The sequence below is a fragment of the Amycolatopsis sp. NPDC051071 genome (assembly GCF_040682875.1).
Lineage (GTDB): Bacteria > Actinomycetota > Actinomycetes > Mycobacteriales > Pseudonocardiaceae > Amycolatopsis.
The window spans coordinates 1-57,671 of record NZ_JBFBBY010000009.1 but is presented as its reverse complement, the minus strand read 5'-3'; the positions used below and the strand labels follow the sequence as shown (position 1 = coordinate 57,671).

43 protein-coding genes (1 of these 43 running past the window's edge) are annotated in these 57,671 nt (G+C 68.7%); 17 read left to right on the top strand and 26 right to left on the bottom strand.

Going from position 1 to position 57,671, the window contains the following annotated elements; all coding sequences use genetic code 11:
• The 10 genes from AB0M65_RS05040 to AB0M65_RS04995 form a co-directional block, all read right to left on the bottom strand.
• A protein-coding gene (locus AB0M65_RS05040) for an N-acetylmuramoyl-L-alanine amidase (RefSeq protein WP_364021581.1) crosses the window boundary here: on the bottom strand, nt 1–84 show its 5' end (the start). Its footprint begins 1,065 nt before the window's first position; 84 of the gene's 1,149 nt are visible here — the first part of the coding sequence; its start codon is at nt 82–84; the stop codon falls past the left edge of the window.
• Nucleotides 85–345: 261 nt separating this feature from the next.
• Entirely contained in the window at nt 346–672 is a 327-nt protein-coding gene (gene trxA / locus AB0M65_RS05035; RefSeq protein ID WP_005154472.1) for a thioredoxin, read from the bottom strand.
• A 44-nt stretch (nt 673–716) separates the two neighbouring features.
• Nucleotides 717–1,712, bottom strand: coding sequence for a thioredoxin-disulfide reductase (gene trxB / locus AB0M65_RS05030; RefSeq protein WP_364021578.1), 996 nt, complete (start codon nt 1,710–1,712; stop codon nt 717–719).
• A gap of 216 nt (nt 1,713–1,928) precedes the next feature.
• The gene (locus tag AB0M65_RS05025; RefSeq protein ID WP_364021575.1) at nt 1,929–2,717 is read right to left on the bottom strand and encodes a hypothetical protein; all 789 of its coding nucleotides are present in this window, start codon (nt 2,715–2,717) and stop codon (nt 1,929–1,931) included.
• Nucleotides 2,714–3,373, bottom strand: a complete 660-nt coding sequence (gene sigM / locus AB0M65_RS05020) for an RNA polymerase sigma factor SigM (protein ID WP_364021572.1) — start codon at nt 3,371–3,373, stop codon at nt 2,714–2,716. The genes AB0M65_RS05025 and sigM overlap by 4 nt, the downstream gene beginning before the upstream one ends.
• A 31-nt stretch (nt 3,374–3,404) precedes the next feature.
• The gene (locus AB0M65_RS05015; protein WP_364021711.1) at nt 3,405–4,967 is read right to left on the bottom strand and encodes a protein kinase family protein; all 1,563 of its coding nucleotides are present in this window, start codon (nt 4,965–4,967) and stop codon (nt 3,405–3,407) included.
• Nucleotides 4,968–5,087: 120 nt separating this feature from the next.
• The gene (gene murJ, locus AB0M65_RS05010; protein ID WP_364021569.1) at nt 5,088–7,187 is read right to left on the bottom strand and encodes a murein biosynthesis integral membrane protein MurJ; all 2,100 of its coding nucleotides are present in this window, start codon (nt 7,185–7,187) and stop codon (nt 5,088–5,090) included.
• On the bottom strand, nt 7,130–7,423 hold the full coding sequence (locus AB0M65_RS05005) for a hypothetical protein (protein WP_364021566.1): 294 nt from the start codon (nt 7,421–7,423) through the stop codon (nt 7,130–7,132). The genes murJ and AB0M65_RS05005 overlap by 58 nt, the downstream gene beginning before the upstream one ends.
• 99 nt (nt 7,424–7,522) lie before the next feature.
• Complete coding sequence (locus tag AB0M65_RS05000) at nt 7,523–9,679, bottom strand: DUF6049 family protein (RefSeq protein WP_364021563.1); 2,157 nt, start codon at nt 9,677–9,679, stop codon at nt 7,523–7,525.
• Nucleotides 9,680–10,201 carry an NUDIX hydrolase gene (locus AB0M65_RS04995; protein WP_364021561.1) on the bottom strand — a complete coding sequence of 174 codons (522 nt, stop codon included), beginning with the start codon at nt 10,199–10,201 and terminating at the stop codon, nt 9,680–9,682.
• A gap of 160 nt (nt 10,202–10,361) precedes the next feature.
• Here AB0M65_RS04995 and AB0M65_RS04990 point away from each other — a divergent pair, with 160 nt between their 5' ends.
• From AB0M65_RS04990 to AB0M65_RS04980, 3 genes are all read left to right on the top strand, one after another.
• Entirely contained in the window at nt 10,362–11,783 is a 1,422-nt protein-coding gene (locus AB0M65_RS04990) for a CCA tRNA nucleotidyltransferase (RefSeq protein ID WP_364021558.1), read from the top strand.
• A 120-nt stretch (nt 11,784–11,903) separates the two neighbouring features.
• Nucleotides 11,904–13,211: an ATP-binding protein gene (locus AB0M65_RS04985; RefSeq protein WP_364021555.1), complete on the top strand. Its 1,308-nt coding sequence runs from the start codon at nt 11,904–11,906 to the stop codon at nt 13,209–13,211.
• Nucleotides 13,212–13,227: 16 nt separating this feature from the next.
• Nucleotides 13,228–14,079: a class I SAM-dependent methyltransferase gene (locus tag AB0M65_RS04980; RefSeq protein WP_364021552.1), complete on the top strand. Its 852-nt coding sequence runs from the start codon at nt 13,228–13,230 to the stop codon at nt 14,077–14,079.
• A gap of 8 nt (nt 14,080–14,087) precedes the next feature.
• Here AB0M65_RS04980 and AB0M65_RS04975 read toward each other — a convergent pair whose 3' ends face one another.
• From AB0M65_RS04975 to AB0M65_RS04935, 9 genes are read right to left on the bottom strand one after another with little or no spacing between them, the layout of a single operon-like run.
• On the bottom strand, nt 14,088–16,013 hold the full coding sequence (locus AB0M65_RS04975; RefSeq protein ID WP_364021549.1) for a TNT domain-containing protein: 1,926 nt from the start codon (nt 16,011–16,013) through the stop codon (nt 14,088–14,090).
• Between the two features lie 41 nt (nt 16,014–16,054).
• A complete protein-coding gene (locus AB0M65_RS04970) occupies nt 16,055–17,203 on the bottom strand; it encodes an ADP-ribosylglycohydrolase family protein (RefSeq protein ID WP_364021547.1) in 1,149 nt (382 codons plus the stop codon).
• Between the two features lie 4 nt (nt 17,204–17,207).
• Complete coding sequence (locus AB0M65_RS04965) at nt 17,208–19,280, bottom strand: YrhB domain-containing protein (RefSeq protein WP_364021544.1); 2,073 nt, start codon at nt 19,278–19,280, stop codon at nt 17,208–17,210.
• A 17-nt stretch (nt 19,281–19,297) separates the two neighbouring features.
• The gene (locus AB0M65_RS04960) at nt 19,298–21,544 is read right to left on the bottom strand and encodes an ADP-ribosylglycohydrolase family protein (protein WP_364021541.1); all 2,247 of its coding nucleotides are present in this window, start codon (nt 21,542–21,544) and stop codon (nt 19,298–19,300) included.
• Nucleotides 21,545–23,014 carry a TNT domain-containing protein gene (locus AB0M65_RS04955; RefSeq protein WP_364021538.1) on the bottom strand — a complete coding sequence of 490 codons (1,470 nt, stop codon included), beginning with the start codon at nt 23,012–23,014 and terminating at the stop codon, nt 21,545–21,547.
• Nucleotides 23,015–23,051: 37 nt separating this feature from the next.
• Nucleotides 23,052–23,519: a hypothetical protein gene (locus AB0M65_RS04950; RefSeq protein WP_364021536.1), complete on the bottom strand. Its 468-nt coding sequence runs from the start codon at nt 23,517–23,519 to the stop codon at nt 23,052–23,054.
• Nucleotides 23,516–31,012, bottom strand: coding sequence for a toxin glutamine deamidase domain-containing protein (locus AB0M65_RS04945; protein ID WP_364021533.1), 7,497 nt, complete (start codon nt 31,010–31,012; stop codon nt 23,516–23,518). Before AB0M65_RS04945 ends, AB0M65_RS04950 begins: the two co-directional genes overlap by 4 nt.
• 16 nt (nt 31,013–31,028) lie before the next feature.
• Complete coding sequence (locus tag AB0M65_RS04940) at nt 31,029–31,358, bottom strand: WXG100 family type VII secretion target (RefSeq protein ID WP_364021530.1); 330 nt, start codon at nt 31,356–31,358, stop codon at nt 31,029–31,031.
• Nucleotides 31,358–31,981, bottom strand: coding sequence for a YbaB/EbfC family nucleoid-associated protein (locus AB0M65_RS04935; protein ID WP_364021527.1), 624 nt, complete (start codon nt 31,979–31,981; stop codon nt 31,358–31,360). The genes AB0M65_RS04940 and AB0M65_RS04935 overlap by 1 nt, the downstream gene beginning before the upstream one ends.
• A gap of 400 nt (nt 31,982–32,381) precedes the next feature.
• Here AB0M65_RS04935 and AB0M65_RS04930 point away from each other — a divergent pair, with 400 nt between their 5' ends.
• Nucleotides 32,382–32,963 carry a YqgE/AlgH family protein gene (locus tag AB0M65_RS04930; RefSeq protein WP_364021524.1) on the top strand — a complete coding sequence of 194 codons (582 nt, stop codon included), beginning with the start codon at nt 32,382–32,384 and terminating at the stop codon, nt 32,961–32,963.
• A 9-nt stretch (nt 32,964–32,972) separates the two neighbouring features.
• Here AB0M65_RS04930 and AB0M65_RS04925 read toward each other — a convergent pair whose 3' ends face one another.
• Entirely contained in the window at nt 32,973–33,404 is a 432-nt protein-coding gene (locus AB0M65_RS04925; RefSeq protein ID WP_364021522.1) for an SdpI family protein, read from the bottom strand.
• Between the two features lie 65 nt (nt 33,405–33,469).
• On the opposite strand from AB0M65_RS04925, the gene AB0M65_RS04920 reads away from it, so the two are divergent.
• From AB0M65_RS04920 to AB0M65_RS04910, 3 genes are all read left to right on the top strand, one after another.
• A complete protein-coding gene (locus tag AB0M65_RS04920; RefSeq protein ID WP_364021519.1) occupies nt 33,470–34,621 on the top strand; it encodes an esterase-like activity of phytase family protein in 1,152 nt (383 codons plus the stop codon).
• Between the two features lie 165 nt (nt 34,622–34,786).
• Nucleotides 34,787–37,642, top strand: coding sequence for a leucine--tRNA ligase (gene leuS, locus AB0M65_RS04915; RefSeq protein ID WP_364021516.1), 2,856 nt, complete (start codon nt 34,787–34,789; stop codon nt 37,640–37,642).
• 89 nt (nt 37,643–37,731) lie between these two features.
• Nucleotides 37,732–38,469 carry a 3-oxoacyl-ACP reductase family protein gene (locus AB0M65_RS04910; protein WP_364021513.1) on the top strand — a complete coding sequence of 246 codons (738 nt, stop codon included), beginning with the start codon at nt 37,732–37,734 and terminating at the stop codon, nt 38,467–38,469.
• Between the two features lies 1 nt (nt 38,470).
• Here the strand turns inward: AB0M65_RS04910 and AB0M65_RS04905 are convergent, their stop codons facing one another.
• Both AB0M65_RS04905 and AB0M65_RS04900 read right to left on the bottom strand, forming a co-directional pair.
• Complete coding sequence (locus AB0M65_RS04905) at nt 38,471–39,193, bottom strand: TetR/AcrR family transcriptional regulator (protein ID WP_364021510.1); 723 nt, start codon at nt 39,191–39,193, stop codon at nt 38,471–38,473.
• A gap of 28 nt (nt 39,194–39,221) precedes the next feature.
• Entirely contained in the window at nt 39,222–39,593 is a 372-nt protein-coding gene (locus AB0M65_RS04900; protein WP_364021507.1) for a hypothetical protein, read from the bottom strand.
• Nucleotides 39,594–39,780: 187 nt separating this feature from the next.
• Here AB0M65_RS04900 and AB0M65_RS04895 point away from each other — a divergent pair, with 187 nt between their 5' ends.
• From AB0M65_RS04895 to AB0M65_RS04865, 7 genes are all read left to right on the top strand, one after another.
• Nucleotides 39,781–40,338, top strand: a complete 558-nt coding sequence (locus AB0M65_RS04895; protein ID WP_364021504.1) for a YbaB/EbfC family nucleoid-associated protein — start codon at nt 39,781–39,783, stop codon at nt 40,336–40,338.
• A 26-nt stretch (nt 40,339–40,364) separates the two neighbouring features.
• Entirely contained in the window at nt 40,365–40,682 is a 318-nt protein-coding gene (locus AB0M65_RS04890; RefSeq protein WP_364021501.1) for a hypothetical protein, read from the top strand.
• A gap of 3 nt (nt 40,683–40,685) precedes the next feature.
• Entirely contained in the window at nt 40,686–41,900 is a 1,215-nt protein-coding gene (locus AB0M65_RS04885; RefSeq protein ID WP_364021498.1) for a hypothetical protein, read from the top strand.
• Between the two features lie 34 nt (nt 41,901–41,934).
• A complete protein-coding gene (locus AB0M65_RS04880; RefSeq protein WP_364021496.1) occupies nt 41,935–43,077 on the top strand; it encodes a hypothetical protein in 1,143 nt (380 codons plus the stop codon).
• 353 nt (nt 43,078–43,430) lie between these two features.
• On the top strand, nt 43,431–44,291 hold the full coding sequence (locus tag AB0M65_RS04875; protein WP_364021493.1) for a ribokinase: 861 nt from the start codon (nt 43,431–43,433) through the stop codon (nt 44,289–44,291).
• A 68-nt stretch (nt 44,292–44,359) separates the two neighbouring features.
• Complete coding sequence (ptsP, locus tag AB0M65_RS04870; RefSeq protein ID WP_364021490.1) at nt 44,360–46,006, top strand: phosphoenolpyruvate--protein phosphotransferase; 1,647 nt, start codon at nt 44,360–44,362, stop codon at nt 46,004–46,006.
• 214 nt (nt 46,007–46,220) lie between these two features.
• Nucleotides 46,221–47,639 carry an MFS transporter gene (locus AB0M65_RS04865; RefSeq protein WP_364021487.1) on the top strand — a complete coding sequence of 473 codons (1,419 nt, stop codon included), beginning with the start codon at nt 46,221–46,223 and terminating at the stop codon, nt 47,637–47,639.
• On the opposite strand, the gene AB0M65_RS04860 is transcribed toward AB0M65_RS04865, so the two are convergent.
• Nucleotides 47,636–48,307: a DUF1707 domain-containing protein gene (locus tag AB0M65_RS04860; protein WP_364021484.1), complete on the bottom strand. Its 672-nt coding sequence runs from the start codon at nt 48,305–48,307 to the stop codon at nt 47,636–47,638. The genes AB0M65_RS04865 and AB0M65_RS04860 overlap by 4 nt on opposite strands.
• A gap of 198 nt (nt 48,308–48,505) precedes the next feature.
• On the opposite strand from AB0M65_RS04860, the gene AB0M65_RS04855 reads away from it, so the two are divergent.
• A complete protein-coding gene (locus AB0M65_RS04855) occupies nt 48,506–49,423 on the top strand; it encodes a hypothetical protein (protein WP_364021481.1) in 918 nt (305 codons plus the stop codon).
• A gap of 10 nt (nt 49,424–49,433) precedes the next feature.
• On the opposite strand, the gene AB0M65_RS04850 is transcribed toward AB0M65_RS04855, so the two are convergent.
• The 3 genes from AB0M65_RS04850 to AB0M65_RS04840 are packed head-to-tail and all read right to left on the bottom strand — an operon-like array spanning nt 49,434 to nt 52,455.
• A complete protein-coding gene (locus AB0M65_RS04850; protein ID WP_364021478.1) occupies nt 49,434–50,093 on the bottom strand; it encodes a response regulator transcription factor in 660 nt (219 codons plus the stop codon).
• Entirely contained in the window at nt 50,090–51,256 is a 1,167-nt protein-coding gene (locus tag AB0M65_RS04845; RefSeq protein WP_364021475.1) for a DUF5931 domain-containing protein, read from the bottom strand. The genes AB0M65_RS04850 and AB0M65_RS04845 overlap by 4 nt, the downstream gene beginning before the upstream one ends.
• Complete coding sequence (locus AB0M65_RS04840; RefSeq protein WP_364021472.1) at nt 51,253–52,455, bottom strand: AI-2E family transporter; 1,203 nt, start codon at nt 52,453–52,455, stop codon at nt 51,253–51,255. The genes AB0M65_RS04845 and AB0M65_RS04840 overlap by 4 nt, the downstream gene beginning before the upstream one ends.
• Before the next feature lie 276 nt (nt 52,456–52,731).
• On the opposite strand from AB0M65_RS04840, the gene AB0M65_RS04835 reads away from it, so the two are divergent.
• Both AB0M65_RS04835 and AB0M65_RS04830 read left to right on the top strand, forming a co-directional pair.
• The gene (locus AB0M65_RS04835) at nt 52,732–53,805 is read left to right on the top strand and encodes a hypothetical protein (protein WP_364021469.1); all 1,074 of its coding nucleotides are present in this window, start codon (nt 52,732–52,734) and stop codon (nt 53,803–53,805) included.
• A 213-nt stretch (nt 53,806–54,018) separates the two neighbouring features.
• Nucleotides 54,019–57,510 carry a PE-PGRS family protein gene (locus AB0M65_RS04830; RefSeq protein WP_364021466.1) on the top strand — a complete coding sequence of 1,164 codons (3,492 nt, stop codon included), beginning with the start codon at nt 54,019–54,021 and terminating at the stop codon, nt 57,508–57,510.
• Nucleotides 57,511–57,671: the final 161 nt, after the last annotated feature.

Here is a 57,671-nt window from a genome sequence, read left to right as displayed (position 1 = left end):
CGGCGGGAGCAGCTCCATCGCCGCCAGCGTGGACCTGATCTCGGCGACGTCCGGTCCGGCGTCACCGCGGCGGAGTACCCGCATGCACCCCTCGCTCTTCCTTTGGGGCACCGAATCGAGCTCGATGCACGACGTGAAAACTCTGCGGGGCGAACCCCGGTGCTCTATTGTGCCCTGTGAACTCTCGGTGAGCGCGGAGGCCCGGTCGGTGCGTCAAGTCCCCGTTCGTGGAACCCGGCCGAGCACCATGATCATGTTCCCGTGACCCCCGGAAATACCCGGTATCCGGAACGACGAAACCCGGAGCCTGGGCAGGCCCCGGGTTTCGGCTGGTGAAACGCGAGATCAGAGGACGTCGGCGAGGTCCGAAAGCAGCGCGGCCTTCGGCTTGGCGCCGACGATCTGCTTCACCGGCTTGCCACCCTGGAACAGGATCAGCGTCGGAATCGACATCACCTGGTAGTCACGCGCAGTGTTCGGGTTGGCGTCGATGTCGAGCTTGGCGATGGTCAGCTTTTCGCCGTTCTCCGCCGCGATCTCCTCGAGCACCGGGGCGACCATCTTGCACGGGCCGCACCAGGTCGCCCAGAAGTCGACCAGCACGGGCTTCTCGCTCGTGAGCACGTCGTCGACGAACGTCTTGTCGGTCACCGTCACGGTGTTGTTGGCCATGGTGTCTCCTCCTGGGGGTGGTGAACTCCGGTGCTACGGGAAAGTCAGCCGGCGGAAGCGCCGTAGCCGCCGCCGACCAGCTCGGGGGTCTCGTGCGCGGTCTCGACGTCGGCGTGCTCCGCGAGCCATCGTTCCGCGTCGATCGCAGCGGCGCAGCCCGAACCCGCGGCGGTGATCGCCTGCCGGTAGGTGCGGTCGACCAGGTCTCCGGCCGCGAACACGCCGGGCAGGTTCGTGTAGGACGTCCGGCCCTGAGTGAGCACGTAGCCGTCCTCGTCGAGATCCACCTGCCCGCGCACCAGCTCGCTGCGCGGGTCGTGGCCGATCGCGACGAAGAAACCGGTGACGTCCAGCTCGGACTCCTCGCCGGTCACCGTGTCCTTGACCTTCAGGCCCTGTACCTTGCCCTCACCCTCGACCCCGGTGATCTGCTTGTTGAGCGCCCACTTGATCTTCTCGTTGTCGCGGGCGCGCTCCAGCATGATCTTGGACGCGCGGAACTCCTCGCGGCGGTGGACGATCGTGACGGACTTGGCGAACTTCGTCAGGAAGGTCGCCTCCTCCATCGCGGAGTCGCCGCCGCCCGCGACCACGATGTCGTGGTCGCGGAAGAAGAAGCCGTCGCAAGTCGCACAGGCCGAAACACCGCGGCCGAGCAGTTCCTGCTCACCCGGGACGTTCAGGTAGCGGGCCGCGGCACCCATCGAAAGCACGACCGCGCGGGCCGCGTAGCGCTTGCCGTTCGCGACGACGTACTTGACGTCACCGGTCAGCTCGACGGACTCGACGTCCTCCTGGCGCAGGTCGGCACCGAAGCGCTTGGCCTGCTCACGCATCTCTTCCATGAGGTCGGGACCCTGGATGCCTTCGCGGAAGCCGGGGAAGTTCTCGACCTCCGTCGTTGTCATCAACGCACCGCCGAACTGAGTGCCCTCGAACACCAGCGGTTCGAGTTGCGCTCGCGCCGCGTAAACGGCGGCGGTGTACCCAGCAGGACCCGACCCAACAACGATCAGGTTCCTGATCTCCTCGGCAGCCACCCGTGGACCTCCGCTCGTAGTGACCTGTTCACCAGGCTCAACACGATCGTAGGTGGCGGTGTTCCCGCCCGTGACCGCCACTACTTCTCCAGCCTTGCTCCAGGCCCGAGATCCGACCTCTAGCGCCGCTAGAAAAGCTAGCGCGATAGCAAAGGTCCCCCGCTCCCCCCGTTTTGGGGCTGGTGGGAAGCGAGGGACCAGTGAGGTTTCGGGTGGCTACTTCTGTCCGATGATTTTGTCGAACAGGAGGGCCGGGTTGCCAGGGCCGCAGTCGGCCCCGAAGGCGACGATGCGGAACTGGGCGAGCTTGCCTGTGGTGTAGATCACCATCACGCCGTCCTTGCCCGCAACGTTCACCGGCCGGATGCCCTCCGGCCGCACGTCGGGGTCCAGACCGGCGGCGGCGACACAGGCGTCGAGCCGCTCTTCGGTCTTCAGGGAGCCGAAGTCGCGGACGCCGATCGCCTTGCCGACGAGTGCTTCGGCCCCGCCGCCGTCTCCGCCGACCGAAGGGCCGACGGGGGCGGGCGGAGGCTGTGCGACGCCGCCCGTGTTCGGCTGCTGCGTGGCGGGCACGGCGATCGCGACGGCGGCGATGGCCGCCGCGGCCACGGTCGCTATCCCGGCGCCCCAGCCGATCCGCTTGTTTCGCTTCCGCCGTGCTGCCGCGAGGTCCACCACCGGGGCGACCTGCGCCTGCCGCGTCTCAAATGCACCCGGAAAGCCAAGCGACGCCTGACGCATCTCGGCGGCGAGTGCCGCGTCGATCTGTGCCGCGAATTCCGCGGGCATCGGCGCGACCGGCTCATTCGCGAGTTCCGCGAGGTCGGCCGTGGTCGCTTCCAGTGCTTCGATGATCGCCAGTGCGTCGGGGTCGGCGTTCACCAGTGGCCAGAGTTCGGCCGCCTCCCGCTCGTCCAGCACGCCTGCGTGCAGGTCGGCGAGCACATCGACAGACCACGGCGGACCGACGGTCCCACCGATCCCCCTGCTCTCGTCTGTCATCGTCCCTCCCCGTCACCCGGCGTGCCCTGAGGACGCCTGGCACCCCGTTCCGGGGTGGCGCGTTCGCGTTTGCTTTCGTGAGTTGGGACGTTCGCAATCGCATCGGGGTTCCGCAGATGTCCGAGAACCTTCGCGAGCTTTCCGCGACCTCGGGCACATCTGCTCTTGACCGTGCCCTCGGCGATGCCGAGCATCTTCGCCGTCTCGGCGACGGAGTATCCCTCGACATCGACCAACACGATCGGGGCACGTTGATCTTCGGGAAGCTGGTCGAGGGCTTCCTTCACCACGAGGCTGGTCTCCCGCTCGGACATGGAGTCGCGTGGTGAGGCAGGCTCGTTGAACTGCCCGGTCTCGGGCAGTGGGACGGTCGGTCTTGCCTGCCGTCGCCGGATCCGGTCGAGGCACGCGTTCACGACGATGCGGTGCAGCCATGTCGTGACCTGTGATTCGGCCCGGAAGTTGCCGGCGGCGCGGAACGCGGAAATAAAAGCGTCCTGCAGGGCGTCCGCGGCTTCTTCGGGATCCCGCACGGTACGCAGGGCCACCGCCCACAGGCGGTCTCGATGTCGCTGGACCAGTTCACTGAACGCGTGCGGGTCTCCAGCGGCATGCGCCGCTATGAGATCCGCGTCCGTGGGAGCTGCAGCTGTCACCCGGGAGAGCCTACTGACCCTGTCGGATGCGTCACCCCGCAGGCAGGAACGTCAGCTCTTTGAGTTCGGTCATGAACTTGCCGTCACCGTCTTCACCCAATTGTGTGATCCAGATGATGAAGTACTGACCCTGTTGCGGCTGCTGCAAAGCAATGGTGAATTCGCCGTCGGCGAGGTCCCCGCTCCCGACGACCTTCGTCTCGTCGAGCTTCGGGTTCTTCTTGTCCGCCGAGCGGATTTCGACCTTGGAACCCGGGCTTCCCGAGTTGATCTTGAGCTGGCTCAAGTTGATCGGATCCTTGAAGGTGACGATCACCCCGACGCCGTCCTTGAGCACCGGGAGCTGCTTGTCGTACTCGTCGGTCTTCCAGGAGGTTCCCGCGTCACCGTCGGTCGTGTTCCTGGCGCGGCCGGGGCTGTCACCCTTGCTGCCCGGGTTGTAGACGGCGACCGCGGACGGCTTCACCGCCGCACCCAGCGCGGGCGCGGGTGGCGGCTGTTGCGCGGGTGGGGGCTGCTGCTCACCCGGCGGCGGCACGACCTGCGACGAGGACGCGCCGACGTTGATATTCGGCCCGCTCGACTTGGACTCGCCCTGGAACAGGTTGATCAGCATCATCCCGACCCAGGCCAGGATGACCACGGTCGCGACGACGAGCACGGTGACGCCGAACGCCAGCTTCTTGCGCCGTGCGACGTCCTTGACCGGCTTCTTGGTCGTCCAGACCGTGCCGTCCGCTTCGGCGGGTGGTTCTTCCTCACCGACGGCCTTGATCAGCTGGGTGCGCTCCTCGGCCTCGGCGGCCTGGTCCAGCACACGCAAGATGGCCGCGCTGGTCCGGATCCCGCCGTGGCCGCCGTCCTCGATGGTGCGGACGGCGAGTGAGGACAACTCGACCGGGACGGTCGGGACCAGTGACCGCGGCGGGATGACGCGTCCGGTCGGCGCGAGCGGCGCCGCCGGGATCCCGGCGGGCCCGCCGGGCAGTGCCCACCGGCCGGTCAGCAGCAAGTAAAGGACCGCGCCGAGTGCTTTGACGTCGTCGCGAAGGGTCGCTTCGGGCAGCGGACCGGGGAAGGCGAGCTTCAGCGCGCCGTCCGGGGTGAGCCGCAGCCGCTGCGGGTGGTCGAGACCGAGGACGAGACCGTTCTGGTGCGCGTGGTCGACGGCTTCCGCCAGCGCCTGCACCATCCTGGCCGCGGCGGCCGGCGCCACCGGGCGCTGTGCCACCAGGTCGACCAGGTCGCTGCCCTTGGTCCATTCCGCCACGACGACACCGAGCAGACCTTCACTCGAAGTGACGCCGCTGCCGAGGCTGAGCACGTCGAGGACACGCGCGACCCCGCCGTGGCCGAACTTCGCCGCGTGCGCCGCCCGCTCCAGTGTCCGGCGCGCGAGCCTCGCGGCTTCCGCGTTCGCCGGGTCACCGACCAGCAAGGTCAGCGCCACGTCACGCTTCAGCTGCCCGTCACGGGCACGCCAAAGATGCGCGGCGGCCCGTTCGTCCACCCCGAACTGTGCGAGCAGGCGATACCGGCCGTCACCGACGACCCGGCCAGGGGCCAGCGACCCTTCTTGGGCCCGGATGCCCACGTGGCTCGCCTCCCCTGCCTGTTCGCTCCGTCTCGTATCCACCGCACTCTCCCGCGTAGCTCCCGCACCGAGGGTACCCAGAATACGACGCGGGAACGCGCGCCATCCGTGCGTGAATCGTTACCCGCGCTTGATCAGCCGGGTGATTCTGTCCGTCGCGGGCTTCAATTCCTCGACCTTCAGCGCGATGAGCACGCCGAATGAAACCGCGATCCCGACGGCCGTCTGCAGGAGAAGCCGCACCCAGGCCTGGATTTTCACCCCGAACGAGTCAGGCACGATCTGCCCGGCGAGCCATGCCGCGCCCACTCCGAGCACACTCGCGACGAGCGTGAAGAGGATCACGCCGAGAACCCGCTTGCTCCGGAGATTCCCGAGGGTCACCCACAGCCAAACCTGGCCGAGGATCGCGCCGACGACGAAGGTGAGGCCGTTGACCATCATCACGCCGAGCACGATGTTGTCCGGCGCGAGCAGCGCGGGGCACAGATAGAGCAGCGGCACCTTCACCACGGTCATCACGATCATGATCAGCACCGGCGTCCGCGCGTCCTTCATCGCGTAGAACACCCGCATCTGCAGCATGACCAGCGCGTACGGGAGCAGCGCGAAGGCACAGATGGCCAGCGCCTCACCCATCCGCGACGCGGACTCGATCTTGCCCTTGCCGAAGGTGAACAGGGCGATACCCACAGAACCGCCGACCACGGTCATCACGGCGGAAATCGGCACGAGCATCACGGTCGAGATGCGCGACGCGTAGGAGAGGTCGCCGATCAGCTTCTTGTGGTCGCCGTCGGCGGCCGCCCGGCTCATCCTCGGCATGATCGCGGTCAGCAGCGAGACACCGATGACGCCGTACGGCAGCTGGAAGAGCAGCCAGGCGTTGCTGTACGCCGTCACCCCGCCGGCTGTGCCGCTGGTCAGGACGCGGGTCGTGATCGTGTAACCGACCTGGCTGACCGCGACGTAGCCGACGGTCCACAGCGCGAGCCCGCCGAACTCCTTCATCCGCTTGTCGATGCCCCAGCGCCACTTGAACTTGAACCCGGACCGCAGCAGCGGCGGGATCAGCAGCACGGACTGCGCCACGATGCCCGCGGTCACGCCGATGCCCAGCGTCAGCAGCTTCGGGTCGGTGATCGACACCGGATCGAGCGCGATGTTCCCCGGCATCACCCACACCACGAGGATGGTGAAGATGACGACCAGGTTGTTGATCACCGGCGCCCATGCCGTCGGGCCGAAAACGTTCTTCGCGTTCAGCACCGCCGAGAGCAGCGCGAACAGGCCGTAGAAGAAGATCTGCGGCAGCAGCAGGTACGCGAAGGCGGTGACCAGTCCCGGGTTCGCCTGTCCGCTCTGGTCAACGTAGAGCTTGGTGATCAGCGGAGCCGCGAAGACCGCGATGGCCGTACCGCCGACGAGCAGCGTGCCCGCGACCGTGACCAGCCGCTGGGTATAGGCCTCGCCGCCGTCCTTGTCGTCCTGCGACCGCACGAGCAGCGGGACCACGAGACTCGACAGCACACCACCCATCAGCAGCTCGAAGATGATGTTCGGCATCGTGTTGGCGACGTTGAACGAGTCGTTCTCGACGCCCGCGCCGATCGCGGCGACCAGCAGCAGCTTCCAGGCGAAGCCGGTGATCCGGCTGATCAGCGAAGCGATCGCCATCCGGCCGCTCGACTTCGCGATCGACGGCGCCTTCGCCGGGGCGACGACGTCTTGTTCGCCGGTATGCCCCGGCCGCGGTTTGACCAGCGGCGCGTCCTTGATCGCAGGCATGACCTGCGTGGCGAGCTGGTCGTACGGGCGGAGGACGTCGGGGTCGGCGACCGGCCAGCGCGACCCCATCGGGACGCCGGGCGTGCGCGGGATGAACCGCGTCGCGTCGGGTTCGTCGCGTGGGTCCTGCTGCCACGGGCGGACCGGTGGTGGCTGGCGGCGCCCCCGATGCGGTGGGGGCGGGGTCTGGTGCGGTGCCTGCGGCGGTTGCGTTGGCGGACGGCGCGGCGGCGGGTTCTGGGTCGGCTGTGGCAGCTGCGGCGGCGGCGGGACCGGCTGGCGCCGGGTCGGCGGAGGCGGCGTCCCCTGTGCCGGAGGCGCCGCGGGTGCCTGCCGGGGCGGAGCCTGGTTCGACGGCGGGTTCTGGGGTGGCCTCAGCCGCCGTGTTTCGTCGTCGAGACGGCCCGCGACACGCTGACGGCGGCCGTCCACCGGCGGCGGTGGTGATGGCTGCGGCGGCGGTGCCGCCCGGCGCGGTCGCTCACCGCGTTCGGGTGGGACCTGCTGCGGTGGCGGCTGACGACGTTCCGCGCGTTCAGGGCGCCCGGAACGTTCCGGACGGCGCGCCGGGCCATCGGTGCGCCGAGGCGGTGCCGGTGGCGGTGGTGCCGGTGGTGGTGGCGGAGTACCTTCGCGCCGGGGACGGCCTGCACGCTCGGGCGGTACACCCGGCTCTCTTTCCAACGCGTGCCCAATCCTCGGTGCTCGACTACGTGATGCCCGGCGGCATCGTTCGACCCAGGGTAATCGGCATCGCCCGGAAACACTTAAACCTGTGCGTCCTCGGTCACACGTGGGGTGGGTTCGTTCGCCCGATCGGCGCGCGAGTCTTTGATCCTCCGGTAGATCCGGCGGCCCGAGAGCAGCAGCAACGCGCCGGCCGCCGTGACGGTGATGATGATGGTGATCGCGCCATACTCTGTCGAGGTCAGCTCGAACCGCGCGTCGGAGCCGAGTTTGGTCCCGTCGGGCGTGCTCAGCGCCACGTCGACGCTGAACCGGCCCGCCCGCAGGGCCTCGACCGGGAGCAGCCGGTTGCGAGCACTGTTGGCCGGGACCATCTGCGCCCGCAACTGGGCTTCGTCCGTCGGTCGCAGGCCAACGTTGTTCTTCAAGGCGACCTGGACGTCGACGCCGACCGGCAGGCTGTTGGTGATGAACACCGGCAGTGGTGACGCGCCGGAGGCCAGCGCGATCGTCTGCTTCGGCCGTTCCACGGTCACCTGGCCGCGGATCGCTTCGAGGTCCCCGCGGGCGTTGCCGGTGACGACACCGGCGTCCGCGCCACGCCACGAAGTCGACGCGGCCCGGATCAAGGCCAGCCGGACGGGGGCGATCACGTCGGCCGGATTCACTCGTTTGGTTGCATCCATGGTCATCGCCGACGACAGGCCCAGTGCCTCGTTGTCGATCTGGGACATCTTCGCGGTGACGTCGCCGCTGGTGGCCGTCTTCAGGTCCTGCGGGTCGTAGTTGATCGACGCCGAGCCCGCCGGGCCGACGCCGAGCAGGTCGGGCAGCGGCGAGGGCTTGGCGAGACCGGCGGTGAAGAAGTCACCCATCCGCTCCAGGAAGGCGGTGAGTTCGGGCCGGGTCGCGTCCCAGTGCCGCGGCGGGGCGATGAGCAGCGAAGACCGTTCCTGCCCGGCGGCCTGCCCGCCGAGCCCGGCCCGGAAGGCGATCGCGCCGAGCCCGTTCTGGGCCGACGCCGACCCGTTCAACGCGGACGTGATCAGTGAGTCGATCGGCTGGGCACGCAGGGCCGTGCCTTCGACGGAGACCACGCCCGATACCGGTGACCCGGAGCGGAGGTTGGCCGAGTCGGTGAGCACCGTCTTCACCCCGGCCTTGCCGATCGCTTCGACGGTTTGCGAGTCGAGGCCGCCGCCGGGCCAGAGCACGCCGTCCTGCGGCTGGATGCCGAGGAGGTTCTTGATCGTCACCGCGCCGCCGATCGCGCCGGTCAGGAGCGAGGTGTCGGTGGCGTCACCGGCGCGGACCTTCGTCAGCGCGGTGAGGTCGGCGTCGGCGAACGGGAGGGTGACCACGCACCGGCCCGCGACCAGCGCCTTCAGCTGACCGAGCCAGTTCTTCGCGGCCTCGACGCCCTGGCCGGGGACAGGGGCCCCGCCGGTGGCGACCTGGTAGCCGCGGGTCATGCCGTCCACGGTCGCGACCAGATCGGGGTCGATGGCCAGGCACAACGACGACGAGACCTTCGTGTCGGCCTCGGCCGCCCGCGCGGCCGCGACCAGCGAGTCGAGCCGTCCGCCATTGCCGAGTTCGGCTGCCAGCCGTTCGTCCGCAAGGGTCAGCGGGCCGCCGAGCGGGGACGAAACGACGTGGACCGTGCTGTTCGCGATCGGCCACAGGAGGCTCGCCGACGGCGGCGACGGCGGACGCGACGCGGGTGCCCTGCCGGGGACGCCGAGCACCGGCATGAGCAGCCTGACCGCCGCGAGCCGCTCCGGGCCGCCGAAATCGGGGGTGCCGTTGACGTTCACCAGCAGCGGGTACACGCCGGGCCGGGGGAACTGGAGCTTCGAGGTCGTGCCGAGCGGGACGGTGAGGTTCAGGCCGGCGCTCTGGCCCGCCTCCAGGGTGTCCGGTTCGAGGTCGACGAAGTCCGTGGCCGACAGGTCCTTGAACGTCCCGCCGGCGAGTACGTCACCGATTTGCTGCTCGGTCTGCAGCCGGGTGCCCAGCTGCAGCCGGACACCCAGTTTGCTGATCTTCCGGTCACCGATATTGGTGACCCGGCCGGTGATGGTCAGCGACGTCGAGTTCGTGCTGACCACGCGCGGGTTCAGCTGATCGAGGTCCACGCGCAGCCGGGGTTGCTCCTGTGCGTGCGCGGTCGCGCCGACCAACGCGGGCAGTGCCAGGAACAGGATCGACAGGACAGTGGCGGCAAGCCGCTTCACTCAGGTGCTCCCTCGGCGGTGTGGGCGTTGCTGCGCGAAGAGTTCTTTGGCCTTCCGGACGAGCTTGCGCTCGTCGGAGTAGGCGAGGGTGGTCTCCAGGTCGGCGAGCGGCACCCAGGCGACCTCGGTCACCTCGACATCCTCGTCCGAAAGTTCGCCGCCGGTGGATTCCAGGATGAAATGGTGCACCGTCTTGTGGACCCGGCGTCGCTCGGCCACGAACCAGTAGTCGATGGTGCCCAGTGGCTGCAGTACCCGTGCGGAGATACCGGTTTCCTCCTTCACCTCACGCACCGCTGTCTGCTCATGCGTCTCACCGTCCTCGATGTGGCCCTTCGGCAGCGACCACAGCAGTCTGCCGTGCCGGTCGAGCCGCCCGATCAGCGCGGCGTTGGCCCGTTCGGCGTCGACGACCAGACCGCCTGCCGAGGTCTCGTCGACCGTGGTCAGCCGCCTTCCCCGCCTGCGCCTCCGCCGGCGGCCCGGCTTCGAGGCGCCGGAGCGGCCGGCTGATCCAGACATGCTGCGATGCTAGAGCAAACGGCGGTACGGGTACGCTGGCTCTCCGTGCCCGTGTTGGGCCGGGTCGTAGTAAGTGTCTCGGTAAGTACAGCCAAATCGTGGTGGGATTGTCGTGAACAAGGTGGTCGCCGGGCAGGCGATTGCGGGGAAGAGCGCTGCGATGCAGAACGCTGTGACGGAGCTGATGCGCATTTCGCCGCTCGCGGACGAGCTCGCGAAGCTCTTCGCGAAGGCCGGTTACAGCCTGTACCTGGTCGGCGGGAGCGTCCGCGACATGATGCTCGGCAGGCCGTCGAACGATCTCGACTTCACCACCGACGCGCGGCCGGACCAGGTGCTCAAGATCGTGAGCGTCTGGGGTGACGCGGTGTGGGACGTCGGCATCGCGTTCGGCACGGTCGGCGTGACCAAACAGGGCATGACCCTGGAGATCACCACATTCCGCGCCGACAGCTACGACCGTGTCGGCCGCAACCCCGAGGTCACCTTCGGCGACAGCATCGAGGTCGACCTGCTCCGCCGCGACTTCACCGTCAACGCGATGGCGATCGACCTGGGGAACAAGGCGTTCGTCGACCCGCACGACGGGCTGCGGGCACTGCGGGACCGGGTGCTCGACACACCCGCGACCCCGCAGGAGTCCTTCGCCGATGACCCGCTGCGCATGCTGCGTGCCGCGCGGTTCTCCGCTCAGCTCGGGTTCACCGCGGCGCCGCGGGTGGTCGACGCGATGACGTCGATGGCCGAGGAGATCGACCGGATCACCGCCGAACGCGTCCAGGCCGAGCTGTCGAAGCTGCTGCTGGCCGACGACCCTCGGCCGGGGATCGAGCTGCTGGCCGGCACCGGGCTCGCCGACCGCGTGCTGCCGGAAGTACCCGGAATGCGGCTCGCCATCGACGAGCACCACCAGCACAAGGACGTCTACCAGCACTCGCTGACCGTGCTCGAGCAGGCGATCGACCTGGAGAAGACGCACGAGCCGACGTCGGAGCCGGATCTGATCCTGCGGCTGGCGGCGTTGCTGCACGACATCGGCAAGCCCGCGACACGCGAGTTCCAGCCCGGCGGCGGCGTGAGCTTCCACCACCACGAGGTCGTCGGCGCCAAAATGGTGCGCAAGCGTTTGCGCGCGCTGAAGTTCTCGAAGGAGATCGTCCAGGACGTCAGCCAGCTCGTGTTCCTCCACCTGCGGTTCCACGGGTACGGCAAGGGTGAGTGGACCGATTCGGCGGTGCGGCGCTACGTCACCGACGCCGGCGACCTGCTGCCCCGGCTGCACAAGCTGGTCCGCGCCGACTGCACCACCCGCAACCGGCGCAAGGCGGCCGCACTGCAGGCGACCTACGACGACCTCGAAAAGCGGATCACGACGATCCAGGCGCAGGAAGACCTCGACCGCGTCCGGCCGGACCTCAACGGCGAAGAGATCATGCGGATCCTCGACCTCAGGCCGGGGCCGGACGTCGGCAAGGCGTGGAAGTTCCTGAAGGAACTCCGGCTCGACCGCGGTCCGCTGGAGCACGACGACGCCGTCGCCGAACTGAAGAAGTGGGCGGCCGAGAACGGCATCGGCGGCTGACGTTCACCCGTTTCGTCACGGATTTCCCCCGTCATCGGTTGAGATAACCCCGTTGGACCCTGGCTCGTTGTGCCGTTAGCCGACATACTCGCGCCGGTGCTCCGGGCAGGGGGAGATTCCATGGCGAAGCGGCCACCCAGTTTTCTGGCGACGTTGCTGCGTCGTGGCGCGCCCGCGCTGGCCACGGCGACGAGCGAGCTGTCCGACGAAATCGGCGATCCGACGCCGATCCGGGCGTTGCGGCGGATCCAGCAGATGTCTGGGCCGGTCGACACCACCTATCGCGACAACCTCCTGTTGCGAGCCGCCCGTTATGTCGTGCTCGTCCCCTTGGTCTACCGGCTCTTCGCGGTACCCGGCGCTTTCGGTGTCTACGTCTCCACCCACGGCATGATCGGGATCGGCCCGGTCGGGCTGGTGGCACTGGGGTCGGTCGCGCTGTCGCTGTACGGGATCCGGTGGATGCTGCGCTCGGCGCCGTTCCGGCCGCAGCACGCCGCCCGGCTGCTGGCCCTCGACCTGGTGTTCACCCTGCTCGCGCCGCCGGCCGTCGGCGCGCTCGTGCCGGCCTCGGTGTACACCGAAGCGATGGCGGTGCCCGGCAAACACCTGCTCGGCGAGGTCGCGCTGCTGGCACTGGCGCTGGGGATGCCCGCCGCGGTGGGGCTGGCGCTCGCCAGTTTCCCGGTCCGGATGGTGGCGTCCCTGCTCGGCACCGGCAAGGCCGCGCCCGGCGACGCCATGGCCACCTTCCCGTCGATCCTCGGTGTGCTCTTCACCGCCAGCGGCGCGCTCGTCCTGATCGGGCTCGGCACCCGGCTCGCCCTCGCCTACGGCATCCGCAACGGCCGGATCGCCGAACGCGCCCGCCAGCACCGGATCCTGCACGACTCCGTGCTGCAGACCCTCGAAGCGATCGCGCTCGCCAACAAGGGGGACCCCGCGACCCGGCTCGCCGAGGTCCAGCGGCTGGCGCGGGCGCAGTCGATGGAACTGCGGCAGACCATCGAGTACGAGACTTCGGAGCGGTCGGAGGCCGGGTCGCGGCCGTTGGGTGAGAAGCTCGCGTCGCTGGCGGCGGAGATGGCGAGGGACGGCCTGCGTGCCCAGCTCGTGATCGCCGAACTCGACGACGACACGCTTTCGGAGGTCCGGCAGATCGCCATCCGCGACGCCGTCCGCGAGTCACTGCGCAACACGCTCAAACATGCCGGGACGGACAAGGTCGTCGTGCGGGTCGAGGAACAGGAAGGCGGCGTCACGGTGATCACCCGCGATCACGGCGCCGGGTTCAGCCTCGACTCCCGCCCCGCCGGTTTCGGCATCAGTGAGTCCATCACCGCCCGGCTCCGCGAGGTCGGCGGGACCGCCAGGGTGGAGTCGGCTCCAGGCAATGGCACCAGAGTCACCCTTTGGGTGCCTTTCTGACGGTAAACAGGAGAACATGACGAAAACGGAAGTCCTGGCCGAATCGCTCACCGCGTACCGCGACGGTGACCCGGCCAAGGCGGCGGACCTCGCCGGGCGTGCCGGATCCACGCTCGGGAACGAATTGCGGCGCTACCTGACCGAGGGCGGCGGTGGACCGGTCTACGACCAGCCTGCCGCGTTCACGGCGTTCATCCGCGGCGGCGGGAACGTCAACCTTTACCGGAAGCTCAGCGTGATGCTCGCCCGGCGCTACGGAAGCGTCGGCTCGCTGCTCGACCTCGGCTGCGGCGACGGGCTCGCCGTCGTCCCCGCACTCGAACAGGCCGACCGGCATCCCGGCCGGATCGACCTCGTCGAGCCGTCGAGTGCGCTGCTCGCGGAAACCCGCAAGCACCTCGACGGCACCCACGGCCTGCACACCTGGGACGAAACCGCGCAGGAGTTCCTCGCCCGCGACGGCGACCGGCAGTGGCAGCTGACGCAGTCGACCTTCGCGCTCCAGTCGATCCCGACCGCGGAACGCACCGAGGTCCTGCGTGCGCTCCGGCCACGCACCGCCTGCCTCGTACTCGCCGAGTTCGACGTGCCCGAGTACGACGAAGACTCCGCCGAGTACCTGCTTTCGCTGGTCACCCGCTACGAACGCGGGATCTCGGAGTACGGCAGGGACGCGTCGCTGGTGGCGCAGGGCTTCCTGCTGCCGATCCTGCTCGGCCTGGTCAAACCCGGGGCGGACCGGACGAACTGGGAGCAGCCCGCCACCGATTGGGCCTCGCAGCTCAAGGAAGCGGGCTTCACCGGTATCCGGATCGAGCCGCTGGCCGACTACTGGTGGTCCCCCGCCGTGCTCATCACCGCGTCCTGACCGACGCGCTACTGGACTCGCGAGAGCGCGCCGGTTTCGAGATGCTGGGCGATCGGCCGGGGCAGCACGTAGGCCACGGCTCCGCCCGGTGTCCCGTTCCACGGCGCGGTGATCCCGGTGACCACGCGCAACGGACGCTGGACGCGGTAGAGGCGGCGATCCCGTTCGCGGTCCGCCGCCAGCGAGGTCTCGATGAACCGGGCCGACTCGGCGTGCACGAGGTTGCCGGTCTCGTTCCCGAACCGCTGGATGGTGGTGCCGGCTGGGAGTACGACGATCCGCTTGCGGCGAAAGAAGTTCAGCGGCGGCTCGCCCCGCAGCGGCAGGATCGGCCAGTCGGCCGGGTTGTCGGCCTCCTCGTTCGCGCCCACCGCGGCCCGTGCCGGGTAAAGCAGCAGGGTGCCGAGGAAGAACCGGGCCGCTTCTTCGAGTTTGGCGAACGCCACCGGCTCGTCCGACGGCGGCCGTGAGACCTCCCAGCCGTTCTCGGCGCGGCGCAGCGTCCAGATCCCCGGCTCCGGCACCGCGTGCGCGCCGATGCGGTACGCCGCCGGGGCGACCCCGTGCTCGGCGAGCCGCTGTGCCAGCACGTCCAGCACCTCACCGGCGCGGATGTCGCGACCCGGCTCGCCGTCGCGCTCCACGCGGGTGCGGATCCCGTCGTCCGGCAGGTCCGCGTCGGTTTGTGACGGCCGCGGCTTGCCGACGAGTTCCGCTTCGGCGGTCGCCCGCACCAGCTCGCCGACCAGTGGCGGCCGGAACCCGGCGGCCCGGATGTGCTCGACCAGCTCCGGCTCCGGCGGCACGCCGTACTTCCGCAGGTAATGCGGGACGGCGGCGGGCCAGATCCAGACACCGTCGGTATGGAAGGCGTTCGGGACGTCCGGCGGGCCGTTCGGGGTGAAGATGTCGGGCTGCGGACCCGGCCGGGACACCGCCACCGGCGAGCGGAAGAGGTAATCCAGGACCCCGCGGATCTGGTCCGGCGGCACCGGCGGCCGGTTGACGACCGGGCGCTCGCCCTCGTTGTGCGCGTCGGCGACCTTCGCGTGCCGGAAGACGACGTCCAGTGGCAGGCCCGCCTTCGCCGAGAGCCAGGTCGGGACCTGCTTCGCGTCACGCGGGAAGATCGCCAGCTCGGTGGTGTACGCGCGCGGAGACGGCTTCCCGCCTTCGTTCGGCGTCAGCCGCCAGGTGGGTTCCTGCTCGGCGTCGAAGTCGAAGTCGAAATGCGATTCGGAGTCCAGTGTGAAGGTGCCCTGGAACCAGGCGCCGGTCTCGGGGTTGTACATCGCCGCGCGCAGCCGCGCGAACAGCGATCCGAGCACCGGCGGGGCCGCGATCGACACCGACACCGGGCCGTTGCCCTCGTCGCCGACCGAGCGGACTTCGAGTTCGGCATAGTCGCCGACCTGCCGGAACTGCGCGCCGACCCGCTGCCAGCCCGGCGGCAGCACTGGCAGCAGCGTCCGGCCGATGGCGCGCAGCAGCGCCGACTGGTCACCCGTGCCGATCTGCGGCCGGGCGTCCGGTGTCTCGACGAAATCGTGCCTGGTCTGCCATAACGCCGTCAGCTGCGACGCCGCGGCCGTGGTCGAGAAATCCGTCAGCCCCAGCTCGGCCGCGCGGGCCGCGTCCTCGCCCGCCCAGCGCAAGGTCAGCTCGCCGCCGGTCTGCGGCGCGATCTGGAAGTGCTCGTCGTCGAAGCGGCCGTGCGTCTGCAGACTGAAGGTCGCGCCGACCTCGCCGTTCAGCACCACGCGGGCGGCACGACCGTTCCACTCGCGGTCGAAGCCCTCCGGCACCGCTTCCCCCGGCGGTGCGATGAGCAGCAGCGTGCCGTCCTCGGTCGACCGCTGGGCCGCGAAGACGGTGTCCCCCCACACGGCGTATAGGCCATCTGGCCGCTCTGCCGCTTGAACCCGGTAACGCACGATCAGTTCCCCTCCCCAAGTTCCCCAAACCGGAGGTAAATCTAGTAGGCCGGGTACCGGACGTACCACCGGTCGTCACCTGGCGCGGTTCCGCCGAACTCCGCGAGGGCGTCATCGGCCAGCTGTCCGATCACCTCGGACAACTCCAGTTTCGACAGCCAGTCCGTCTGTAGCTCTTCTTCGCCGTACATAGCGCCGACGAGGTTGCCACAGATCGATCCCGTCGAATCGCTGTCGCCACTGTGGTTCACCGACGCGAGCAGTGCGGAATTCGGATCAGTGGTGGCCAGTGCGACGTAGACCGACATCGAAAGCGCGGTTTCGCCGACGTTTCCCTGCCCGAGTGTTTCGAGCTTCTCCGGTGTCGGAGCCCCCTGCCCGGCCAGCGCGAGCGCCTGATCCAAGGCGACGCTCTGCTCCTCGTGCCCCGGGTACTTCTCCAGTTCGGCACGGGCGGTCCCGATGGTGGCGAGCAGTGGTTTCCCGCGCAGCAGTTCGTGCACGATCACCGCGAACGTCCCCGACGAGAGGTACCCACTCGGGTGACCGTGCGTCAGCGCCGCGCTCTCCGCGCCGAGCCGGAACACCTCCGCGAGGTCGTCCGACCACAGCGCGACCGGCGCCGCACGCATGACCCCGCCGCAACCCTTCGAGTTGTTGACCGGCTTGTCGATACCGGCGCGCACCCCGGTCTTGCCGTACGCCTCCAGCTCGCTGAAGCAGGTGAGACCGGGTGCGCGACGGCTGAACAGCTCACGGTTCGTGATCAGCCAGCCGTCCGGTTCCAGGCTCGTGTTCTCCGGGCCGCGGGCCCGTTCCCACGAGACGCCCTGGGTGTGCAGCCAGCGCTGGTAGGCCATTTGGAGCGACTGCTCTACCGGCAAAACGTTAGCAAAGGTCCCTTGCTCCCCCCGGCCGGTAGCAAAGGTCCCTTGCTCCCCCCGGGCGCCCGCATGGGCTCTGACCAGGCCTTCCAGCGTGAACAGGGTCATCTGGGTGTCGTCCGTGATCCGCCCGATCCCGCCGTACGCCGGGATGAAGCCGGTGATCCCGGCGGGTCCGGCGATCTCGCGGATGCGGTCGATCGAGTCGAACTCGGTCTTCGCGCCGAGCGCGTCACCGATCGCGCCGGCGTAGAGGCTGCCGCGCAGCCGCGAAAAGGTCGCCGGATCCTGAAGCCACTCGCGCATTTCTCTACTGATCTCCTCGCGGGTACCGGTCCGCGTCCCAGCGCCGCCGCTGTTCGGGTTCGCGGGGCAGGCCGAAACGGTTGAAGTAGTAATAGGCGTCGCCCGCCATGCCGTCGACGACGCCGAGGTCGGAAAACGCGGCGAGCCAGTGCTCCGGCAGGCCGGGCACGGTGAGCCTGGCGCCGACCATCGCCCCGGTCAGCGCACCGGTCACCGCACCACCGCGGGCGGCCAGCGCCAAGGCCGCTTCGGGGTCGTGACCCCGTTTGGCGGCGGCGAACAACGCCTTGCCCAGCACCGAAAGCGGCGTCCGGCCGTCCCCGATGCTGTCGAATTGCCCGACGTCGGCGGCACTACCGCCGTCGATGTCGTTCCTGAGGTCGAGCACCGTCTTGACCAGGTCGCCGACCTCGCCGCTGTACTCGTCGAAGCCTTCGAGGAAGTTCGCCACCGCGGGTACGCCGTCGCGGGCCGCGAGCTGGGCGCGGAACAAGTTCACCAGCAGTTCGGCGCCGTGGACGACCTCGTGCCCGGCGGCGGAACCGACCAGCTCACGGACCACCTTCATCGCGTAGAACGCGCTGTCGGCGGGGCCTTCCACACCACCGGTCACCGTCGCGGCCAGCGCGGTCACCAGCATCGTCGAGAACTCGGCTGGGGCGGGGCCCGCGCCTTCGGTGGCCTTCGCGACCCAGCCGTCCGGACGTCCGCCCGCGGGCAGTGACGCCGGGATCTCGGGTTTGTCCGGGGTCGCGTCCAGGCCGCGGATCACCGATTCGGTGTGGAACAGCAGCTGCCGGGTCAGCCCGCCGAGCGGCAGGCCGTCCGCCGGAACCGCGCCCGAGCCGAGCGCGTCCCCGAGCGCGAAGCCGACGTAGGCGCCGAGAAGCCGTGGGTACGCGAAGCTGCCGACGGGGATCGTCGGGTTGTAGAACTTCCCGAACGTCCAGGCACTCGGCCGGGGCTCGCCGTTGTCGTAGAAGTGCGTCACCATGCCGTTCGCGAACAGATCCGCGGGCAGCTCCGGCAGCGGGCGGCCGTCGTACTTCGCCCTGGACCGCTTGAACGACAGCGTCGCACCGCGCACGTACCGGACGAGTTCGCCGGTGCTCAGCGGGAGGCCGTTGTCCCTGGCCTGGTCGGCGAGACTCCGCAGATTCGAAGTGGCCGCGCCGAGGTCCTGGCCCAGTTCCTCGCGAAGTGCCTCGTACGCCTTCGTGTAGTCCTCACCGAGGTACGCCGGATGTTCGACGGACGGCGTGCGCTCGGCCGCCACCGGGAGATCGAGGTCGGCGACCCGGCTCAACGTCTCCGGATAGACGTGGAAGGTCTCCTGGCGGCCCGGGTTCACCAGCAGGCCGACGCCGGCAGCGCCCTTCGCGCGCTTCAGCAGTACTCGCGGCTGGGTCCGTTCCCAGGTGTCGTACTCCGGCAGGATCTGATGCTCGGAGGTGTAGACGACGAATCTCGCACCCGCGTCACCGAGGTCACGGACTTGGAGGTGGCCGTCCTTCGCCGGGGCCAGCACGTCCAGGTCGAGCATCCAGTGGACGAACTCCTCCGGAGTGATCCACTCGACGCGGAGGTAGCCGAGAAGCTTCTCGACGTCGCTTTGCGGCTTAGGGCGCCCAGCGAACAACGGTCCTGGCCGGTGGTCCGGGTTCACGCGGATCGCGCCGGTCGGCTCGCCGTACAGCGTGTGCTGCTCCCAGCGCACGATCGCCGACTTCGGTACCGGCAGGCCGGGTGCCACGGCCGGGTCGAACTCGGGGTCGACGACCTCGGTCCAGCGGGTGAACGTGTCGTCGTCCGCGTCGCCACCCGCCGCCGAAACCGCCATCAGCTCCAGGTCGAGCCGGATCTCGCCGCCGTCGTCCGGGACGAACGCGACCGGGCTGGGGAACAGGCCCGTGCCGGGATCGGTCCCGTCGAGCCAGCCGACGGTGTTGTACGTGACGTTCCAGCCGCCGGTCGCGCGCACGACGTACTCGCGACGGACCCGCAGCGCGCCCGTCCCCTCCGCGCCCTGACCCGCCAGCCATTCTTCGACGCGGCTGACGGCTTCCTCTTCGTTCATCGTCCCCAATTCCTGATTCACCAGCGGGGATACCGCCGGTCCCAGCCGTCGACCTCCTGCAGTGCCGAATGCCGGTCGAAATGCCAGAACGCGTCCGTGGCGATGTTCTCCACCAGATAACGCAGTTCCAGCTGTTCGACCCATTTCTGCGGCAGGCCGGGAATGCCGGTGCGGGCACCGAGCAGCGCACCGGCGATCGCGCCGGTCACGGCACTGCGGCCCGAGTGGTTGACCGCCCGCAGCAGTGCTTGCTCCGGGTAGTTCTCGAAGCCGGACAGCGCCGCGAAAGCGCGGCCCAGCACCGAAAGCGTGCCCTTGCCGTCGCCGATCAGCTCCGGGACACGCAGATCGGGCAGCCCGTGCTTGCCGAAGAACGGCACCGATTCCGCGACCATCGTCTTGAGATCCGCCCAGACCGGCCCGCGCTGGTGCGGGTTCTGCTCGTTGAAGATCTCGCGGGAGGTGTTCCAGACCGGGTAGCTGAACGCCTCCGAGGTCAGCGCTGGTTCGAACAGCCAGGTCAGGTAGGTCGCCGCCTCGACGTCGACCTCGCCGGGGTGGGTGACCGAGACCAGGTCGCGGACCGCCTGCCGGACACCGCCACTCATCGCGCTGCCGGGGCCGGCCGCGGTCATGGCCGACGGCAGGGCCGCGACCAGCGCTTCCGGTCCGCTCAGCGGCATCGCCGTCGGGGAGATGGTCGCCAGCGCGTGGTAGGCGTTCAGTTCCGCGTCGTCGGGAGTACGCCGGACCCGCAGCTCCGGCACCTTCACCAGCCAGCCGTCCGCGTTGTCCAGCGGGGCGCCCTGGGTGTGCAACCAGCGCATCAGCGCGTTGCGGGCGACGGTCCCGAGTGCCCGTTCGGCGTCGCGGTTCTCCGGCTGCTCGCGGTGCGGGCTGCGGATCACGGCCTCGGTGTAGAACAGCAGCCGCTGGGTGAGCGGCCCGATCCGGCCGGGCAGGTCGAACGCGACCGGCAGGTCGGTGACCCCTTCCGGGCCGTAAGTGCTGTGGATTTCGTCGAGCCGCATCCGGTCGACCGCGGCGCCGAGAGCCTCGCCGAGCGCGAAGCCCACGTACGCGCCCGTGACGCGCTGCCAGCCGTAGCGCGAGCTGGAGCGGTCACGCTCGAAGTACTTGCCGAAGGTGTCCAGACGTGGCTGGATCTGTCCCTCGTCGTCGTAACCGGGTGCGAGACCGTTGGCCCGCAGGTCGTTCGGATGGCCGCGTGGCGGCTCCGGCAGTCTGAGCCGCGCCAGCCACGACTGGCCGAGCACGGTCTTCTGGCATTCCTCGGCGGTGAGTTCGAAGCCTCGGCGTCGGGCCCGCTCGGCCGCGTTCAGTGGCGGCTTCACCGGTTCGGGAAGGCCCATCTTCGCGGCGGTGTCGGCGGAGAGGGTCTCCAGCTCGGGATCCGCTTCGGGGCAGCGTTCGTTGACGTCGACGTGCGCTTCCCGGCGCGGGAACTTCAGCGCGGTCTCGGCGAGTTCGGCGCCGCTGACGTCCTCGAACGTCGCCGGTCCGCCGTTGATCACCAGATTCGGCGGGCTTTCGTAGCTTGCCAGCGTGGCGATGTCGACCTTCCAGTACCCGTGTTCGCGGGAAGGGAGGTTCCTGGTCGAGCTGAACACGCGCAGCTCGGCGCGGTCCTCGTTGAAATAAAACCGCTCCGTTTTGCCGGACGCCAGGTCGAGCGGGACGTAGACCTCGCAGCGCAGGAGCCCGATGAGCAGCTGTTCCCTGGTCAGCCAGCCGACGCTGGCGAACGACAGCAGTGTTTCGAGTCTGTTCTCCGGCTTCGGATAACCACGGCGGACCGGACCGGCCTTGTACTCGGGGTTCTCGCGTTCGTCCCCGGTCGGCACGCCGTCCGGATTGACCTTGACCCAGCCCGCGACGACCGGGAGCGGCACGCCGAGGTCACCGAGTCCGGCCTTGCCGTATTCGGGGTCGACGACCTCGCGCCACGCCTCCTGGCCGGGGAACGCGACCGGGACGCTGAGCCCGCCGGGCTGCGGATGCGCCTGACGCAGCTCGCCGTCCGGTTCGCGGACGACCACCGACGGCGGCGGGAAGATCTCCTTCTCGGCGTGACCCTCGTCGAGGAAGGCGATGGTGTTGTAGGGGACAGACCAGCCTTCGGGGACGCGCAGGACCTTTTCGTGGTTCACGCGCAGGCCGGCGCCGCCCGGTTCGGACACGTCCGGACCGTGGACCGCGCGCAGCCACTCTTCGACCTTGGCTACCGCTTCCGCCGATTCCACCTACTCGATCCTCTCCAGGCTGCCGTCGGACACGTGCTCGGCGATGGTCTTCGGGAGCACGTAGGCCACCGCACCACCGGGCATGTTCGCCCACGGGACGGTGACACCGGTGATCACGTGGAGCGGGCGTCGCAGCCGGTAGGTCCCACCGACACGCTCCCGTTCCAGCGGCAGGGATGTCGTGGCGAACCGTACCCCTCCGTGGTGAACCAGATTGCCGCTCTCTTCGCCGAACCGCAGTACGACCGTACCGGCGACCATCCGGCTGACACGCTTGTTGCGAAGCAAGGTGAGGGGAGGCTCACCCGCGGCCGCCTTGACCGGCCAGTCGGCGAGTTCTTTCGCCGTCTCCAACGGGGTTTCGTGCCCGGCCGTCATCCTCGCGGGATGCAGCAGGACAGCACCGAGAAGCTGGTGAGCCGCGTCTTCAAGCTTTTCGAAGTACTTCGGCGACACGGGGGAACCGACGGCGTAAGCCGCGACTTCCCAGCCCTTCTCGGTGAAGTTGAGGCACCAGGCGCCGTCGGCGCGGTCGCCGATGCGGTACGCCTCCGGCCAGACGGCGTGCTCCCCGAGCCTGCTGACCAGAACGACCAGGAGGTCTTCGTCGGCAAGACCGGGGTTCGGCGACGTCTCCAGCTCCGCGGCGATGTCGCCTTCGGTCTTCTTGACGTCGGACCGGCCCGGCTTCGGCCGCGGCTTGCCCAGCAGATCCGCCTCGGCGGTCCGCCGGACGAGGTGCTCGACGTACGGCGGCTGGAACCGCTGGCCCCGGATGTGCTCGACCAGCGCCGTCTCCGGCGGGATCCCGTACTTCCGCAGGTAATGCGGGACGGACGCGTGCCAGATCCAGCTGCCGTCGGTGTGGTAGCTCTCCGGGACGTCGCCGTCGGCTTCGGGATCGAAGATGTCCTTCCCGAGGCCGCTGCCCGAGAGGATCGCCGGTTCACGCTCCAGGTACTGCGCGACCAGCGGTGCTTCGGATTCGTCGAGCTCCGGCCGGTCCACCACCGGGGGCTCGCCCTCGGTGTAGGCGTCGACGATCCGGGCGTGCCGGAACTCGACACGCAACGGCAGCTGCGCACGTAGCCGCCACCAGTCCGGGATGTGCTCGTCGTCGCGTGGGAAAGCGGCCAGCTCGTCCGGGTACGCCGAAGTCTTCGGTGCCACTTTCCACGCCGGTTCGTCGTCGAGGGTGAAGTCGAAGTCGAAGGTGCCATCGGGTTTGAGCGTGAACCGCGACTGCAACCAGGTGCCGCGGCCGGTGCTGTACATCCCGGTGCGCAGGGTGCCGAAGAGGGCGATCAGCCCGGGTGCGGGTTCGAGGTTGTGGCCTTCGAGTTCGGTGTGCTCCCCGGCCCGCCGGAAATCGGCGACGGCGGCGTGGGCGGGGTCGGTGACACCCGTCCGGATGAGCTTGCCGATCTCGACCAGCAGCCCGCGTTGTTGTTCGGAAGTCAGTTGTTCCACGTGAATCATCCGGCCCGGTTCGGCCGTCGGGAGGGCATCACTGGGAGTCCCCTTCCTCCGGCGGCTGGTGTCCGGGGAAGCGCGGCTCCGCCCGGAACGACGGCGGCTCCCCGGCGGCGCGGCGGGCCAGCTCGTCCTCCCACATCTTGAAGGTGCGCTCGCGAAGTGCCTGGATCAAGGCCAGTTCCTGCGGCTGTACCCGGCGGTCTTCTCGCCTGGCCTGGTCGTACAGGCCGTCGATGGTCTCGTAGAGCGCGAAGATCGGGCCACTGCCCTTGAGGTAACGCGCACGGGCGAATTCGGTCTCCTGCACGAACTTCTGCTCGGGCACCTTGCTGATATCCGAACTCGCCATCGCCCACATGACCTCGCGGACGAATTCCGGCCTTTCGTCGAACTCGCCGGAGCGCACGTTGAGGAGGTACCCGGTGAGACCGCCGTCGGACGTTGATTCGACGCGGTAGGTCTTCCCGAAGTACGTGTAGAAGGACGGGGTTTGGATCACGTGCTCTCCTCAGGCGGCAGGCCTCGGCGAAGACCGTCCATGAACTTCTCCCGGACCCTGTCCATCAGTGCGGCGTCCAGCATGGCCTGTTCCGGGGTCAACGTCTTCTTGCTGTTCTCGTCCACCGTCCGGTTGTACGTCGGGAAGTCGCGGCGGACCTCGTACAAGGCGTGTTCGTAGGCCGAGACGGTGTCGATATGACGCAGGTGCAGCCGCAGCTCGGCGACGTGCCCGTTCGGCAGCCGGACGTTCATCTGCAGATCGCGGTAACCGCTGTCCTGCGGATTCGCGAACCGGTCGGTGAAACTGACGATTTCGAGATCCGGATCGGCCATCACCGCGTTCAACGCGTTGTAGACGTCGGCGAGGGTGTCGAACTGGATCTTCGCCCCCACGAGGTCCGTCAGCAGGGAAGCGTCGCCGTCGTACTTGTCGATCTTCGCACGGGCGCGATCGTCGTCCTTGACACCCGGACGGCCATCGGCGTGCCCGTCGTTCTCACTCGCGATGCGTTCGGCGATCAAGTTGAGATCGCCTTGATTCTGAGGCCAGGCCTCCCGCTCGGCGGCGAGGAACTCGTCGATCCTCGCCGGGTCGCCGATGTGCTCGGGAGGGAAGCCGGCGTGGACGCGGTGGTCCGGATCCGAGTTGGCCGCGATCTGCGCCGCGGCTTCCCCGGCGTCCCGCTGTTCCCGCGTCAGCGGGGTGTCGCCGGGTCCCTCCTGGTGGACGTCGTCGATGATCTGGAAGCCGCGCTCCTCGACGTCACGCAAGGCGTCTTCGAGGATCGGGATGGCTTCCGGATGCAGCAGCAGGCTGCCGAGGGTCATCGGGTTGTTCAGCAGCGAAGCCCGCAGGTACGCGTTGTCCGGGTTCTCCATCAGCCGGACGAGTTCCGGATGCCCCGGCAGGTGATCGCGGATGAAGTCCCGCATCGGCCCGACGTCGTGCTTGACCCCGTCGTGGTCCTCGTAGACGGCCCGCTTCTGGTCGGGATCCAGCCCGTCGACGTGCGCGGCGACCTCGGGATCGTTCAGGAACCGCTCGACCTCGGCGCGGACCGCCGGGTCGACGTTCTCGGGCTTCCGGGGCAGATCTGGCTGGTCCGGCTGGTCTGGCTGGCCTGGCTGATCGCCGTCACGCGCCATGCCGTAGCCACCGTCGTGTGCCGGGGTCACGATCGGACGGCCGTCCGGCCCGATCCGCGACGGCTGCACGTCCGGCGTGTCTTCCCGCGCGTAAGCGATGCGTGGGTCGACAGGCTGGTCCGGCCGGGCGAAGGCGATCCGCGGGTCGACGGGCCGCGTCGAAGCGGTGTCGGTCTGCGTGGTGTGGGCGTCGGCATGCTCGCCGGAATGCTGACCGGTGTGTGCTGACGGCGCTTCCGGGACACCGACGTGCATCAACCGCATGCTCAGCGGCGGATGCGGCAGGTTCATCAGCGCACCCGACTGCGGGTCGATGAACGCGACGCCGTCCCGGGTGTTCACCACCATGGCGACGTGGCCACGCTCGACGCCGTTCTCGTCGAGGTACTTCACCGCGACGACCGCGTGGTGGTCGGTCGGCATGTCCCGCATCTCACGGATGACGGTGTCGTAGTCGGCGCGATCGGAGAACTGGCCGCCGAACCGCTCTTCGACATGCTCCAGCGTGCCCCGGCTGTCCATCTCGTGCATGAGCAGCGGGTCGGCCGTGGAGTCGATGCCGTTCAGCCGGTCCATGTAGGCGCCCGGCGTGCGGGTGCAGTTGGACCGGTAGCCGTTCTCCAGCGCGTCCGGGTCGTTGAAATGCGGGTTGACCTCGCCGAGCCGCGGATGCCGGTCGCGGATGTACGCGGCCTGCTGTTCCGGGCTCGCCGAACCGGCGTGGATGGCGGGTTCGGCCGGCGGGTTCGTCGCGACCGCCATGGCCGAGAAGTCCCGCTCGGACGTCGGCAGCTCCGGCGTCTGGTCGCCGTGGTCATGGGACGGCTGCTCGCCGTACTCGGGACCCTGGTCGGAGCCCGCGACGCCGTGGCCTGCCGGGTTCTCCGTGGTGATCGGCGGGGTCTGGGGTTCGTCGAAGCCGCCGAGGCGCGCCATCGACCGTTCCTGCGCGAGACGCGCGAGTTCGGGTGCCTCCGCGGTGTGCCGGGCCCGCCGTTCGTCCATCTTCTGCTTGGCGGTGTCGGCGTCGAGGTAACGCGGGTCGCCGGGAGTGACCTCTTCGGCGACGATGACCCACTTCGGCCGGTCGACCAGCGGCGGAGTCTTGAACTCCTTGCTGTGCACGTAAAGCTGCGTCGCCGGCTTGCTGATCGCCTCGTTCTCGCCCGGGTTCTCGGCGAGCGACGAAACGTCCTTCGCCGTCTTCGTGACGAGGTGGATCTCGACGTCTTGGCCGAACTTCGACTTCGTGTCGGGCGACGTCTTGATGGTGGAGCTGGTCATCGTCGGTTCGGGGACGGTCTGGCCCGGCTCGTAATGCGCCGCCATGATCCCGGCGGCCCGCAGGTCGCCCTTGGTGTCGATACCGCGGATGGCCTCGCCGTGGAAGTCCGGCAGTTCATGCAGTGCGCCGACGATCGCCCGGGTGCTGCGCTGGGCGTTCTCGAAGTCGGGGTGGGACTCGCCCCCGCGGTTCGCCTCGTTGATCGGGAAGGCGTGCTCGCGCGAGTACGAGTAGATCGCCTCGGCGCTTTCGGGCGAGACGCGGTCCTTGAGCGGGCTCGCTTCGAGCCGCTGTAGTGCCTTCGCGCGGGCCTGGTCGGCGAGTTCGTCGTTGCCGAAGCGGTCACGAAGGCTCTTGTGGTCTTCGGGCGAACCGCGGAAATCGGTGTCGTTGACGTAGCTCTCGTCGATCCGCGCAGGCGCCTCTTCGGTGCCCTTGAGCCGCTCGCCGATGTCGGGTTCGGTACTGGGCGCCTGCTGGTCGTCGGCCCGATCCGGTGGCGGCTCGTCGTCGCCGAGCAGTCGTTCGGCAGCCGACTTGGGTTGCTCGGGCGCGTGGGAATCCGCAGGCGTTTCGGACGTGTGGGAGGGCGCTTCCGGCGTGTGGGCGTGCGGAGCGTCTCCGCCACCCATCGGCATCGCCTTGATCGACGTCGGATTGTCGGGCAGCGTCGCGAGCCGCCCGGTCATCGGGTCGGCGAAGACCACGCCGTGCGGTGTGTTGACCGCGGCGACGATCCGCGTCTCGATCCGGTCCTTGGACCGCGGCGAACCCTCCGGCGCGTTCGGGTCGCCGGCCGCGTGGTGCTCGAACGCCACCGCCGTCCGCGCGCCGACCGGACGTTCACCCAGGTCACGGGCGATATCGCCGAAGCCGTTCTGCTCCGACCACTGCCCGCCGAGCCGGTCGCCGACGTGCTGCAACGGTGAACCACCGGTCGACGGCCCGGCGACGGCGTCGCCCCCGTTCATCCGGTTCTCGAACGCGACCAGCGCCTCGGCGGAGTTCGTCTGGTAGCCGTCCTTCCACGATTCGGGTGCGTAGTAGTTGCGGGTGTTGGCTTCGCCGATCGCGGGCAGCTCGTCCATGACCAGGCGGACCTGCTGGTGCGGCGTATCGGTGGAACCGGCGTGGATGACCGGCGTCCCGCCGTCTTCGAGCGGCTTCGCCAGTTCCGACCAGCCGCCGTCGGGAGCGTGTTCCTTCGGCTTGACGATCTCGCGGACCGGGGCGTCGGCGGGAACATCGACGAAGTTGCCGTTGCCGTCGGCCAGTTTGGTCTCGAAGCCCGCGAAGTTGTTCTGGAACAGCTCCGGCCGATCGCGGCGCAGCTGGGCGTCGCGATCGGCCTCTTCCTGGGCCAGCCGGTCCTTCTCGGCGTTGTTGTGCTCGCGCCGCTCCGCGACCTTCTGGTCGACCTCGTCCGGGCTGAGGTGGCCGTCGTCGCCGGGGACGACCTCCTCGCATTCGACGATCCACTTCGGGAGATCGTTGATCGAGCCGTCGTCCAGCCGCGACTTGTAGCCGGGGTGATCGGGATGCCCGGGACCCATTTTGACGTCGGTGACGCGCAGCTGCGTCGCCGACTTCATCAGCACCTCGCGCTCGTCCTTCCTGGAGGCGAGGTCCTCGATATGCCGTCCGGTCTTCGACTGGATGCGCATCTCGACTTCGCCGGGGAAGGTGCTGCGCGGATGGTCGGGGGTGACCCGCGACGTGCTCAGCATCTGCGGATCGCACAGGAGCCGGCCCTTGGCGTGCGCTTCGAGGAAGCCCCGGATGGCGCTCTCGTTGCCGTGGAAGTCCACCCGCCGCGACACAACACCCTCGTAGGCGGGCATTTCGTTGAGGCCGGAGGTGATCGCCTCGATATGCGGCCGGAGCGCGTCCAGCTCCGGACCACCGTGGCGCTGGGCGTGAGTGATCGCCTCGGCCATGTCGGTACGCGTGTAGCTGTGTACCGCGTACGCGCCCTGATCCGACATGTCCCGCACACGCTGGTCTTCGTGCGCGTCGCGTTTCGCGAGACCTTCGCGGCGGACCTGCTCGCTCCGCGCTTCCCCGGTCTCGGCGTCGAAACCACGTTTGTCGATCTGCGTTTCGGCGAGTGCGCGGTAGGCCGCGGGGTCGTCCGTGCGGAAGTCCGGATCCGTCAGGTACCGCTCGTCGGACGGCGAGCCGGTGTCGTCGGCGGGCTTGTTCTCGGGCGTGACGTCCTTGGGTGCCTCGGTGTCGTGAGGTGCCTCGAAATCCTTGGGTGCCTCGGTGTCCCTGGGTGCGCCGGTGTCCTTGGGGAGATCCGTGTCCTTGGGCAGGTTCGCGGCGTGGTCCTGGGGTGCCTGCTGCGGCGTGTGGTCCCGCATGGGCTGGACCGGGGTCTGCTGCTGCGGCGTCCGGTCCTGTGGCGTGCGCTCCTGCGGGCCGGGGTGCCCGTCCTGGCCAGGGCGCGGTGCCGGGACCTGCGGCGGACGTTGCGGCTGCTGGCCACCGAAACGCGGCGGCTCGCCACCGGGCGGCATCGGACGGCCGGGCTGCTGCCCCGGATGCCGCGACGGCTGTCCGGGATGCACTGGCGGAGGCGGCGGCACGGGACCGCGGTTGCCCGGGAACTGGCCGTTACCCGGCTGCTGGGGCCGCGGCGGAGGCGGCGGGTAGCCGGCCGGACCACGGTTTTGGCCAGGATGCTGCCCTGGCGGAGGCGTCTGCGGACGCGGCGGGACACCGCCGTGCCGGCCGGGAGGTCCCTGAGGCGGCCTGCCTTGGTAACCCTGGGGCGGCTGGTGTGGTTGCGGCGGCCGCCGGCCGGGCGGGCCCTGGGGCGGTGGCTGCTGAGGACGTTGCTGGGGTCGCTCCGGCGGCCCGCCCATCCGACGATCCTGCGGATGCCCGCCGTTGCCCGGATGCTGGGGCGGCGGCTGCGATCCGAGTGGACGCGGCCCTTGAAGTGGAGGTCCCTGTGGCGGCCCCTGCGGTCCGCGTGCGGGCAGGGGTCCTTGCCCGCCACCCTGAGGCGGCGGCGGAGGCGCGAAACCACCGGGCGGCGGAGGCGGCGGCTGCATTGGCTGGCCCTGGAAGGGCTGCTGCTGGTCGAAACGCGGTTGCTGCGGCCCGCCGTTACCGGCGAGACCGGCTGCCTGGACACCGTCGTGCGGCCGGTTCGGCTGTCCGCCACCCGGCGGGAAACCACCGGGTGCGGGGCCGTTGCCGGACGGGTTCCCGCCGGGCGCCATGCCATAGCCACCCGTCGAGGCGGACGTGCTCGGACCCGAGTTAGACGCCATGCCGTACCCACCGGAGGACGACCCGCCCGAACTCGACGGCGCACCCGTCGAGGCGGGAGCGCCACCGGAGGAGGAAGGCGCACCGGTCGAAGCGGGCCCACCTGTCGAGGAAGGAGTGCCGGTGGAAACAGGCGCGCCAGTCGACGAGGGCGCACCGGAGGAAGCGGGCGCACCGGATGAGGCGGCGGGCGGCATCCCACTGGATTGCGCGGGACTCGACGTCGGTCCCTGCGAATGGCCGGGCGCGGGACCCGAAGCCGATGTCTGTGCCGGGCTCGAAGCCGGTGCCTGTCCTGCTGACGCCGGTGCTGCTGCTGGCGCTGGCGCTGGCGCCGGTGCTGCTGGCGTCGCCGCCGCTGGTGCCTGCTGCTGATTCGCCGCCGCGGCCTGCTGCTGACCCGAACCGGCGCCGTTGTCCGCGGCCGCGTTGTGGGTCTGCACCGGGGAAGCCGCGCGCTGACCGTCACCGACGTTCGAGGGAGCGTCCGCCGGACGCTGCGGAGCCTCCGTCGACGACTGGCTGACCCGATCCCCGTCCGTCGCGCGCTGCGGTGCTCCCTCGGAACTCGCCGTCCGCGACTCGGAAGAACCGCCACTAGAGGACGAATCGCGAGGCGGCGAAGAATCGCCACTAGAGGACGAATTGCGATCAGAAGACGAGTCACTGTCCGAAGTGGACCGTGACGAGGTGTCCGAAGACGAGTCCGAACGCGAAGAGTCCGAAGACGAAGAGCGCGAAGAAGAATTCGAAGAAGAACCCGAGTCCCCATCATCGACATCAGGTGTCGGAGGACCGTCCCCCGCCCCCGAGGGACCAGGCGTGTTCGCGGTCCGGATGTCGCCGATCTGGCTCTTCGCCCCGTCGACGCCACCGCCGACAGCGCCGCCGGACGCGCCCATCAGGACGTCCTTGGCGGAAAGCTTGTCCAGGTCACCGGTGACGGCGGCCTGCCCGACCGTGCTCGCGACGCCTTCGGCCGCGCCCCGTACGGCACCGCGTGCGGCGCTGTCGACGATCTGGCCGCCGACGCTGTCGGAAAGTCCCTTGGTGGCGCCCTTGCCGATGCTGCCGCTGCCCGCGCCGACGACCCCGTCGACGGCGCCGCTGATCGCGGAATCCTTGGTCTTGCTGAAATCCCAGCTGTCGCGGTCGCCCTTGGCCATCTGCAGGCCCTGGATACCCGCGTCCATGGCGAGGTTCATCGCCGTGTTCTGCAGGACCTCTTTGCCGATCTTCTTCAGGCCCTCCTTGAGAAGCTTCTCGAGGAGTTCCTTCGCGACCTTCTTGAAGCCTTCCTGCGCGAGCTTCTGCATCAGCTGCCGGAACATCATCTGGACGGTCATGCGGGTGGCGATCTGCGCCGGCGCGATACCGGCCGTCGAGCCACCGAAGGTCACCGCGGCCGCGGCGATCATCGCGACGATCTGCGCCGCCAGGATCACCAGCGAAATGATGATCATGTACTTGGTGTACTCGACGTCCAGCGCGGTCGCGTTGCACGAGTCGCCGAGAGCCTTCGAAGAATCGGAGAGGGACTTGAAGTACGCCTCGTCGCCTTCGACGAACTTCTTCCATGCCTCAGCGAACTTCTCCGCGCCTTCGCCGGTCCAGCCGCCGAGGATCTCGGTGGCGCCCTTGGTCGCGGTGTCGGCGATCGGCTGCACGGCTTTCGACGCGTTGTGCCAGGCGTCGCGTAGTTCGCGAAGCTTGTCCTCATCGCCTTCTGGCCAGCTTTCGCCGACGACGATCGGCAAGAGCCACTTGACCGCGTCGGGCATTTCCATACCCACGGCGTTAGCCCTTCTTGTCCAGCGTCGTCTTGATCTCTTCTTCGGCGTTCTTGAACGCGGTCATCGACCGTTCGACGTTGTGCTGCATCCCCCGCAGCGCCTCGACGATGTTCGCGAACCCTTCTGACGAGCCCTGCGCGCCCGGCTCGTAGTCCTTCGCGAACTCCTTGCCGGCGTCGTCGCTCCCCCAGCACTGGCCGAGTGAGTTGAGCGCGGCCATCAGTTCTTTGCCCGCGTCGTCGAGCTGGTCCGCGGCGACTCCCAGTTTGGCCGCGGCCGTGAGGACCCCGTCCGGATCCGCGGTGAATCCGCCACCGCCACCCCCGCTCGTCATCAGACGCCCCTGGTCAGCCAGCTCGAAGGAGGCTCTTCCTCATTGTCGTCCTGACGCACGCGTTTCGGGATCGGTTTCGGCGTCGGCGGCGGCGCGGGTGGGGCAGGCGGCACCGGCGGAGGCGGCGGGGCCGCGTCGTTACGCAGCAACGGGTCTTCGAAGTCTTCGTCGGACTTGCCCGGCTCGGCCTGCTCTTCCTCTTCGGCGAGGAAGTCCGGGATCGACGGCATCAGCCCTTGCAGTGACGGCGCGCCATCGATGAGGTCCGAAAGATCCGGCAGCCCTTCCGTGATCGGAGCCATCAGATCGGCGACCTGCTGCTTGACCTGCAACGATCCCTGGCGGACCAGGGCAAGCACGGTGTTGGCCAGCTGTGCGGGAGTGGTCCGCTCGAAGGTGTTCGGCTGGATCTCCAGCTTGCTCAGCGTGCCGGTGGCGTCGATGGTGGCGCGGACGAGGCCGTCCTGCGAGACCACCGTCGCGGCCAGCTGCGACGCGGCGTCCTGCGCCTCCCGGAGTTGGGCCGTCTGCCGCTCGAACTGTTCGAGCAGCGTGTCGACCTGGTCCTTCATGGCGGCATTGCGCGCTTCGAGGCGTGCGCTGTCGTCGCCGGCCGTAGTCACCTGAGCCCCCGGAGGTTCTTGATCCCCGGGCATACGCCACCCGGTGTCGGTAAGCGTCACCCTAATGCCATGGGAGGAGCCGCATCGCCTCTTCGCCGTTTTCGGACCGTCCCAGTACGCGGAGAACCGGGTGAACAGCAGACGGCGGAAGTCGCGATCGCGGACGAACGCCCTGGTGGGCGCTGGTGGGCTGGTTGTCACGCGAGAAGGCGGCCGGTGCGCTTTAGGGTCGCCTCTCGGCGGCTATGCGCAGTGTGGCTCCAGCCGGACGGTATTCCACAAAGGCGGTTCTTCAGTGAGCCCGGGGGACACGGAAAGCGCACCGACCTGGAGTGTCCAACGGTGCTCGTGATGCTCTTGTTCCCTGGCCGGACGATTTGTCTCCGCTCGAAGTGGGATCATGGCTGACGTGCCAGCGGACGCCGAGGTAGAACCGGGAACGCTCCTGGTCGCCGCCCCCACGATGTTCGATCCCCATTTCCGGCGGACCGTCGTGTTCGTCATCGATCACCGGGACGAGGGAACGCTCGGTGTCGTACTCAACCGGCCGAGTGACGTTCCGGTGTACGACGTGCTGCCCAACTGGGGCGGGCACGTCGCCGAACCGCAGTCGGTGTTCGTCGGCGGGCCGGTGGAGAAGAAGACCGCCTTGTGCCTTGCCGCCCTGCGGACCGGCGAGACGGCGTCGAGTGTGCCCGGTGTGATCGCCGTGCGCGGCCCGGTCGCACTGGTCGACCTCGACACCGATCCCGAGGCCCTGGTCCCGAAGGTCCGTGGCGTGCGGGTTTTCGCCGGGTACGCGGGCTGGGATTCCGGGCAGCTGGCGAACGAGATCGAACGCGACGACTGGATCATCGTCCCGGCGCTGCCCAGCGACGTCCTCGCCTCGCCGCACCACGACCTCTGGGGTCAAGTGCTGCGCCGCCAGGGCATCCCGCTGGCGCTGCTGGCCACCCACCCTGGCGACCTTCAACGCAACTGAGCACGCGAGTCACGCGGTGGCGGTGTCGGCCTTCTTGAAGACACCGCAGGTCCCGCAGGCGCAGCCACTGCATCCGGCCGGTGCCTCCGGCGCGGCGGGCTCGGGCGCGGGCACCGTCGCGGCGGCGCGGTTGCCGAGCACTCCCCCGGTCGCGACCAGCGCGATCATCCCGAGCACGCCGACGAACGAGGCCAGCAGGAGCCCGAACGTCGTCGGCATGGCCAGCGCGGCGGCACCAGCGAGCACGGCGATCACGCCGCCTGCCAGCGTCGGGAGCCCGGCGACCTTGTTGCCGAGGCGGAAGGCGTCTTCGCTGAGCATCGTGGCGGCGGTGCGCACGCCGGCGCCACGCTCACGCGGCAGCTTCTCACGCAGGCCGAGGAATCCTCCCCAGCCGACGAGGACACCCAGCACGATCGGGACCAGCGCTATGACGAACACTCCACGAGGATAAGCGTGATGTTCCGGCAACCTGCCGGATACCCTGATCGACTGTGCTACAGGCCATGTCACGCCGAGTCCTCGCAGCCGCCCTGATCGGGGCCGTTCCCCTCACCCTGATGGCGGCTCCGGCCGCCCAAGCCGAGCACCGTCCGTTGCGGTTGATCGGTGAACAGACCGTCCCGAACTTCCTGCCCTACGACGGCACCATCGTCGGTGGCCTGTCCAGCATCGACTTCGATCCGCGCACCGGCGAGTACGCGCTGATCTGCGACGACCGGTCCGCCATCAACCCGGCCCGGTTCTACACGGCGAAGTTCTCCCTGGACGCGAAGGGACTCGGCCCGGTCACCTTCACCGGCACCAAGCCGCTCCTGCGGCCCGACGGCACGACCTACCCGCCGCTCGCCAAGAACGACCCCTCGCGGCCGCAGAACATGCGGACCGTCGACCCCGAAGAACTCCGCGTCGACCCGTGGACCGGGCACTACCTCTGGTCGCAGGAGGGCGAGCGGTCCGCCGCCGCGCTGATCGACCCGTCGATCCGCGAGGCGAAGCGCGACGGCGCCTACGTCCGCGACCTGCCGATCCCGGCCAACGAGAAGATGACCGAGACCGCCGGGCCCCGGCAGAACCTCGTCCTCGAAGGCCTCACCTTCGCCGGTTTCGGCTCGCTTGTCGCCAGTTCGGTCGAGGGACCGCTGCTGCAGGACGGCCCGGAGCCGACTCCCACCTCGGGCGCCCTTTCCCGCATCACACTGCAGTCGCGCTTCGGGCCGGTGCTCGCGCAGTACGCGTACCCGCAGGAGAGGGTCTTCGCGTCACCGAACCCACCCGGCGCGTTCGCGACCACCGGCGTCTCGTCGCTGCTGGCCGTCGACCAGGCCGACCCGACGCGCTATCTCGTCATGGAACGCGCGTTCGTCACCGGCGTCGGCAACAAGATCCGCGTCTACGAAATCGACACCAAGGGCGCCACGAACATCGCGAAAACACCGTCGCTGTCGGCCGCGAAGGACGTCAAACCGGTCAAAAAGCGCCTGCTCGCCGACCTCGCGGACTTCAAGTTGTCCACTGTGGACAACGTCGAGGGGATGACATGGGGGCCGCGTCTCCCGAACGGCGAGCGCAGTCTCGTGCTCGTCAGCGACAACAACTTCTCCGCCACGCAGGTGACCCAGTTCATCGCACTGGCGGTCCCCTCGGAACGGCTTTGACCAGCGGGTTAAACTAGCCCCATGAACATGGCTCGGCTGCTCCTTGGCCTGCCGCGCTGACCTTGGCCGATCGGCCGGGACCAGCGCGGCGACCCCTCATGCCCTCCGGGCTGAGGGGTCGAGTTGTTTCTGGAGTGGCTTGACGTGGATGAGCACGGAGGATCGATGAACCAGGCGAGCGAAGCGCCCAGCGGCGCCGACGCCGCCCCTCAGCACCGCTACACCGCGGAGCTGGCGGGCCAGATCGAGCAGCGCTGGCAGGACTACTGGTCCGACCACGGCACCTACCACGCGCCGAACCCGGTCGGCCCCCTCGCGGACGAGAGCGGTGAGGTCCCCTCGGACAAGCTGTTCGTCCAGGACATGTTCCCGTACCCGTCGGGTGCGGGCCTGCATGTCGGGCACCCGCTCGGCTTCATCGCGACCGACGTCTTCGCGCGGTACCACCGGATGATCGGCCGGAACGTGCTGCACACGATGGGCTTCGACGCCTTCGGCCTGCCTGCCGAGCAGTACGCGGTGCGCACCGGCCAGCATCCGGCGAAGACCACCGACGAAAACATCACGACCTACCTGCGCCAGTTGCGCAGTCTGGGCCTCGGGCACGACGACCGGCGCCGGATCCGCACCACCGATCCGGAGTACTACCGCTGGACCCAGTGGATCTTCCTGCAGATCTTCAACTCCTACTACGACGAGAAGGCCGGTAAGGCCCGCCCGATCGTCGACCTGGAGACCGAATACGCGCAGGACAAACGCCGCACGCCCGACGGCCGCAACTGGTGCGAGCTGACCCGCGCCGAGCAACTGGAGATCATCGACTCGCATCGCCTGGTCTACTTCTCCGAGGCGCCGGTGAACTGGTGCCCCGGGCTGGGCACGGTGCTGTCGAACGAAGAGGTCACCTCCGACGGCCGCAGCGAGCGCGGCAATTTCCCGGTGTTCCGCCGCAATCTGCGGCAGTGGATGATGCGCATCACCGCTTACGCCGACAGGCTGATCGACGACCTGGATCTGCTGGACTGGCCGGAGAAGGTCAAGTCCATGCAGCGCAACTGGATCGGGCGCTCACACGGCGCCCAGGTCAAGTTCAAGGCCGGTGACCAGGAGATCGAGGTCTTCACCACCCGCCCGGACACGCTGTTCGGTGCGACCTACGTCGTCGTGGCGCCGGAGAACCCACTGGTCGAGAAGCTGACGGCGGCGACGTGGCCCGAAGGGGTCGACGCCAGGTGGACCGGCGAGGCCGCGACACCCGCCGAGGCGATCGCGGCCTACCGTGACGCCGCCTCGCGGAAGTCCGAATTGGACCGTCAGGAGAACAAGGAGAAGACCGGCGTCTTCACCGGCTCCTACGCGGTGAATCCGGCCGACGGCAAGGAAATCCCGGTCTTCGTCGCCGACTACGTCCTGATGGGCTACGGCACCGGCGCGATCATGGCCGTTCCGGGCCAGGACACCCGCGACTGGGAATTCGCCGAAAAGTTCGGCCTGGAGATCATCCGCACGGTCCAGCCGTCGAAAGGCTTCGGCGAGCTGGCGTTCACCGGCGACGGCCCCGCGATCAATTCTGGCTTCTTGGACGGGATGGGCGTCGGCGAAGCCAAGAAGACGATGATCGGCTGGCTGGAGGAGAACGGCCACGGCCGCGGCACCGTCCAGTACAAGCTGCGTGACTGGCTGTTCTCGCGCCAGCGTTACTGGGGCGAGCCGTTCCCGGTGGTCTACGACGAAGACGGCCAGGTCCACGCGCTGCCGGACAGCATGCTGCCGGTCGTACTGCCGGATGTCGCCGACTACTCGCCGGTGACCTTCGACCCGGAGGACAAGGACAGCATGCCGTCCTCTCCGCTGGCGCGTGCCACCGACTGGGTCGAGGTCGAACTGGACCTTGGCAACGGCAAGAAGACCTACCGCCGCGACATCAACACGATGCCGAACTGGGCGGGTTCGTGCTGGTACCAGCTGCGGTACGTGGACCCGGCCAACTCCGAGGTGTTCGTCGCCCCGGAGAACGAGGCGTACTGGGTCGGCCCGCGTCCCGCCGAGCACGGCGTCGACGACCCCGGTGGCACGGATCTGTACGTCGGCGGTGTCGAGCACGCGGTGCTGCACCTGCTGTACTCGCGGTTCTGGCACAAGGTGCTGTTCGACCTGGGCCACGTGTCGTCGAAGGAGCCGTACCGGAAGCTGTTCAACCAGGGCTACGTCCAGGCCTACGCCTACACCGATGCCCGCGGTGTCTACGTTCCGGCCGAGGACGTCGTGGAGAAGGACGGGAAGTTCTTCTATTCCGGCGAAGAGGTCAAGCAGGAATACGGGAAGATGGGGAAGACGCAGCGCAACGTCGTCACCCCGGACGAGATGTCCGCGAACTACGGCGCCGACACCTTCCGTTTCTACGAGATGTCCATGGGCCCGCTGGACGTTTCGCGGCCGTGGGCGACCAAGGATGTCGTTGGCGCGCAACGGTTCCTGCAGCGGCTCTGGCGCCTGGTCGTCGACGAGGGGTCCGGCGAGCTGCGAGTGTCTGCTCATGCTGCCACAGACGATGATCGCAAGCAGTTGCACAAGACGATCGCCGGCGTCCGCGAGGACTACTCGGAGATGCGGTTCAACACGTCCGGCGCGAAGCTGATCGAGCTGAACAACTACCTCACCAAGACCTACGGTGGTACCGAGGCGACGCCGCGTGAACTGGTGGAGCCGCTGGTGCTGATGCTGGCGCCGCTGGCCCCGCATCTGGCCGAGGAGCTGTGGAAGCGCTTGGGCCACGCGGATTCCCTGGTGCACGGGCCGTTCCCGGTCGTCGACGAGAAGTACCTGGTCGAGGACACCGTGGAGTACCCGATCCAGGTCAACGGCAAGGTGCGTTCGCGTGTCACCGTGCCCGCGGACGCGGCAAAGGACGCCGTGCAGGCCGCCGCGCTGGCCGACGAGAAGGTCGCCGCACTGGTCGGCGACGGCACGCCGCGCAAGGTGATCGTCGTTCCTGGGCGTTTGGTCAACATCGTCCTGTAGCACCATGACTGAATTGCGCCAGCGTCGAGGGTCATGAGGCGATTCGATGGAGTTGTTCAAGGACAACGAAATCGAACGGAGAACACCGCATGACCCTCGACGGCAAGGTGGCATTGGTGACCGGCGGCAGCCGCGGGATCGGTGCCGCCACGGCGATCCGGCTCGCCGAGGACGGCGCAGACGTCGCACTCACCTATCAGAACAACGCCGGACTCGCGGCAGACGTCGTGGACAAGATCAAGGCTCTCGGTCGCCGGGCGCTGGCGGTCCAGGCCGACAGCGCCGACGCCGCGGCGATCTCCTCGGCCGTCGAAACGGCGGTCGCCGAATTCGGCAGGCTCGACGTGCTGGTCAACAACGCGGGCGTCGGCTTCGTCGGCCCGCTCGACCAGACGAGCCTGGAGGACATCGACCGGGTGCTCGCGGTCAACGTCCGCGGCGTCTACGTCGCCACGCAGGCCGCGGCGCGGCACCTTGGCGACGGTGGCCGCGTGATCACCATCGGCAGCTGCGTTTCGGACCGCGTTCCCGGCCCCGGGATGTCGCTGTACGCGGTGAGCAAGACCGCGCTGCTCGGCCTGACCAAGGGCCTGGCAAGGGAACTCGGGCCGCGCGGCATCACCGTCAACATCGTGCACCCCGGCCCGACCGACACCGACCTGAACCCGGCCGACGGCCCGTACGCCGCCGACCAGCGGAGCATGACGGTGTTCGACCGCTACGGCTCGCCGTCCGAGGTCGCCGCCACGGTGTCGTTCCTCGCGCGGCCGGAGAGCAAGTACGTGACCGCGACGACTGTTTCGGTCGACGGCGGGCACGCGGCGTAGCTCAGTCGGCGGTCAGGCCGATCTCACGGGCGAGATCGGCCAGCATCGCGTCGAAGAGGACGTCCGGTTTCGAGAACGGGATCGGATAATTGCCGAAGACCTCGAGCGTGACGTGCCCGTAGAGCCGGGCCCAGAACTGGATCATCAGGTACGTCACGCCGAGGTCGAGCTTCTCCAGCGGGAACTCCTCCGCACCGGATTCCTTGAGCACGGCGAGAAGCTCGGCCTGGAACGCGGAGAGGTCGTCGCGCAGCTCGACCGGGACCACGTCGTTCGACGGCGTCACCAGGTCGTGCATCGCGAGGACACGCCCCGCCGCGGCGAGGAAGATCCGCCCGAACGGTTCGTCCAGCCTGCTCAACGTGCCGTCACCCGACGGCGACGCGAAGACCAGCGTGAATTCCTTGGTATGCGCCAGCGCCCAGCGCCGGAAGCCCTTACAGATGGCGAAAAGCTGAAGCGCGCCTTCGTCCGGCAGCTGCGCGATGTCCTCGGCGAGATCGGCCGCGAGATCCGCGACGACGTCTGCCCGCAGATGCTCGACCAGATCGTCGCGAGACCCGTAATAGCGGTACAACGCCGGTGCCGTGATGCCGAGCTCGCGTGCGATCGCCCGCAGCGTCACGGCCTCCGGGCCCTGCTCGACCAGGAGCGCCCGCGCCGTCCGGCGGATGTCCTGATCGGTCGCCGCCCGCTCGCGACCCCTGCGGCCGGTGTTGCTCATCCGGGCATTCTAGGTGGCCAGTGCGCCATCACCCCAGAAGGCGGGCCTGGAGCCTGGTCAGCGGCCGAAGCGCGAGGAAGATCGGAACCGCCATCCCGAGCGCGACGAAGAAGTGCACGATCCACGCCCCCAGCAGCGTCGGGCCACCCCACGTACCCTCCGGATCGCTGCCCGTCCAGAAGAGCCCGTAGGTCGCGATACGCCCGACGAGGTACAAGAGCAGCAACGCGAGCAGGAACGAAAGCGCACTCGGCCCGAAGCCCGCCGCGAACCGCGGCCGGGACTCCCTCGCCTCCCCGAGCCAGCGTCGCGCGAGCCCCCGTTGCGCCTTCGCGCCGCCGAGATAGCCGGGAAGTGCGAGAAGCGCGTAGACCGCGCGTTTCCAGTCCGAAATCGTCATGATCGGTACGGTAGGGTCCGCTGACCTGCGCGGACACCGGGCTGGCCACCCCGTCGGGTAGGGAAAACCGGGGCATGTGGTGATCCACACGACCGGGGTGCGAATGCGCCGGAAACGTCCCCCGATGTCAGAGGGGTATGCCACACTCGGTCGCCGTATGGCTACGACGTGAACAGGGGAGGTTCGCGTGTCGAACCCTGAACAGCTCTTCGCTGACTTCGAGGCCAAGCTGGCCGACGCGCAGCGCAAGGCGAATCAGATGCGGACCGAGATCGAAGGCGTCTCCGTGTCCGAACGCAGCAAGGACGGCCAGATCTCGGTCAAGATCAACCACGCCGGGAACCTGGTCGGACTGGAAATCGGCCCGTCAGTGCGGGACAACCCGGCGCTCGCGCAGGAAATCCTCCGTGTCGTCCAAAGCGCACAGAGCAAACTGGCAGGCGCCATGCAGACCGGCGTCCCGTCCATCGCGGGCACCGAAACGATGACCGAACTAATCACCCAGCTGCACAACGAGTACCCGGAACCCGAGCCGACCGGCTACGTCGAAGGCGGCCACCAGGACGCCGACGAGGACGACCGCTTCGTCGCCGACGACGAGCTCGACACTCCTCCGCCACCACCTGTGCCTGCACCCGCGCCTAAGCCTCCCGCTCCTCCGGCCCCACCCGCGCCGCCCCGTGGCGCGCGCAGGCAGGACGACCACGAGGACGACTACTTCACCGGCGGCGACTTCCTGCGCTGAGCGGGTACCTGAGGGAGGGAAGCACCATGAGCCAGCCACCTGCGGGAGACGGCTTCGAAGTCGATCCCGCTGAGCTCGAAGCTCACCGCAAAAAGATCGACGATCTGGGCCAGCGGGTCGCCATGACCGGTTCCGCAGCCGATGCAGCCATGGGCGATGAGGCGTTCGGGCTGGTCGGAATCCCACTGGCTGCGATCTGTGCCGCCGTTCAGAGCCTGGCGAAGACTGCGATCGAGTCGGCTGTCGAGGCTTCGGCCGACCATGCCGATCGGGTGCACACCTGGCAGCAGAAGAAGGAAATGCAAGAAGACGAGTTCAAGAACCTGTTCAAGCTGGAGGACTGATCAATGGCTGAGACGCCTGTGGCCGCTCCGGGCCCGAACCCGCTGATCAAGACCGATGCCGCGCAGGACGAGAGTTCGCTCGAAGGTGCGGGAATCCTTCAGGACTTTTGGGACACCGGTGCCAAGATCGCCGGCGGTGACTGGGCGGAGGGATTGGCGAACTTCGCCAACGGCGTGACCGGGCTGGTGGATCTCGTCGCCGACCCCATCGGAACACTGGCGGCTTCCGCGTTCGGCTGGATCATCGAGCATGTCCCGTTCCTCCGTGAACCGCTGGACTGGCTCGTCGGTGATCAAGTTGCCCTGGACAACATGATCGGGACCTGGGAGAACATCGGCAAGGAACTTGAGTCCGTCAGCGAAGATCTGAGTAAAGCCACAGATCGCGACAGTGCCAACTGGTCAGGCGACGGGGCGACCGCGTATCGGAACTTCGCCAAGAACCGCGCGGATCTGTACGCGGGTATCGCCTCGGGCGCGAACTCCATCGGGACTCTGGTCAGCGTCTGCAAGATGATCCTCGCGGTAGTGCGGACCATCGTCCGCGACTTGATCTCGGAGTGTCTCGGCAAACTCGTGAGCATCGCGATGCGCTACCCGGGCCCGGCGATGCCCGCCGGTATCGCCGCAGAGGGAACGCCGAAGGCCATCAGCTACGCACACAAGTGCCTTGACTGGATCAAGAAGCTGACCAAAGCGTTCGACAAGGCGAAAGGTCTCTTCAAACGCCTTACCGACGGCTTCGAGAAGATCAAGGACGCGTTGACGCCGAAGGCTCTGAAGAAGTTCACCGGTGGCGGGAAGAAGGCCGCAGACGGGGGCACATTCGCGTCGAGGGTCACGGACGCAAGGAACGACCTACCCGAGTCTCGCAAGCACATCTTCGGCTTGGAGGGCACGGCCAAGGACAAGAGCCTCTCCGAGAACCTGAATCAGGTGAAGGAGAACCTGGTCACCAGGGGCAAGGACAAGTACGGCGAAGACTTCCGGGAGAATCTGACCAAGGAGAAACGGAAAGCCATCGGAAAAAAGGTCGACGAGAAGGTGGGTGACCTATTCGGCGAGGACGAAGAGCCGCCGAGCAGGAAGGCGCCGTCTCCGGCCGGGTTCGTCGGTCCGTACAGCGCGGCCGGAGCACCGCAGAGCACGCCAGAGTCCGAAGGGGAGCCTCCTATCTTTGACCAACAGGGTGGGCAGCGAATCTCCGGATCCTTGTAAGGCCGTCCTCGACGTCGGAAGGAACTCGAAGGTAGTGGACGATCGCTTGGTGATCTCGCGAACGCCGGGAGTCATCGGTCACTTGGTGCTGGTCGTTCTTTTCAGTATCTTGACCGTGGTCATGGCGTTCGCCGTGTTCAGTGACTTCCAGTTGGCAGTGCGCATCGTCGGCGGAGTGCTTTGCGCTGTGTTCATCTATTGCGGGACCATCGAGTTCCGCAATTACCGCACCCCTCCACCCGCCGACGAGCTGATCTTCGATGCGGCTGGAATCACTCGTATCAAGAGTGGTGTGGTGGCATGGATCGCCCGGTGGGACGACATCGAGAAAGTCTTCCTGAGCCTCAAGTTCCGTGAGTACACCTCGCACCATCCCGGTTCCGATCAGTTCACCCTGATCATTCGTCCGGGAGTGAATTTCGATGCCCAGACTGCAGGCTTCGCCAGGGAGCCCGATGGAGATCTCCAGGTATCGGATGTCGACCTCAGGCCTCGCGACGCCGAGTCAGTGTTGCCACTTCTGGTCAAGTACGTCGACGTCGCTATCGAGGACGACAACACCGAGGTGCGGGTGGTTCCTGCCGAACCGGTGGTGACCGTCGCTCGCGAAGAAGATCTCGAAGTCGTCGAGGACGTGGTGAAGATCCACGTGAACGGCTGGGACAAGCGCAAGATGTGGGTCTTCCGGTACGTGTCCTTGACGATCGAAGTGTGCTGCTTGGTCGTTGCCGCGAACAGTTTCTCACCATTGGTCCGCGGATGCGCGACCGCAGGGCTCGTCGCGCTCTTCGCGGTGACTATCTGGGTCGAAGGGATGGAAGCCGCAACGCACAAGAAGGAGCGGAGGGTCGTGCTTGAGCTCGGACCGCGTGGGTTCTACTTCCGTACCTACGGCACCTTTGCAGGTGTGTGGTGGCACGAGATCGACGCCGTCAGGTGGGGGGTGGACCATGGCTCCACCTATTTGGACTTCCTGCCCAGCTCGGACATGTTCACGATCCGGCACCCGCGTCTGGCCAAGTTGACCAGGAGAAATCCGTACGACGACGAGTCCGAAAACCTCGCCGGCGGTTGGTATCGATTAGGGAGGCCGTTCACGGTGAACGCGCGGCGCGAGTTCGAGCGCAGTATGCGGAAATCCGAACGGGTGGAGTTCCGGGAGACTGCGTCCCTCTAGTCGAAGGCTCAAGAGGGCTGAGGCGCCCCAGCTTCGGCGGCGCACCGAAGCGGGGCGCCGCCGGCGCCGATCACTCGGGGGGCTACGTGATCGACGCCGGCGACCCGATGCCCTGGTCCCGGCCTCCGCCGGGATCGGGGCAACGTCACCGCGTGAACGCGGCAACGCATCTGAAGAGCGGGCGTGATCACCGAAGTGACGTCCAGGGGAAGGTTATCCCCCGAAAGAGTGACGGCGTTCCGCTGCTCGCCTGATTGTCGCACTACGCGCCGGGAAAGTTACAAAGTTCTTCACATCTTCATCGGCGGAAGGGTGATGACCGGACAACTCCTGGTCATGGCATGGTTCCCTTCATGACTTCACAGGTGCTGGTCATCGGTTCCGCCAATGCCGATCTGGTCGTCCCGGTCGATCGGCGACCTGGGGGTGGCGAAACCGTACTCGGTGGCGACACGGTCTTGTCGCCGGGTGGCAAAGGGGCCAACACCGCGGTCGCGGCGGCCCGGCTCGGCGCCGACGTCGCACTGCTCGGCGCGGTGGGTGACGATCCCTACGGCGAGTTGCTCAAGCGGTCGCTGGCCGAGTCCGGTGTCGACACGAAACCGTTGCGTACCACCAAGAGGCCCACGGGCATCGCCTACATCACGGTCACTCCCGACGGCGAAAACTCGATCCTCGTCTCGCCCGGCGCCAACTCCAGCCTGCGTCCGGACGACATCGACCTCGACGGCGCCGAGATCGTGGTGCTGTCGCTCGAGATTCCTCTTGAGACCGTGGAGCACGCCGTCGCGAAGGCGGCCGAGGCAGGCGTGAAGACGTTGCTGAACCTTTCGCCGGTGGCCGAGGTCTCGAAGAAGACCCTTCGACACCTCGACGTTCTGCTCGTCAACGAGCACGAGGCGGCGTTCCTTCTCGGCGGCGAAGGCGACTTCCCCAAGCTGCTCGACCTCGGTCCGAAGGCGGCCGTCGTGACGCTCGGTGCGAAGGGAGCGGCGGTGGTGACCGCGGACGGCGTGACAGAGGTGTCGTCCCCGAAGGTCGAGGCCGTCGACACCACCGGCGCGGGTGACGCCTTCGCGGGGGCGCTCGCCGCGTCGCTCGCGAAGGGCGACGAGCTGGCCGACGCGGCTCGTAAAGCCGTGAAGGTGGCGGCGATCACCGTCACCCGCCAGGGGGCCCAGCCGTCCTATCCGGAAGCATCCGAGCTGGAATGATGCCTCCTTCTGTGTTGTGCTGGTGAGTATGAGTCAGGTCACGCCGCCTATGAGATATGGTCTAGACCATGCCGTCTGAGTCACTGACCGGGGTCCCCGTCAGTCCCGGCCGCGCGAGCGGTCCTGTCGTCCGAGTCGCCGAGCCGCTCGGTGAACCTGCGAGCACACCGGCACCCGCCGATCCCGACGCCGAGGCCGCCCGCATCGACCCGGCCGCGCAGACAGTGGCCGCGCGGCTCGAGAAACTGGCCGAGACCGCGACCGGCGAGGCCGCGACGATCCTCATCACCACCGCGGCGATGGCGGCCGACCCGGCGCTCGTCTCCTCGGCCCAGGCGCTGGTCAAGACCCAGAACCTGCCCGCCCCGCGTGCGGTCTACCAGGCGGCGGGCAAGTTCGCCGACGCGCTCGCGGCCGCCGGCGGCTACATGGCCGAGCGGGCCCGCGACGTCCTCGACGTACGCGACAGGCTCGTCGCCGAACTGCTCGGCATCGCGCCCCCGGGTGTCCCGCCGCTGGCGTCGCCGAGCGTGCTCGTCGCACGCGACCTCGCCCCGGCCGACACCGCCGGGCTCGACCCGGAGAAGGTGCTCGCGCTCGTCACCGAAGAGGGCGGCCCCACCAGTCACACCGCGATCCTCGCCCGTTCGCTCGGCATCCCGGCCGTCGTCGCGATCCGTGGACTCCTCGTTCTCGACGCGCAAGCGCTTGCGGTGGACGGTGACACCGGGATCGTCGAGGTCGCGGACCCGGACGCCGCCGTCGTCACGGCCGCCAAGAGTGGCGCGATCGAATGGGACGGCACCGGCGCGACCGCCGACGGCCACCGCGTGAAGGTGCTCGGCAACGTCGGTTCCGCGACAGACGCGCAGGCCGCGGCCGACGCCGGGGCCGAAGGTGTCGGCCTCTTCCGTACCGAGTTCTGCTACCTCGACGCCTCCGCCGAACCGAGCGTCGAAGAGCAGCGCAAGGCCTACACCGCCGTGCTCTCGCCGTTCCGCGGCAAGCCGGTCGTCGTCCGCACCCTCGACGCGGGTGCCGACAAGCCGCTCGCCTTCCTGGAGCCCGAGGACGAGCCCAACCCGGCGCTCGGCGTGCGTGGCCTCCGGGTCGCGTTCGACCGGCCCGAGGTGCTCGATCGCCAGCTCGAAGCGATCGCGGGTGCGGCGCAGGACTCCGGCGCCGAGGTTTCGGTCATGGCGCCGATGGTCGCCACCGCCGCCGAGGCCGCCTGGTTCGCCGAGCGCGCCAGGGCCGCCGGAATCACCCGTGCGGGTGTGATGATCGAGATCCCGGCCGCCGCGCTGACCGCCCGCGAGATCCTCGAAGCGGTCGACTTCGTCTCCGTCGGCACCAACGACCTCGCGCAGTACACCTTCGCCGCGGATCGTCAGCTCGGCGCGGTCGCCAAGCTCAACGACCCGTGGCAACCCGGACTGCTGCGCCTGCTCAAGATCATCGGCCAGGCCTCGAAGGACACCGGCAAGCCCGCCGGTGTCTGCGGTGAGGCCGCCGCCGACCCGCGGCTCGCGCTGGTACTGGCGGGCCTCGGCCTGACCAGCCTCTCGATGAACGCACCCGCGGTGCGCGCGGTCGGCGCGAGCCTGGCCGCCACGACGCTGGCCGAATGCGAGGAGCTCGCCGAGGCCGCGCTGGCCGCGGCGGACCCCATCGAGGCCCGCGCCGTGACCGCGGCGTCTTCTGTCGCGCGCTGACGAAACGCGATGAAGGAGCGTCCTTGGGGAGACCGAGGCGATAGCAAAGGTCCCTTGCTCCCCCGGTGGTGAACTTCGGGCTGGTCGGCCGGGCCGAGGGACGACGCGGCGCGGTCCTCTTCCGGATCTGAAAAAGACCGGGGGCCATGTCGAAATCCGGTCCACCACTTCGACGCATCGGTGAAAGCAGCCGAAGCGACGGAAGGACCGGACCATGACGACCACCGAAACCCCCACACGGGCAGGCCGCCGGGAGTGGGTCGGGCTGGCCGTCCTGGCCCTCCCCACCTTCCTCGTCTCCCTCGATGTGTTCGTGCTGATCCTCGCGCTGCCGAAACTGAGCCAAAGCCTCGGCGCGGACAGCACCCAGCAGCTGTGGATCATGGACGTCTACGGCTTCATGATCGCCGGGTTCATGGTCACCATGGGCACCCTCGGTGACCGCGTCGGCCGCCGCAAACTGCTGCTCGTCGGTGCGACGGCGTTCGGGCTCGCGTCCGTGCTGGCGGCGTTCTCCACCAGTGCGCTGATGCTCATCGCGGCCCGCGCGATCCTCGGTATCGCCGGCGCGACGCTGGCCCCGTCGACGCTCGCCCTGATCAGCAACCTGTTCACCGACGCCCGCCAGCGTTCGCTCGCGATCGGCATTTGGGCAGGTTGCTTCACCGTCGGCGCGATCGTGGGCCCGATGGTCGGCGGTGTGCTGTTGGAGCACTTCTGGTGGGGTTCGGTCTTCTTGCTCGGTGTCCCCGCGATGGTGCTGCTGCTCATTGTCGGCCCGAAGTTCCTGCCCGAGTACCGCAACGAGAACGCCGGCCGCCTCGACCTCCCGAGTGTCGCGTTGTCCCTGGTCACGATCCTGCCCGCGGTCTACGGAATCAAGGAACTCGCCCGTGAAGGCGTGCACGTGGTCCCGCTGACCTCGCTGCTGATCGGTCTCGGCTTCGGCACGGTGTTCGTGCGGCGCCAGCGGACACTGAAAGACCCGCTGATCGACCTGAAACTGTTCCGCAGCCGCGCGTTCTCGACCGCGCTCGGCGGGATGTGCGCGTTCACCATGCTGGGCGGCACGACCATGCTGTTCGTCGCGCAGTTCTTCCAGATCGTCCTGGAGCTCTCACCGGTCGGTGCGGCGCTCGCGTTGCTGCCGGGCATGCTCGCGTCGACCGTCAGCTTCCTGACCGCCCCGATCCTCGCCCGCCGTTTCCGCCCCGCCACGCTGATCACCGGCGGGCTGGCAGGCGCGATCGCCGGGTTCCTGCTGCTGACGCAGGTCGAGGCGGGTGCCGGTCCGGTGATCCCGTCGATCGCCTTCGCCATCACCTGTTTGTGCGGTGGCCCGCTGGTCACCCTCGGCACGGATCTGGTCGTCGGCTCGGTGCCGCCGGAGAAGGCCGGTTCCGCGGCTTCGCTTTCCCAGACCGGGAACGAGTTCGGGTACGCGCTGGGTATCGCGACCGTCGGGACACTCGGCAACGCCGTCACTCAGGCCCGGATCGCCGACGCCATCCCCGCGCATGACGCCTTCGCCAGCGGGATGCACACGGTGTCCGGGCTGGCCGCGCTGGTGCTCGCCGGTATCGCATACTTCGTGATCAAGCACCTGCGGCATGTCCGGCCGGTCGGTGCCTAACCGAACAAGCCCCGACGCGGGTACTTGATGATCAGCGCTCCCCCGTGCACGCGCCCGGTGATGACGAACCGGGGTGTGCCGGGGCGGCCGTTCGATCGCGTCCGGTCGTCGAGGTTGCCGAATTTGATGTCGGTGATCGAGTTGGTGTCGACGGCGCCGTTCTCCGGGATGGTGATCTCCACCGGACCCCATTTGGCCTGCAGCTCGATATGCACCACCGGATACCGGATCTCGGCCTGGGAGAAGTCCAGTTTCGTGGCGCCGTACTTGTTCCGGACCACCATCGCCTCCGGGACCAGCCAGTTGCCGTTACGCTGCAACGCCGAGTACTTCCCGTTGAGCTCCATGACCTGCCCGGACGACGTGGCGTAGGCGGGTTGCTGCCGTTGCTGCGGCGGTGTCCACGGGTTCTGCTGCTGACGCGGCACCATTCCCGCTTCGGGATGCACCAGCCCCGGCAGATCCGTGAGCACCAGGTTCAGCTCACCACGGGTCTTCGACGCGAGGGCGCGGTCGGTCCGCTCGGTGAACTCGTCGAGATTCAGCATCCCGAGGCCGATCGCCTTCTGCAGCACCTCGACGACGTGTTCGCGTTCCGCGTCGGAGACCCGGATGTCGCGACCGGTCAACGGCTTGGTTTCGGTCGTCGGCTGCTCTTCCTCGCCCATGCCTGGAATGGTAGAACCGGATCCCACGCGTGAGATCGGGGAAAAACCCTGAACAGACCCGCATTTCTCCCGAGCGCCGCCGCACTGATGGCGGCGGTCATCCTGCTGGCCGGGTGCACCGTCTACGGGGGTGTGCCGGAGACTCCCTATTCCCCGCCTCCGGCACCTTCGCGGCTTGAAGGCAAAACGGTGGACTACATGGGGTTTCGCCTCGTCATGGCGACCTCGCCGCCTTCGATCCTCGATCCCGTCACTGGCACCTCCACTCCGCTGCCCGGCGCTCCGGGCGGTGACCGGGTCAACGACGTACTGAGGGTCGGCAAGGCCACCGTCGTGCTTTCCGCCGCCCGCTGCGGTTCTTCGTGCCTGGAGCCGTCCGAAGTGCTGGCCTACGGGGATCCGAAGAACCCGCCGTGGAAGCTGGGCAAGGCCCGCAGCGCGGCACCGTCGGCCGACGAAACCGGCGTCTGGTTGATCCGCGACGACGGCAACGATCTCTGCCGCCTCCAGTTCGTCTCGCTGCTGGGTACCGAACGCGACCGCGGCCATCCGGCGAGCTGCACGACGGCGGTGCGCCAAGAGGTGCCGCAGGGCCTGCTGATCACGGTCAACACCGGTACGGCGACCGCCGAGGACGTGCTGATCGACCCCGTCACCGGCCGCGCCGTCCACCAGTACCCGCGGATCCTCGCGATCACCAAGGACCGGATGCTGCTCGCGGAACTGACCAAGTTCTCCGTCCTCGACCTGCGCAACAATCAGCGCATCCCGGTCGAACGGCCGGTGTCCAACGGTTCGCCGGGGCTGGTGATCCCGAGCCGCGACGGCTACAAGGTCGCCGTCGTGTTCGGTGATCCCGCCTGGCAGGGGACGAGTACGCAGACCGCGGACGTCTGGGTGCTCGCCCTCGACTCGCTGACCTGGACGCACGCGCCTTCGATGCCGATCGTGGCGCCGATCAAACAGGTCGCCGTCGAATGGACCGAGGACAACGACCTCGTGCTCGTCACGGACGTCGTCGCGGCCTGGCGTCTCGACCGGCCGCAGTGGTCGATCGTCAGACCGCCGTTGCCGTCCGAGCGGAACGGGCGGGTCGTGAGCGTCGCCCAGAGCTGACTACTCGGTGTTACTCCACGTCGAGCCCGTGTTCGATGGCGTAGCGCGCGAGTTCGACGCGGTTGTGCAGCTGGAGTTTCCGCAGCGTGGACTGGACGTGGTTCTCCACCGTCCGATGCGAAAGGACGAGCTTCTCGGCGATCTGGCGTGCCGTCATCCCCTTCGCGACCAGGCGCAGGACGTCGGTTTCGCGTTCGGTCAGCCGCGGTGGGGCGGGCCCGTCGTCCGGGGCGTCGGCCATGCGCCGGTATTCGCCGAGCACGAGCCCGGCGAGCCCGGCCGTGAACACCGGATCACCCGCGGCGGTCCGCGTCACCGCGTCCACCAATTCACTCGACGAAGCCGATTTGACCAGGTAGCCGGACGCCCCGGCCTTGACCGCTTCGAGGACGTCGCTGTGTTCACCGCTCGCCGACAGCACGAGCACCTTCGTCGAGGGCAGTTCCGTGGTGATCTCGCGGGTGGCGTCGACCCCCGACGTCTCGCCGAGGTTCAGGTCCATCAGCACGACGTCCGGCCGCACCGTGCGGGCGATCCGCACCGCGGCGGGCGCGTCCGGCGCGGTGGCCCGCACGTCGAAGCCGTGCTCGGTCAGGTCGCGGGCGACCCCGTCCCGCCACATCGGATGGTCGTCGACCACCATCACCGACACTCCAGTTGCACCGGTCATCGCTTTCTCCTCGCCGCGACTGGAACCTTGACTTCCCATTCCGTGCCATGGCCCGGCGCCGTGTCCAGGGTGGCGTTCCCGCCCAGATCCCGCACACGGCCCTTGATGGACTCCGCTATACCTAGATGTCCCTCGGCCGCCGCTCGTTCCAGTACACCCGGTGTGATTCCGGGGCCGTCGTCGCGGACGCTCACCACGACTTCGGTGCCGAGATCCTCGAGAAGCACCCAAGCATGCGCTTCGGGACCTGCGTGTTTCTCGACGTTCAGCAGTGCTTCGCGGGCCACCGACACCAGTTCCGCGGTCACGTGCTCGGGCAACCGGACCTCGCCCGCGGGTGTCGAGACCTGCACCGACGGTGTCGCGAGCAGCTGAAGTGCCGCCCGGAGGTCGGTGGTCCCGTTCGCGCTCGGCCGGGTCGGCTCGGTGGTGACCAGCGCCCGCAACGCGATCTCCTGCTCACCGGCCAGCTTCGCGAGTTCGGCGGCCTCCCCGCCGAACTCGGCGCCGCGTTTGCGCACGCGGGCAAGCACCTGCAGGACGCTGTCGTGGATCGAGCGGGCAAGCCGTTCTCGTTCGGCCGTCGCCGCCTCCATGCGCAACGCCCTGGTCAGCGCGTCGGCCGACCGGCGCGCCATGGTCGCGGCCAGGCCGATCACGAACCCGCTGGCGGTCAGCAGGAAGCCGTCCCGCGCGACGTCGACGTCGAACCGCCACCGCACCAGCCCGGTGACCACCGAGACCACCAGCCCGGAGAGCACCCCGCCGACCGCGCCGAACCGCGTCCCGGCCGCCGCGGGCGGGACCGCCGCCCACACCGTCGTGATCAGCGGGGTGTTGGCGTCGAACTGGGCGGTGGACAGGATCCACACCGAGGTGAACATGAGGACGACGGTCAGTACGAGGTCCACGCCGACCAGCCACGGCCAGCGGCTCGACGGCCGCGCGTAGAGCACGCTGCTGAACACCGTCCACGCGGTCATCACACCGAACGACGTCCACGCCAGCCACTGATTCGCGTAGCCGTCGTAATGGACGATGAACGAGCCCAGCGCGAAGAGCAGCGTCGTCACGCGAAGCACGATCACCCCGCGCCACAGCGGAGTGGCCGCGTCCCGTGTGCCGAGCGCCGAGACGGCGCGCCAAAGCGGGGTGTCGGTCACGGCTTGGTTTTGGACCCCTCGTCCGTGCCCTGGTCGTTCGGTTGCGCCGCCTGATCACGCAGGACGTCGACCTCGGCCGGATCGGGATCGTGTTCGTGCAGCAGCGACCGGATGCCGGCGTTGAGCACCGCGAGCAACGGCACCGACAGCAGCGCGCCGGGGATCCCGGCCGCGACCAGGCCCGCGGTGATCGCGAGTACCACCGCGAGCGGATGCAGCTTGACCGCGCGGCCGAGCAGGATCGGCTGCAGCACGTGGCTTTCCAGCTGCATGACACCGATGACGATGGCCAGCACGATCAGTGCGCCGACGACACCCTTGGTCACCAGCGCGATCAGCACGGCCACGGCGCCTGCTATCACGGCGCCGATGATCGGGATGAAGGCGCCGAGGAAGACCAGTGTCGCCAGCGGGATCACCAGCGGCACGCCGACGATCGCCAGCCCGATGCCGATGCCGACCGCGTCGACGACGGCCACCGCCGCCGTCGCGCGGACGTAGCTGACCAGCGAGGCGAACCCGCGCCGTCCGGCGACGTCGACCCGGTTGCGCACCCGGCCGGGCACACCGCGGACGAGGAACTTCCAGATCTGGTCGCCGCCGGAGAGGAAGAAGATCAGGATGAACAGCGTCAGGATGAAACCGGTGACGATCTCACCGACCGTGCCCGCGGTGGTGAGCGCGGTGGTGGTGATCGAGGCCTGGTTGTTCTGCAGGAAGCCGATCGCCTGGTTGATGAACTCCTGGATCTGCTCCTGGCGCAGGTGAAGTGGCCCGTCGATGAGCCACTTCTTGATCTGGTTGAGGCTTTCGGTCAGCTGCTTCTGCAGCTCCGGCAGCCCGGAGGAGAACTGCGCGACGACGAACGTCAGCAAGCCGCCGAGTACCGCGAGCCCGGCGATCAGCACTATCCCGGCCGCCAGCCCGCGCGGGAACTTCAGCGTCATCAGCTTCGACACCGCCGGCGCGAGTAACGCGGCGAGCAGCAGTGCGATCGACAGCGGGATGACGACCACCGACAGGTAGCCGATCAGGAACACGATGACGTACAGCGCGGCGATCACCACGATGAAGCGCCACGACAGCGCCGCGCCGATCCGCAGGCCACGCGGGACCAGGCTGGTGACGTCTTCGCTGGATTCGGAGAGGAACGGGTTCGCCGGGTCGAATTCCGGCTGTTTGCGCTGGGGCTCGCTCACGCGCTCACCGTATCGGTCCGGGGCGACGTTCTTGAACATTCCGGGCAACGCGCCCGCGTCGGATTCGCCCGAAGCGACGCTTGACACACGCCGGGTCGTCGACGCCGGGATAACCGGGCCCCGCCAGCCTTGATCACTGATCGTCAGCGCGGGCTACACCCTGTGTTTCTCACACGATCGTGCCATCAAGTCGCTCCTGGCTCGCTTTGGCCTTCCGCACTTTGCTTACCTCGGTCCACAACGACTGACCGGCACACCGATGCGACAGGAGATTGAGTGACGAACGCGGCGAAGAACGAGGGGCGGAGCGCGGCGCGCTTCGGTCGTCTCGCTTCGCGTGCGCTGTTCGTCGTCGGCGGCGCCGTCGCCGGTTCCGCCGCGGCCTGGGTTGTTTCCGGCGCCACCGCTTCCGCCGACGTCGTGCCCCCTGCTCCGGTGATCTCCGCCCCCGGCACGAGCGTCACCCCGGTCACCGACGCCACCGCGGCCGGTCTGACCGACGTTTCCCGCGGTGCCTCCGGGTTCGCGGGCGACGTCGCCGGTGCGGGCAAGGGCGCCCTGTGCGGCAGCCGTCACCAGGAAGCCACCACGTGGTCGCTTCCGGCCGAGGGCAAGCCCCTCCCCTCGCGGCACCACTGCGGTGGTCGCGACCACATCGGCGGACCCGCCACCGACGCCGGGATCCGTGCCGAAGCGCACGAGACCTCCGCGCGGGTCAGCGACGCCGTCACCGATTTCACCGACAACGCGGTGATCTCCCCTGCCAAGCGGACCCTCGGGGCTTTCGAGCACATCGTGCGCAAGCCGCAGGACACCCGCCAGGTGATCGACGAGACCATCGCCGGATCACCCGAGGCGCAGGACTTCAGCCGCAAGGTCTGGGACCTCCTCGACCCGCGGAAGAAGGGCGACCTCCTGCCGGAGATGCCGGTCGGCGTTCCGCTCGACCCGAAGTCCCCGCTGGAATCCGGCCGTGCCGGCGAGCAGGTCACCGACTTCGCCCAGCTGGCGACCAGCCAGTTCCCCGCTTACTCCGAAACCGTTCTCCCGATGCCGGCCTTCGTGCAGCAGCACGGCGCCGTCGATCAGGTCGAGGACGTCCCGGCGCGCGACGGTCACCGTGGTGACTTCCCGCGTCCGATCACCCCGGCGCCGCTTCCCGTCGCGCCGTCCATCCCGACTGTCCCCGGCGGCGGTACTGCCCCCGGTGGTCACCTCGACGGCCTGACCCACGGCGTTCCCGCCTGGGTCGCCGCCGCCGTCGAGCGTTCCCTGACCAGCTACTCGCTGGCAGGCACGCGGTACATGCCGCTCACCCCGGGCTCTCAGCCCGGCGTCACTCCCGACTGAACTCCTCCCTCCGCGGGGTAGCCGACGCGCCTCACGCCTCCCGATTCCGGGCTTGGCTTCGCGTCCGCTCCTGATCCCCGCGAAACGGCGGTGCGCTCCGCTATGAGAAATCACGGCCGCGCCCGCAATCGCTCCACCCTCTGGTGCACCTCACCTCTTCGAGGGCACCTCCATGAACCCGCAAGGGAACCCGAAATAAAGGAGAAATACCCCATGCAATCCTGGGCAAAGCGCGGACTCCAGACCGCGTTGGTCACGAGTGGGTTGTTGATGCTGGGCACCGGCATCGCCTCGGCTGACGAACAAGTCAACCCCGACATCCCTGCCTCCCCGCTCGACGCGAACGTCACCGTTCCCCTCGAGATCGACAACAACGCCGTTGGCACGCCCCCCGGCCAGGCCAACCTCCCCGGCTACAAGGGTGAGGTCAGCACCAAGACCGTCACCAAGCCCGTCTCGGACGCGCTGCACTCGGCCTCGTCGCCCGGCAGCGGCACCAACGGCATCGGCGGAGGGCTCCCCAGCCTTCCCGGCAAGGGCGCCGTCCCGGCCCCGCTGGCCAGGAATGACTCGCCTCGCCAGGTCAGCGGCGGACTGACGCCGGGTGGGTTCACCACCACGGACGACATCCTCAAGGGCAACAAGGTCGTCGGCGACGTGGTCGTCCCGATCCAGATCGTCGACAACGCCATCGGCGTGCTCGGCGACGCCGAGGTCAAGGGTGGGAGCCACCAGCAGACGTGGTCGCACAACCAGGACGTCAAGACCACCGGTGAGGACTCCAGCCTCGCCGGGAACGTCGTGTCCCTGGACTGGGCGCTGCCCGTGCAGATCGCGGGCAACGGCGGCGGGCTCGCCGGTGGCACCGGCCGCGTGGTCGGCGGTTCCGCCGGCCAGAGCACCACCGAGACCGGCAACATCACCACCGACGGCGAGGGCTCCGCCCTTTCCGGCAACGTGGTCGCCGGCCAGTTCGCCACCCCGGTCCAGGTCACCGGCAACGCCGCGTCCTGGATCATCGGCAACGCCGACAGCTCCGGCTACGAGGCCGAGACCGACGCCACCTCCGGTGGCTGGGTCCAGACCGACGGTGACGACAGCTCCCTCGGCGGCAACGCCGGCGCGGTGCCGATCGCCCTCCCGGTGAAGGTCAACGACAACGCGGCCGCCGCGTGGGGTTCGCTCGCGAACTCCAACAGCAGCTCCGCGGCGGACGCCACCGCGGGTGACACCACCCCCGGCTGGAGCAACGTCCCGACCTACGTCCAGACCTCCGGTGAGGACTCGTTCCTCGCGGGTAACGCGATCGTGCCGCAGACCGCGGACGTCGCGAACGTCGGCGGCGTGGCCGCCAGCTGGATCGGCCTCGCCAACACCGGCAAGGACGGCGGCACCAGCCAGTCGAGCGCCGTCGACGCCGGCGGGTTCGTCAGCAGCGAGGGCGAAGGTGCCACCGGTGGCGGCAACATCGTCGACCCGGCCGTGGCCGCCCCCGCCGAGGTGACCTGCATCGCGGGCACCTACATCGGCAACTCCACCGCCACGTCGTGCGAGAACACCGTCGACGCGAACGCCGGCAACGGCAGCCACACCACCGGTGACGACTCCACCCTCGCGGGCAACATCGTCAACACCCAGGCCGCGCTGGCCCCCGAGGTCTACGGCGTCGGTGCATCGCACATCGGTCAGGCCGCCGCCGAGGCGACCGAGACCAAGACCGTGACCGCCGGCGGCTACGACGGCACCACGGGCGACGACTCGTCCGGCTCCGGCAACATCGTCCAGGTCCCGGCCGCGGTTCCGGCCGAGGTCTTCGGCGTCGGTGGCTCGTTCATCGGCCAGGGCTCCGGCTCGGCCGACGAGACCAAGGTCGTCTCCGGCGGCGGCGGCGGGAACACCGCCGACGACAACGGCTTCCTCAGCTCCAACCTGGCCACCACGCCGGCTTCGCTGCCGGTGCAGTTGTTCGGGATCGGTGCCGCGTTCATCGGTCAGGGCCACGGTGCCGCCGACGGTGACACCACCTCCAACGCGGGCGGCGACGTCCACGCGACCGGTGACGGTGGCGCGGGTGCGGGCAACCTGGTCTACGGGCCGGTCTCCCTGCCGGTCCAGGGGCACAACTTCGCCGCGGTGCTGGGCGGAATCGCGTCGGGCAAGGGCACGAACCTCACCGACTCGTCGGCCGGTGGCGACGCCACCGCCAACGGTGCGGACGGCGCGCTGGCAGGCAACATCGTCCAGACGCCGGTCGGCGGCGCGGTGCCGGTGACCGGTCTCGGTGTCGCGGGCGCGGGTATCGCCAAGGGCGACAGCGTCAGCGACGTCATGTCGGAGGCCGGCGGCGACGCCACCACCAACGGTGACAACGGCGCGGTCGCGGGCAACATCATCGGCGCGCAGGCGCTGCCGATCACGCCCGTCACGCACGACGCGGTCGCGGCCGCGGGCCTCGCGGACGCCGAGGGCTCCAACACTGTCGACGCCCTTTCGGGCGGCGACGTCGAGACCTCCGGCCTCGACGGGTCGCTCTCGGGCAACATCCTCGACATCCCGGCCGCGGCCGACCCGGAGGTGTTCGGCGACGCCATCGCGGCGGTCGGCGGCGCCTCCAAGACGAACGCGGAAAGCGTCATCGACGGCCAGGCCGGCGGCGACAGCATCACGGACGGCAACGGAGAGGCCCTTTCCGGGTTCAACCTCCACCGCCCGTTCATCTTCGTGATCCCGGTGAACGAGTTCGAGATGCCGGTGCTGGCCGTCGCGGACGAGAACTCCACCGACGACACCGAGGTCAACGACGAGGACTACACCCGCGCCTTCACCGACTCGGTCGGTTCGGAGATGCCGATCGACGCGCTCCCCACGCTGCCCTTCGGCGCTCTCGCGGTGCCGTCGCTGAACGGTGCCGGCGCCCTGCCGACCACCCCGGCGATCGGTGGCGCCCGCGCCGACGGTCCCCAGCTCGGTGGCCTCACGGCCGGTCTGACCGCCCTCAAGCAGGTGGGTGCCATCCCGGCCCAGCTGCCGAAGTCGGCCCTGCCCGCGCTGCCTGGCACCCCGGCGCTGCCGGGTGTCTCGGCGCTGCCCGGCACCTCGGCCCTGCCGGGTGTCCCGGCGCTGCCCGGCACCCCGGCGCTGCCGGGCCAGGGCCGTGCGGACGCCCCGAAGATCTCGCAGCTGCCGTCGCTCCCGTCGGTGACCTCGCTGCCGATCGCCGGTGGCCTGCCGGTGGACCTCCCGGCCGTGGGTCAGCTGCCTATTGGTCAGCTGCCTGTCGGTCAGCTGCCTGCCGCGGGCAAGCTCCCCGTGGACCTCCCGGCCGTGGGTCAGCTGCCCATTGGTCAGCTGCCTGTTGGCCAGCTGCCCGCTGCGGGCAAGCTCCTCGTCGGTCAGCTGCCGGTTGGCCAGCTCCCCGTGGGCCAGTTGCCTGCCGCGGGCAAGCTCCCCGTGGGCCAGTTGCCTGCCGCGGGCAAGCTCCCCGTTGGTCAGCTGCCCGCCGCGGGCAAGCTGCCGGTGCAGCTCCCGACCGAAGGCAAGCTGCCGGTGCAGCTGCCCACCGCGGGCACCCTGCCCGTCGTGAACAGCACCCCGGCGATGCCGACCGCGCAGGTTCCGGCTCTGGCAGGCGTCGACTCGTCGCCGCTGAGCATGTTCCAGCGTTTCCTCGGCACTCTGACCGGCAAGAAGTTCCACACCATGTGAACCTGCCAGTCTGCTAAAACTGCTTCCTTTTGAAGTACATGAAGGCCCCCTTCCTTGCGCCTAGCGCAGGGCCCCGGCAAAGTCGTTGTGGCTGGTCAGTGGGTGATTCCGAGTAGTGTTAGTGGTCGGGTGAAGTCGCGGGCGTTGTGGCGTAGTGCGGC

What these genes read in the sequence shown, in the direction of transcription:
- AB0M65_RS04920 (WP_364021519.1), top strand. Translation starts at nt 33,470, where the DNA reads ATGTCACGCCGAGTCCTCGCAGCCGCCCTGATCGGGGCCGTTCCCCTC.
- AB0M65_RS04890 (WP_364021501.1), top strand. Translation starts at nt 40,365, where the DNA reads ATGAGCCAGCCACCTGCGGGAGACGGCTTCGAAGTCGATCCCGCTGAG.
- AB0M65_RS04860 (WP_364021484.1), bottom strand. Translation starts at nt 48,307, where the DNA reads ATGGGCGAGGAAGAGCAGCCGACGACCGAAACCAAGCCGTTGACCGGT.
- AB0M65_RS04985 (WP_364021555.1), top strand. Translation starts at nt 11,904, where the DNA reads ATGGCGAAGCGGCCACCCAGTTTTCTGGCGACGTTGCTGCGTCGTGGC.
- AB0M65_RS04980 (WP_364021552.1), top strand. Translation starts at nt 13,228, where the DNA reads ATGACGAAAACGGAAGTCCTGGCCGAATCGCTCACCGCGTACCGCGAC.
- AB0M65_RS04930 (WP_364021524.1), top strand. Translation starts at nt 32,382, where the DNA reads ATGGCTGACGTGCCAGCGGACGCCGAGGTAGAACCGGGAACGCTCCTG.
- AB0M65_RS04885 (WP_364021498.1), top strand. Translation starts at nt 40,686, where the DNA reads ATGGCTGAGACGCCTGTGGCCGCTCCGGGCCCGAACCCGCTGATCAAG.
- AB0M65_RS04940 (WP_364021530.1), bottom strand. Translation starts at nt 31,358, where the DNA reads ATGACGAGCGGGGGTGGCGGTGGCGGATTCACCGCGGATCCGGACGGG.
- AB0M65_RS04855 (WP_364021481.1), top strand. Translation starts at nt 48,506, where the DNA reads ATGGGGTTTCGCCTCGTCATGGCGACCTCGCCGCCTTCGATCCTCGAT.
- AB0M65_RS04910 (WP_364021513.1), top strand. Translation starts at nt 37,732, where the DNA reads ATGACCCTCGACGGCAAGGTGGCATTGGTGACCGGCGGCAGCCGCGGG.
- leuS (WP_364021516.1), top strand. Translation starts at nt 34,787, where the DNA reads ATGAACCAGGCGAGCGAAGCGCCCAGCGGCGCCGACGCCGCCCCTCAG.
- AB0M65_RS04970 (WP_364021547.1), bottom strand. Translation starts at nt 17,203, where the DNA reads ATGCGCGAGTGGCTTCAGGATCCGGCGACCTTTTCGCGGCTGCGCGGC.
- AB0M65_RS04965 (WP_364021544.1), bottom strand. Translation starts at nt 19,280, where the DNA reads ATGAACGAAGAGGAAGCCGTCAGCCGCGTCGAAGAATGGCTGGCGGGT.
- AB0M65_RS04905 (WP_364021510.1), bottom strand. Translation starts at nt 39,193, where the DNA reads ATGAGCAACACCGGCCGCAGGGGTCGCGAGCGGGCGGCGACCGATCAG.
- ptsP (WP_364021490.1), top strand. Translation starts at nt 44,360, where the DNA reads ATGCCGTCTGAGTCACTGACCGGGGTCCCCGTCAGTCCCGGCCGCGCG.
- AB0M65_RS05025 (WP_364021575.1), bottom strand. Translation starts at nt 2,717, where the DNA reads ATGACAGACGAGAGCAGGGGGATCGGTGGGACCGTCGGTCCGCCGTGG.
- AB0M65_RS04945 (WP_364021533.1), bottom strand. Translation starts at nt 31,012, where the DNA reads ATGCCCGACGCGGTCAAGTGGCTCTTGCCGATCGTCGTCGGCGAAAGC.
- AB0M65_RS04900 (WP_364021507.1), bottom strand. Translation starts at nt 39,593, where the DNA reads ATGACGATTTCGGACTGGAAACGCGCGGTCTACGCGCTTCTCGCACTT.
- AB0M65_RS04850 (WP_364021478.1), bottom strand. Translation starts at nt 50,093, where the DNA reads ATGACCGGTGCAACTGGAGTGTCGGTGATGGTGGTCGACGACCATCCG.
- trxA (WP_005154472.1), bottom strand. Translation starts at nt 672, where the DNA reads ATGGCCAACAACACCGTGACGGTGACCGACAAGACGTTCGTCGACGAC.
- AB0M65_RS04865 (WP_364021487.1), top strand. Translation starts at nt 46,221, where the DNA reads ATGACGACCACCGAAACCCCCACACGGGCAGGCCGCCGGGAGTGGGTC.
- AB0M65_RS04830 (WP_364021466.1), top strand. Translation starts at nt 54,019, where the DNA reads ATGCAATCCTGGGCAAAGCGCGGACTCCAGACCGCGTTGGTCACGAGT.
- AB0M65_RS04995 (WP_364021561.1), bottom strand. Translation starts at nt 10,201, where the DNA reads ATGTCTGGATCAGCCGGCCGCTCCGGCGCCTCGAAGCCGGGCCGCCGG.
- AB0M65_RS04875 (WP_364021493.1), top strand. Translation starts at nt 43,431, where the DNA reads ATGACTTCACAGGTGCTGGTCATCGGTTCCGCCAATGCCGATCTGGTC.
- AB0M65_RS04990 (WP_364021558.1), top strand. Translation starts at nt 10,362, where the DNA reads ATGCAGAACGCTGTGACGGAGCTGATGCGCATTTCGCCGCTCGCGGAC.